We start from the raw sequence: 55,529 nt of genomic DNA, 5'->3' as shown, positions 1-55,529 counted from the left end.
CTTCCTGGAGCGCGGTGGGGATGTGCTCATCCCCATCATGGCGCTGATCCTGGTGATGTGGCTCCTGATCATCGAGCGGGCGATCTTCTTCCGCTTCGGTTTCCCGCGTCTGGCGGCGCATCTCCGCGAGCGCTGGGAAGCGCGCCCGGAGCGCCAGTCGTGGAAGGCCCACGAAGTCCGCAAGGCGCTGGTGGCGGAGTCGTCGATGAGCCTGTCGCGCGGCCTCGATGTCATCAAGACCCTGGTCGCGATCTGCCCGCTGCTCGGGCTGCTCGGCACGGTGACCGGAATGATGGAGGTCTTCGACGTCATGGCCTTCGTCGGCAACGGCAACGTGCGCGCCATGGCGGAGGGCATCTCGAAGGCCACCATCCCGACCATGTCCGGCATGGTCGGCGCGCTCACCGGCGTGTTCTTCATCGCCCTGCTCGAGCGCCGCGCCAAGCTGCAGCAGACCCATCTCGAAGACGCGCTCACCTTCGATCACTAGGAATCCGTATCCATGCGTGAACTATTCAGCCAGGCGGCGGAGCAGGAAGAGGAATCGGCGATCGACATCACGCCGATGCTCGACATCGTCTTCATCATGCTCATCTTCTTCATCGTCACGGCGACCTTCGTCAAGGAATCGGGCATCGACGTCAACCGGCCCGACGCCCAGACGGCGACGCAGCAGGACCGCGCCAACATCCTCATCGCCATCGACAGCAGCGGCGCCATCTTCATCGATCGTCGCCGCGTCGAGATCGATTCGCTGCGCGCCAACATCGAGCGCCTGCACGCCGAGAACCCGCAGGGCACGGTGGTGATCCAGGCCGATGAAGCCGCCTCCACCAAGCAGCTGGTCGCGGTCATGGATGCCTCGCGCCAGGCCGGCGTCTACGAAGTCGCGATCGCGACCGAGCGCCGATGACCGCCGCGGCCGCCAGAGGCAACGGGGACGGCGGCCGCGGGCCGCTGCGCGTGCTGGTTGCGCTGCCGGCGGCCATCGTCGTCACCTTCGCGGTCTTCTTCCTGATGCAGCTCCTCATCGAATCGGGCAAGAGCGCGCTCACCGACGAGTACGAGGGCCGCGTCGTCGACTTCGTGCGCGTCGACCAGGAAGAGCAGGTCGAGGAGAAGCGGCGCAAGCCCGAGAAGCCGCCCGAGCCCGAGAAGCCGCCGCCACAGCCCGAGACGCCGCAGCAGCAGATGAACGCGGACGTGAACCAGTCCATGGACATCGGCGCCGTCGGCATCAATCCCGAGATCAACGTCGACGCCGGCGACATGGGCGGCGGCTCCGGCGACGGCGAGTACCTGCCCATCGTCAAGGTGTCGCCGGTCTATCCGCAGCGCGCGCTCCAGCGCGGCATCGAGGGCTGGGTGCTGGTCGAGTTCACCGTCACGACCTCGGGCAGTACCCAGGGCATCAAGGTGGTCGACGCCGAGCCGCAGAACATCTTCGACCGCGCCGCCATCGAGGCCGCCCAGAAGTTCAAGTACAAGCCGCGCGTCATCGACGGTCAGGCCGTCGAGGTCTCCGGCGTGCAGAACCTCATCCGTTTCGAGCTCGAACGATGACCAGACTCCGCATCCCCTCGCTTCTCCTCCTCTCCGCCTTCATCGCCGCACCGGCGACGATGACCGTGCCGGTGGTCTGGCAGACCGCGGCGGCGGCAGACGACCAGCGCGACCCCAATGTGCGCACCAAGCGCACGCCGTCGATGCGCGAGAACGTCTACAAGCAGATCACGCGCGTGCGCGAGGCCGCGGAGGCCGAGCGCTTCGGCGATGCGCTCAAGATCCTCGACAGCCTGCTGGATTCCAACCTCAACAGCTACGAGGCCGCCATGAGCTACAACCTCATGGCCTACATCCAGTACAGCCGCGACAACTACGCGGGCGCCATCGACGCCTACAACAAGGTGCTCGCCCAGGAAGCCCTGCCGGAGTCGCTGGAGAAGAACACCCTCTACAGCCTCGGGCAGATCCAGATCGCCTCCGAGCGCTACCGCGACGGCGTGCAGACGCTCGACCGCTGGTTCGCGATGGAGGACAAGCCCAGCGCCAGCGCGTACATCCTGCTCGGGCAGGCCCTGTTCCAGCTCAAGGAGTACGACCGCGCCCTGCAGCCCATCGAGACCGCCGTCGACATGACCCGCGCCGAAGGCGGCAAGGTGCGCGAGAACTGGCTGCTGCTGCTGCGCGCGATCCACTACACCAGGGAGGACTACGGCGCGCTGCGCAATGTCCTCAAGCAGCTGGTCGCGCAGTTCCCCAGCCGCGAGTACTGGACCCAGCTCTCGGCGGTCTACGGCGAGCTCGGCGACAGCAAGAAGCAGCTCTCCGCCATGCAGAGCGCCTACGAGCAGGGCCTGCTGCGCACCAGCAACGACTACCGCACCCTGGGGCAGCTCCTGCTCGCCAACGACGTGCCCTACAAGGCGGCGGCCGTGCTCGCCGAGGGATTCGACAAGGGCGTCATCGAGCCCGACGTCACCAGTCTGCGCATGCTGGCCGACGCCTGGATGCTGGCCAAGGAGTACGACAAGGCCGAGGACGCCCTCAACCGCGCGGCACAGCGCGCCGATGACGGTGAGCTCTACCTGCGTCTGGCGCAGATCCACGCCGAGCAGGCCGAGTGGACCGAAGCGCTCGCCGCCGCGCGCCGGGCCGTCGAGCGCGGCAACCTCAAGCGCCCCGACCAGGCGCGCATGACCGAGGGCCTCGCGCTCTACAACATGGACCGCCTCGAGGAAGCCAAGGCCGCCTTTTCGCGCGCCTCCCGCTACGAGCAGTCCGAGGCCGCCGCGCGCCAGTGGACCAGCTACATCTCGCGTGAGCAGGAGCGCCTCGCCGCGCTCGACCGCGCCCGCGAGGCCGCCGAGCGGGCAGCGAGCCAGAGCTCCGGCTAGTCGATTCGGGCAGGGAGGCGGCCCGGCGCTGGGCGCGGCCCCGCCCGCCGGCTCCTCTCCCCGGTGGCGGGAAGAGGGCGGTGCGCACCGTAGCGGCGGGCGCCGCCGGGTGGCACGCCATCCTCCGTGATGATTCCCGCCCCGCAGCACACGCGCGCATCAACGCGCGGGTGCGGAACCCGCGGCCGTCACCGTTCGTGGCTGTACAGCAGGTCGCCGCCGCTCTCGACGCCGGCCTCGGTCTGGATCGAGAAACCGTTGCCGAGGTCGTAGCGCATCGTGAAGATGTGGCCGGGCTGGAACAGGCTGACGCCGTAGCTGATGTAGAGCCGGGTGCCGATGTACTTGCCGACGGTCAACCGCGCCTGCGAGCTGTCCTCGCTGTCGGCCGCGCCCACGGATATCTCGTCGACGCCGATCTTGCCGCCGATCTCGCGCGCCAGCCAGTCACCGCCGGAGAGGCCCAGCGCCAGCGCCGCGGCGGCCAGCGCCGAGCTGTCGCCCTCGCTCGGTCCGCCCTCCGGCGGCGGCCGGCCGAGCACCAGCCAGCTCAGCTGCTCGTTCTGCGTCATCGGCGGATCCGAGAACAGCTCGAACTCGGGCTTCTCGATGGTGCCGCGCACGCGCACGCCCACGGTGATGTCCTCCGCCGGATTGCGCACCGCCTCGAAGTCGAGGCCGGGCTGTGCCACCGGACCGCCCGCGAAGACGATGCGCCCGCGCTCGATGCGCAGGCGCTGGCCGTAGGCGTCGTAGCGCCCCTCCTCCAGGGTCAGCGCGCCGCGTGCGCGCGTGACGCGGTTGGGCTCCTCGATGACGGTGATGGAGCCGGCGAGCCGGGTCTCCAGTCCGTAGCCGGTCAGCGATACCGCGTCCCCCAGCGCGAGCGTGATCCGCGCGTCCACGGGCAGGCCGGTCCGGACCTCGACCTCGCCATCGTCGTCGACGAAGACCTGGTCGGCGTGCGGGCCCTCGCCGCCACCGCCGGAGAACTTCTGCGGCTCGATGCGCGCGCGCGGGACGGTGACGGTCCCGCGGATCTCGACGCGCTCGGCGACGCGGATCCGGAGGTCCGGGGATATCCAGGCGCTGACCTCGGGCAGGTTGGCTGCCTGGAAGTCGGCGCCGGTGACGCTCAGCTCGGCCCGCAGCGGATCGGCATCGAGTGCGGCATCGCCGTCGACCCGGATCTCCCCGTCGCCGGAGCGCGCCTCCAGGGCCAGCGTCAGGCGGTCATCCTCGGTGGTGGCGACCGAGCCGCTGATGTCGCGGATGTCGATGCCCGGCGTGCGCAGCATCAGCCGGCCTTCGGCGAGCTCGGCGCTGGCGTCGATATCCGGTTCGCCCATCGTGCCGCCCAGCCGTACGTTCGCGCGCAGATCGCCGGCGGCCTCGAGCACTTCGCCGGTGAACAGCGGGACGAAGTCGATGCTCGGTAGCGTCAGGTCGAGCGCACCGGCGAGCGCGGCGTCGGGGGTCAGGCCGAGCGCGGCCTCGCCGTCGAGCTCGCCGCCGGCGACGCCCACCGACAGCGCCGTCTGCAGGCGGCCGTCGCCGGTGCCGCTCGCGGTCAGCGTGCCGGGGCCGAAGCGCAGCTCGGGACGCTTGGGCACGCTGATGCGCCCGGGCGCGATCTCGATCGTGCTGTCGAGCTCGGCGATGGCGCCGTCGCGCATGCGTATCCGGCCGGAGCCGCTGAGCCCGCCGTCGACGCGCATGCCGGCGGGCAGGAAGGCGGAGAGCGCGTCGAGCGCGAAGCGCTCCAGGCGGTAGTCGGCCTCGACGGCGCCGTCCTGCACTGCGGCGCGCACGCAGAGGGCGGCGTTCTCGCCGCTGTCCAGGCAGGCTTCCTCCAGCCGCACGCGGCTCGGGCCGAGCGCCAGCGCCACCGGCGCGCGCAGGTCCCACGCCGGGATGCGGCCGGTCAGCGGGTCCAGGCGCAGGGATTCGATGCGACCGCTCCAGCGGCGCGCGTCGAGCTCGGCTCCGCCCTCCAGTATGGCCTCGACGCTGCCCTGCGCCAGCGTCGCGCGGGTGCGCAGCGTATGCGCGGACATGCGGCCGTCGAGCTGAACCAGGGCGCTGCGCACCACCGGCTCGGCGCCGCCGGAGCGCACTTCCCCGACCTTGATCGTGGCCTGCGTCGCGCCGTCGAGGGCGACGTCCGCATCGATGCCCAGGCTGTTGATCGACACGCCGGCGGCCGCGAGCCCGCGCGCCGAGCCCTGCACCCGCGCGCGCAGTTCCGGCATGGCGCCCTGCACGCGCGCAGTGAGCTGCGCCTGTCCGCCGACGTCGGGGATGAACTGCGACAGGTCCGGGCTGTCCAGCGCCAGGTCCAGCGCGAACGGCGGCGTCGCGCGTCCGGATGCGCGGAGGGTGGAGTCGGCCGAGCGCAGCCGTGCCCGCTCGATGCGCACCACCGATTCCCGGAAGGTGCCCTTCGCATCGAGGGCGAGCGGGAAGCCGCGCAGCTCGGAATCGGCGATGGCGACATCGAACTGCACGTCCGGTCCGCTCTCCGGCAGGCGGAAGCGGGTCTTCGCCGTGCCGCTGATCCGTCCCGGGAAATCGGCCGCCAGTGCCGCGGGGTCGATGCCGCGCAGCGCGAGATCGAGCGTGCCGTCTACCTCCGGTGCCCATGCCACCCGACCGCTGGTGCGCACCGAGCCGTCGAGCGCATCGACCACGAGGCGGTCGATGGTGGCGTGGTCGGTGGCGCCGTGCGCCTCGCCGTCCAGCGCGAGCGTCAGCGATCCGGGCAGCGCCGTGTCCTCGCCGGCGTCTTCGTCGGCGGCCAGCATGACCTCGGCGGCCGCTTCGACACGGGCGCGCCAGTCCCCGGGCATGCCACTGGCTTCGAGCGACCCGGACGGGCTCCGCCACAGCGGTGCGTCGGCACTGGCGGGATCCTGCAGGTCCTGCCAGCTCACGCGCGCCTCGAAGCCGTCGGCGCCGCGCCACGCGCCGGCGATGGCGATCTCGCCGCCGGGCGCCAGCGCGATGTCGGCGTCGACCTCGGGAGTGGCCAGCGTGCCGGTGACCCGCGCCGAGCCGCGCGGGCTGGTGGCCAGCCGCTCGGCGGTGGCGGCGCCCGCTGGCCAGTGCAGGTCCTGCCAGTCCAGCGCCAGATCCAGCGGAATGTCGCCGCCCACCGGCAGCGAGCCGGAGGCGGTCAGCGTACCGGCGCCCTCGAGCGAGAGCCCGGTGATCTCGACACCGCCCTTCGGCAGCCGCACGTCGGCTTCCATCGAATAGCGGCCGTAGGCCGGCGCGTCGACCGCGAAGGATTCCACCCGCACGCGCCGGCCCGCGGCCCAGGCGCTGAGCGTGGCGCTGTCGACCTGCGCGAGCGTGGCGTCGTCGCGCGTCACCCGCAGATCGGTGATGCGCGTATCGGCCAGCGTCACGCGCAGCGGAATGAGTACGTCGAGCGGTCCCGCCGGGGGGGCGTCGGGCGGCGCCGGTTCGGTCTCGTGCAGGGCCACGGTCACGCCCTCCGCCTCCAGCGTGCGCACGAAGAAGCTCATCTCCGGCAGCCATCCGGGTATCCAGCCGAAGCGGAAGCGCTCCACGGTAACGGTCGCGCCCGGTGTGGCGATGCGGATGCCGCCGAGTTCCAGCGTGCCCAGCAGCCGTCCGTCGACGCTGGCGACATCGAAGGTCTCGCCGGCGATGTCGTCCGCCAGCGCGACCGCGGCGCGCAGACCGCCGGTGGTCAGGCCGAGCCAGCCGAACAGGAACACCACGATCAGCAGCGCCGCGGTGATCACGCCGCTGGTCAGGCGGGCGATGAAGCCGAGCCAGCGCGCCGCCCGCCTCACAGTCCGACTCCGATGCCGATGTGCAGCCGCAGGCCGCGGTTGCGGTCATCAAGCGGGTGCGCGAAGTCCACTCGCACCGAGCCGATGGGCGCCCGGTAGCGCAGGCCCAGGCCGACGCCGCGCGACAGGTCCGGGAAGGCCTCGTTGCCCGCGCCGCCGGCGTCGACGAAGGCCGCGACGCCGAAGCTGCGCCAGAGCAGCTTCTCGGCCTCCAGGCTCATCGCCGTCATGTACTCGCCGCCGAGCACGTTGCCGTCCTCGTCGCGCTCGCCCAGCGACTGGTAGGCGTAGCCGCGCACGCTCTGATCGCCGCCGGCGTAGAAGCGCTCGGACAGCGGCAGGCGCGCGAAACTGTCGACGAAGCTGGCGCCGTATTCGAATCGCGCCAGCAGTCGGGAGCGCCAGGGCAGCGGCGCGACCCCGCGCGTGGCGACGCGCGCCTGGGTGAAGGTGGTGCTGGACAGTACCGGCTCGGCAGCGCCGTGCACGTCGAAGAAGACGCTCCAGCCGTTGCGCGGATGGATCTCGTCGTCGGCTTCCTTGCGCTCGAACGAGACACCGGGCATGAGCAGATTGGTGGTGCGCCGCAGGTCGCCGACGTTGTAGCGCTCGGTGGAATAGTCCAGATAGGTGCGCCGCTTCCACGAACCGGGCTTGCGCGACAGTGACACCCCCACCGAGTAGCGGGACGATTCGCCGTCCTCGAATCGTTCGTCCGAATAGGTGCTCGAGAAGCTCAGGCGCTCGCCGGGAATGTTGCCGAGCGGGATGTTGTAGGTGGCGCCGACGTTGCTGCGCCGCTCGGCGACGCGGATGTCCGATTCGATCCAGTGCCCGCTGCGGTTGATGCGCCGGAAGTCGGTCTCCAGCGAGATGCGCGCGCCGGTATCGGTGCCGTAGCCGATGCCGGCGCTGTACCGCTGCGAGGGCAGATATTCGGGGACGATGCGCACCGGCATGCGGTTGTCCTCGGCCTCCTCGCGGATGGGTTCGATGTCGACGCGGCTGAAGTAGCCGAGCTCCATGAGCTGGAACTGGCTTTCGAGCAGCGCGCTCGGTGCGAAGGGCTCGCCCTCGTGGATGGTCAGGTAGCGTCGCAGCACGTCACCGTCGAGGGTGTCCTGCTCCAGACGGATGTCGCCGACCAGGAAGCGGCTGCCGGTGTCGAGCTCGAGCACGATGTCGGCGCGCTGCTGCTCGCGCATGACGCGGATCTGGGCGCGCCGGTAGCCGACGTCGAAGTAGCCGCGCGCGAAGGCCGCGCTCAGCAGCAGGTCCTTGGCGCGCGCGTAGCGGGCGTGGCGCAGCGCATCGCCCGCGGCGATCGGGAGCTCCTTCCGTCGCTGCTGCAGCACCGGATCCTCGGCGCCGTCACCGACGATCTCCACACGCACCTCGCGGATCGTGGTCTGCGGGCCCGGCGCCACTTGGTAGGTCGCGCGCACGCGGCGCGCGCCTGCCTCGCCGGACACCGCGAACTCGCCGGTGATCTCGGGGCTGTAGTAGCCGTAGGGCTGGAGCGCGGAGCGGATGTCGTCGGCCGCGCGCTCGTGCAGGCGCTCGAACATGTATTCCGGCTGCTCGCCCTGCGCGGCGGCGTTGCGGATCGCCAGCCGCGCACGGGCGTTGTTCAGCAGATCGCCGCTGATGCCCTCGATCCGCACCTCCGCGGTCGCGGACAGCGCCGGCGCGCTGAAGGCCACCGCCAGGACAAGACCGGCTGCTCGTAGCGCTCGGACCACCGCTCGGCGCTACAGGAATTCCTTCGGGTCCGGCAGTTCCTGGTGCGGGTGGCCGATCTCCTCGAGATCGACCTGGTGCGGGAAGCCCTCGAGCGGGCCGAGCATGCGCTGGTCGCGCGCGATCACCGGGCCGTTCTGCGCGTACAGGGTCATCAGCTCGGCGATCGCGGTCAGCGACGACAGGTGCGTGCGCTCCCAGCCGTGCGAGGAATCGGCGCCGAAGCCGATGAGCGCGTGGCGGATGTCGTAGCCCGCCCGCAGTGCCGCCGCCGAGTCCGAGAAGTAGTACGGGAAGACGTCGCGCTGATGATCGATCTGGTGATCCTCGCAGAGCTGCAGCAGCCGGCGCGTGAGGTGGTAGTCGAAGGGGCCGGAGGAATCGGCGATCGCCAGGGTGACGCCGCGCTCGCGCGAGTTCTGGCCGGTGCCCGGGATGGCGATGTCGATGCCGATCATCTCGCTGATGCGCTCGTCGAGAATCGCCGAGGCGCCGAAGCCCACTTCCTCGGTCACCGTGAACATAGGGTGGAAGTAGACCGGCAGGCTGATGTCGGCTTCCTGGATGGCCTTGCACGCGGCCAGCAGCGCCGCGACGCCGGCCTTGTCGTCGAGGTGCCGCGACGAGATGTAGCCGCTGGGCGTGATCTCCGGCTGCGGGTCGATGGCGATGAAGTCGCCGACGTGCACGCCCAGGTTGCGCAGGTCCTCGTCGCTGTCGGCGTACTCGTCGATGCGCAGCTCGACCTGCTGCCAGTTCACCGGCTGGTCGTCGACCGCGGTGTTGTAGGCGTGGCCGGACGCCATCAGCGGCAGGATGGTGCCGCGATAGGCGTGGTTGTCGGTGAACAGCGTGACGCGCGCGCCCTCGGCGAAGCGGCTCGACCAGGTGCCGATGGGCAGCAGGCTCATGCGGCCGTTGGTCTTGATCTCGCGGACATTGGCGCCCAGCGTGTCGACATGCGCGACCACCGCGCAGGCCGGGCGGTCGGTCTCGCCCTTGATGGTGGCGCGGATGGCGCCGCGGCGCGTGAGCTCGAAGGGAATGCCGAGCTCGGAGAGCTTGCCGCAGACGTAGTGCACCACTTCATCGGTGAAGCCCACCGGGCTCGGAATGGCGAGCAGCTCGAGCAGCGTCTGGCGGATGTAGTCGTCGTCTATGGGGAGCTTCTTCATTGTCGAGTTCGCTCGTGGGGGCGGGGGCGGGCGCCGGTATGCCGGCCTCGGGTTGTCGACCGATGTCCCGCTGCAACATTCCGGGACATCGGGATCGGACCTGCGAGGCTATCAGGTTCGACCGGTCGGCCGAAGGCCGTGACCGGCCGGTGATCAAGCCACGGCGCTGCGCGGGAACAGGAAATCGATGAAGCGCTGCGCGGTGGGCTGTGGCTCGTGATTGGCAAGCCCGGGGCGCTCGTTGGCTTCGATGATGACGTAGTCCGGATCCGAGGCCGCCGGCACCAGGAAATCGAGCCCGGTGACCGGGATCTCGAGCGCGCGCGCGGCGCTGACCGCCGCCTGCACCAGGCGCGGGTGCAGGATCGGCGTGACGTCCTGCAGGGTGCCGCCGGTGTGCAGGTTGGCGGTCTTGCGCACCGCCAGCGTCTCGCCCTCGGGCAGCACGCCGTCCATGGTGTGACCGGCGAGCTTCACGCAGCGCTCGGTTTCCTTGTCCAGCGGGATGTGCGCCTCGCCGTCGGTGGCGGCCTCGCGGCGGCGCGACAGCTTCTCGATGAGCGTGCGGACGGGTGTGACCCCGTCGCCGGTGATCACCGGCGGGCGGCGGACCGCGGCCGCCACCACCTTGTAGCCGATGACGATGATGCGCAGATCGTCGCCGGGGCAGAACTGCTCGATGAGGACGTTCTCGTCGTGCTTGGCGGCATTGCGGATGGCGGTGCGCAGGCCCCGGGTGTCGCGGATGTCCACCGAGATGCCGGTGCCCTGCTCGCCGTCCGCCGGCTTGACCACCACCGAGCCGTGCTGCCGCAGGAACTCGACGTCGGCCTTGCTGCCGTCGGCGAGCCGCTGGGCCGGCACGTTGAGGCCGGCGCGGTGCAGGATGCGGCGGGTCACGCGCTTGTCCGCGCAGCGCGACATGGCGATGGCCGAGGTCAGCGCCGACAGCGACTCCCGGCAGGTGATGGCGCGACCGCCCAGCGTGAGCTTGAAGTAGCCGGCCTCGGCATCGAGGATCTCGACGCGGATGCCGCGCCGGCGCGCCTCGTTGGTGATGATGGCGGCGTAGACGTTGAGGCCGGAATCGTCCTCGGCGGGCTCGGTGTAGAGCGGCTCGTTGATGGCGTTCTTGGTCTTGACCGTGAATACCGGCACGCGCACGAAGCCGAGCTTCTCGTAGAGCGCGATGGCCTGCTTGTTGTCGTGCATCACCGACAGGTCCATGAAGACCCGTCCGCGCGCCTGGTAGTGCTCGGCGAGGAAGCGCACCAGCGACTGGCCGAGACCGGGCAGCGTGGCATCCGGGTCCACCGCCAGGCACCACAGGCTGGAGCCGCCCTCCGGGTCGCCGCAGGCCTCGACGTGATCGACGCCGGTTGCCGTGCCCACCACGCGGCCGGTGGCGAGATCCTCGGCAATGGCGTAGATCATGGTGCGCGAGGCACGCTGCTTCCAGGCCATGCCCTCGTCGATGGGCACCATCCCGTGCGAGGCGTAGATGCGGTTGATGGCCTGGGCGTCCTCCAGCGTGCGCAGCCGGCGGATGATGTAGCCGCGATTGCGCTGGCCCGGGGTGCGGTAGTGCGCCAGCCAGAGCCGGAAGGTGTGACTGGGGTCGAGGAAGAGCTGCTGCGGGTTCTGCGCCAGGATGACGTGCGGGTCGCGCACGTAGATGGCGAGGTTGCGGCGCCCGGCGGGCTCGTCCAGCAGCGCGTGGGCGACGTCCCCGGGACCGTCGAAGGTGTGCGCCAGGATGAGATCGCCCCAGCCCATGTCCAGCGCCACCCGGGACGCCTCCATCGGCTGGTTCGACGGCGGCGTCTGCTGCTGATGGTTCAGGCTCTGGGCATGCCGTTGCGCGAGGCGCGGATCACGATTGCCGCGACGTGCCATGACTCAGCTCCCGTCCGGTTGCACGTACCGGATCATGCGTGCGGAATGCCGGTCCCCGATCCCGGGGCGCAGCGCGGTCCGCGGCGCGCTCATACGCCGTGCACCTGCAGCCAGCCCTCGAGCGCGGCGCACTGCCAGAGCTTGGACCCGCGCAGTGGCGTGATGTGCGCCTCCGGATCGGCGAACAGCTTGTCGAGGTAGGCGCGCTGGAAGATGCCGCGGTCGCGCGCCGCCTGCGCGTTGAGCAGGTCGCGCGTGTAGTCGAGGAAGTCGCCCTGCAGGTACTTCAGCGCAGGCACCGGGAAGTAGCCCTTGGGCCGGTCGATGACCGCGGCCGGGATGACCTTGCGCGCGGCCTCCTTGAGCACGTACTTGCCGCCCTCGGCGATCTTGTGCTGCGCCGGTATGCGGGCCGCCAGCTCGACCAGCTCGTGGTCGAGGAAGGGCACGCGTGCCTCCAGCCCGTGCGCCATGGTCATGTTGTCCACCCGCTTGACCGGGTCGTCGACCAGCATGATCTGGGTGTCCATGCGCAGGGCCTTGTCGACCGGCTCGGTGGCGCCGGGCATGGCGAAGCGATCGCGGATGAAGTCGCGCGCGTGGTCGCCGCCGTGGAAGCGCGAGTGCACGGCCTCCATGTACTCGGCCTGGCTGCGGTCGCAGAACACCTTGGCGTAGTCGGCAACCGCGTCCGAGGATTCCATCATCGGCGGGTACCAGTGATAGCCGCCGAAGACCTCGTCGGCGCCCTGGCCGGACTGCACCACCTTGCTGCGCTTGGAGACCTCCTCCGAGAGCAGGTAGAAGGCCACGCAGTCGTGCGACACCATGGGCTCGTTCATCGCCTGCAGCGCGTGCGGCAGGCGCGGCAGCAGCTCGCGGCTGTCGATGAAGATCTTCTCGTGCTGCGTGCCGAAGTGCTGCGCCACGATGTCCGAGTACTCGAACTCGTTGCCCTTCTCTTCGCCAACATCCTCGAAGCCGATGGAGTAGCTGCGCAGGTTGGCGCCGGCCTCGGCCATGAGGCCGACGATGAGGCTGGAGTCGACGCCGCCGGAGAGTAGCGCGCCCACCGGCTGGTCGGAGACCAGGCGGCGCTTCACGGCGAGCCGCAGCGCTTCCAGGACTTCGTCGCGCCACTCGTCGAAGCTGCGCGCGCGGTCGGCATCGCTGCGTTCGTAGGAGAGATCCCAGTAGACCTTCTCCTGCGAGCTGCCGTCGGCATTGAGGATGAGCAGCGTGGCCGGCGGCAGCTTCCGCACGCCGCGCAGCATGGTGTGCGGCGCCGGCACCACGGCATGGAAGTGCATGTAGTGGTGCAGCGCCACCGAGTCGATCTCGCGATCGACGTCCGGCGCGCACAGCAGCGCCGGCAGCGAGGAGGCGAAGCGGAACACACGGTCGCCGGGCGCGAAGTACAGCGGCTTGATGCCGAGGCGGTCGCGCCCCAGCACCATGCGGCCGCTGTCGCGCTCGAAGATGGCGAAGGCGAACATGCCCTGCAGGTGGTCGACGAAGTCCGGCCCCCAGCGGTGATAGGCCTTGAGCAGGACCTCGGTGTCGCCTTCGGAATAGAAGGTGTAGCCCATCCCGCTGAGCTCGGCGCGCAGCTCGGGATGGTTGTAGATGGCGCCGTTGAAGACGATGCCCAGTCCCAGCGCGGGATCGATCATGGGCTGCTGCGACAGGTCGGAGCGGTCCATGATCTTGAGGCGGCGATGGCCGACGGCCAGCGGGCCCTGGGCGAACACGCCGCTGCTGTCGGGGCCACGCGGGGCGTGGCAGTCGTTCATGCGCGCAATCAGGTCGGTGTCGGCCTGCTTGCCGTCAAAGCGCCGCTCTCCGGCAATACCACACATGTTTCAGGGCTCTCCTTGGTTGTTCGGGGCACGCGCGCTGTCGGTCGCGTGCCCGGTAACGACCGGTCCGGGGGACCGGTCAGCGCGCCGCTCGCGCGCGAAGCCAGACTGTGCCTCAGTCGAGCGCAAATTCCGTGCCGGTGAGCTGTTCGGACAGTTGCCACAGCGTGGCCGCGGCGCCCTCGTCGCGCGCTGCGCGCCGGCAGCCGACCTTCGTGGGGTGGCCGCGCATCTGCTGGAAGCCGTCGGGGCCGATGTAGTCGCCGGACTGCACGTCCGCCTGCGTGGCGGCGTAGATCTCGGGCAGCGCACCCATCTCGCCGGGCTGCGCGAAGATGCGGTTGCCGAGCTCCATGATGCGCTTCTCGAAGGACGCCTTCTTCTGCTCGGCCGCCACCAGCTGCAGGTGGGTGGCGGCGTAGCCGGGATGCGCGGCCGCCACCGTCCAGCCGCGACCCGCGGCCTGCGCGCGCCGGGTCAGCTCGAAATGGAAGAGCAGATTGGCGAGCTTGCTGTCGCCGTAGGCCTGCCAGCGCTTGTAGCGACGCGACGACCAGTTGATGTCGTCGAAATCGATGCCCGGCGTCCAGCGGTGCGCCATGCTGGAGACGGTCACGATGCGCGCGTCGTCGGCCAGTACCGGCGCCAGCTGCGCAGTGAGCGCGAAGTGGCCGAAATGGTTCGTGCCGATCTGCATCTCGAAGCCGTCGGCGGTCTGCCCGTACGGTACCGCCATGACGCCGGCGTTGTTGATCAGCAGGTCGAGGCGCGTGCCGGCGTCGGCCAGCGTCTTCGCGCAGCCCGCGACCGACGACAGATCGGCGAGGTCGAGCGCAGCCAGCTCCACCGTGGCGTCCGGCGCGCCGGCCTGCACGGCGTCGCGCGCGCCCGCGCCCTTGCCGGGGTTGCGGCACGCCATCAGCACGCGTGCTCCGGCACCGGCGAGCGCATGGCTGGCGTGCAGTCCGAGGCCGCTGCTCGCGCCCGTGATCAGCGCGGTGCAGCCCTCGAGCCCGCCGATATCCTGCGTTGTCCACTTCCTGGTCATCGCTGACCCCCTCGGACCTGGCTCATTGGGGCAGCATAGCGCCCCGAAGCAGCAAGCGCCGTGACAGTCCAGTCGGCGGCGCGGCCGGGGAGGGGCGATGCGGCGGATGATGACGGGTCTGGCGGCAACACTGATGCTGGTGATGGCGGGGTTCGCACTGTGGAGCGCCTGGGGCGCGCACCGCATCGAACAGCAGTACCCGCCGCTCGGGAACTTCGTCACGGTGGACGGCCTGCGTCTGCACGTCCGTGACATGGGTCAGGGTGCGGCCACGCCCGTCGTGCTGCTGCACGGGGCCAGCTCCAACCTGCGCGACTTCGCGCGCATCCAGCCCCGTCTGGCGCAGAACGGCCGCGTGCTCGCCTTCGATCGCCCCGGGTACGGCTACAGCCAGCGGCCGGACGGCGACTGGCCGGACCCGGCCGAGCAGGCGCGGCTGGTGCTGGATGCCGCCGCGCAGCTCGGCGTCGAGCGTCCGCTGCTGGTCGGTCACTCCTGGGCCGGATCGGCCGTGATGGCCGCGATGGTGGAGATGCCCGAGCGGATCGCCGGCGGCGTCCTGCTGGCCGGTGCGGCCGGTCACTGGGCCGGGCCGGTGAACTGGACCTACTCGGTCGCCGCCATCCCGGTCCTTGGCCCGCTGTTCGCGCGCACCGTGGTCTACCCGGCCGGCACGCGCATGCTCGGCGACGTCGTGCAGGAAGTGCTGGCGCCCAACCCGGTGCCGGAGGACTACATCCGGACCATCGGCGCCCCGCTGGCGCTGCGCCCCGGGAACTTCCTCCACAACGCCGAGGACATGAACCGCCTCAGCGTCTATCTCCAGCGCCTGAGCCCACGCTATCGCGAGATCGACAAGCCGCTGTTGCTGGTTCACGGCGCCGACGACGACCTGGTGCCGTTCTGGAACCACGGCGAGCGCCTGTTGCCCATCATCGAGCAGGCGCAGGTCGAGATGCTCCCGGACACCGGCCACGCCCCGCACCACGCCCGTCCGGACGCGGTCATCGCGGCCATCGGGCAGTTCGAGCGGGACCGCGTGCGCGACCGCGCGGAGTAGCGTCCGGGCGCGTTGCCTGCCGCATCCGGGGCGTCCAACGGAGCGCGGCGGTTCCCGGCATGGTGCGCTTCATGCATGCGTCGGCAGTCATGAAACGCATCATTCTCTCCATCTGCCTGTTCCTCGGTGTCCACGCCACGGTCGCCGCCGCCGACCGTGACGACGAGCGCATGCGCGCCTTCGTCATGGGGCTGCCCAAGGCGGAGCTCCACCTGCACATGGAAGGGACGATGGAGCCCGAGCTCTTTCTGGCCATCGCCCGGCGCAACGGCATCGACGTGCCCTACGACAGCCCGGAAGCCGTCAAGGACCGCCTGCGGGCCGCGCACGACCTGCCCAGCTTCATCGAGATCTACGAAGAGCTGATCAGCGTCGTCGAGCAGCCGGAGGACATCCGCGACATCACGCTGGCCTACTACCGCAAGGCCTACAGCCAGGGCGTGCGCCACGCGGAGATGTACTTCGACCCGCAGCTGCACCTGGAGCGCGGCATGACGCTGGAAATGGTCTTCGACGGGCTGGCCGCCGGCCGCGCGGCCGCCATGCAGGAGATGGACATCACCATCGGCTTCATCATGGCCTTCCTGCGCGACCGCCCGGCGGCGGATGCCATGGCCGTCCTGGAAGCGGCCGAGCCCTGGCATGGCCAGCTGCTCGGTGTTGGCCTGGACAACCCCGAGGTGGAGGATTTCCACCTGAAGTTCGAGCCCGTCTTCAAGCGGGCCGCGTCCTACGGCCTCCGCCTGACCAGCCACTGCGACGTCCAGCAGGAGCACACCATCAAGCACCACTGGGGCGTCATCGAAGTGCTCGGCGTCGAGCGCATCGACCACGGCCTGAACGTGATCGACGATCCGGAGCTGCTGAAGGAGGTCAAGGCGCGCGGCATCGGCCTGACCGGCGTGCCCTCCCTCTTCTACCGCGACATGCCCGGCCGCATGGAATATCGCGCCGGCGCGGTGAAGGCCCTGCTGGACGCCGGCGCCGAAATGTCGATCCACTCGGACGACCCCGGCATGAAGCGCGGGCTGTACATCGGCGATCTGATGCTCCGCGCCAGGGAGGCGGCCGGCATGACCCGCGAGGACATGATCACCCTGTCGAAGAACAGCTTCAGGACCGCCTGGATTTCCGAGGATGCCCGCGCCCGCTACCTGCGGATGATCGACGATTACGTCGCCGCCTTCGACGAGGCGCATCCGGAGATGGTGTCGGTGCCCTGACCGGTCGTTGCCGGCCGCCTACCCGTTTCCCCGACGAGGGTCGCCCAGGGCGAGGCGCCGATCGGCAACACGTCACCAGGCATTCCGGGCAAGTCCCCACGCCCTGCCGGGGGGGGGGGCGGGTCAGGGCAAGGGGGCAATCGGGCGCGAGCGCCAATGGACGGCGCTGCGCCCGAACGCGATTCACCCGGCGAACACCCGCCCGAGCCACGCGCTGATGTCCTCGATCTCCTCCATGCACACCTGATGCTGCATGGGGTAGTCCCGCCATTCCGGCGCATAGCCCCGGCCCTGCAGCAACTCGAAGCTGTTCCGGCCCAGTTCCGCCGGCAGCATCGGATCGTGCGTGCCGTGGCACATGAGAATGGGCAGGTCGCGGTTGGCGTCGGATGCCTCGTCGGCCAGCGACTGCGCCAGCGGCAGATAGGTGGACAGCGCCAGCAGCCCGCCGAGCCGCTCCGGATAGCGCAGCGCGGTGTGCTGCGCGATGGCCCCGCCCTGCGAGAATCCGGCGAGCACGATGCGCTCCGCCGCGATGCCGGCTGCGCGCTGCTCGTCGATCAGCCCCTTCACGCGCTCGCCCGAGGCCCGGATACCGGCCTCGTCCTGCGGCCCCTCGCGGTCCAGCCCCAGGATGTCGTACCAGGCCCGCATCGCCATGCCGCCGTTCAGTGTTACCGGGCGCACTTCCGCGTGCGGGAACACGAAGCGCGGCGTGAAGGCATCCGGCAGCGACAGCTCCGGGACGATCGGCACGAAATCGTTGCCGTCAGCGCCCAGCCCGTGCAGCCAGATCACCGCGGCGTTCGCCGCGCCCTCCGGTTCCAGGGTCACGCCGTGCTCGTTCTCACTCTTGCGGTAGCTCATCAACGGATTCGCAGGTCAGGGATCGGCGCGGGATTGTCGGCGCAGCGGAGCCTCGCAGCAAGCGCGCCCCACCGCGTTACCGGACGTGAGTGCGCGGAAGGAAAATAGTACGGTTCATGGCAGATCGACGTACGCCCGGATCGGGGGATATGCGTGTGCGTTGCCAGATAACCGAGCCATGTTCACATCCAAGCTCGTGCCCGGCCTCGGTCGGCCCTGGCTCGTATTTCCCTGTACGAGTTGCCTTCCGTATATCAGCGGCCCGCCAGCCACGGTGTTCCGACCTTGCAGCAAGGCGCTTCGCGCAACCGTTAATTTATTGATTAATGGCTGCATTTTCTTGAAGGTAATGCGATTCGGGAAAATGCGCTCATCGAGTGATATGCGGACACGTGCGCCTCTCGACAATTGGCCGGCGTCCCCTTAATCACTGTCGAAGGTTTGTGGAGAGGCTTTCATATGGTACTTGGCGTTGAAATACGGGCTCAGGTCAATTCAGAGAATGTAAAGGGCCTGCTGCTCGTGAATGGCGGTAGCTTCTTCTTGTCATCGCAACACCTTAGCCACATGTGATCTCGGTGTTGCACTTGGTTCTTGAGTCTAAGGAGTATTAGATGAAGTTTGTGACAGGGGTATTTTTACTCGTTGTATCCTCCTATTCAATCGCTACTGAGTCCCTATCTACTAAGGCGGAAGCTAGAGAGCTGGCTGAGTCTGTAATGTCCCAAGTCAACGATGCAAATATGAAAGACGGCTTGATGCAACTCCGACCGTACACGGTGGTGCCAGTCGCTGAATTTGATGCCCAGTTGAGTCAGATTGATATGCAGCTTCCAGCTATATCTCAAAGGTTCGGGAAGCCTCTTGGGTTCGATTTTGTCGAAGAGGAAATGCTCGGTGAGTCATTGGTCCAGTATGTTTATATGCAAAAATATGAGAAGCATCTCATGTTTTGGAGGTTCGTTTTCTACAAACCAGAAAATGGGTGACTTCTGAATACGTGGTATTTCGACGACAAGGTTAAGCCAATGTTCAGGTATTAACCTTAGCAAGGTGCGATTGCTGGGCAATTCCCCCACAGCTTCGCAGCTCCAAAGCTGTGATAAATTTTCGCGCCGATATTAATTCCATGTCATGAGGTTATCATGCGTGTTCTAGTGATCGTGGGCGTTATTGTCTTTTCGCTTTCGGGCGCATCCCAGGCGAGCGAGGTGAGTGCCGAGAAGAGGGGGGTGATCAAGGAATTGGTGCGGAAAACGGGCGCGGTGCAGCTGGGTGAGATGTTCTCGCAAATGATGACGCAGCAAATGGCCCAGGCGCTTCGGCAGGCCCGGCCTGATGTGCCGCCTGAAGCCTTCCAGATACTTGAGGACGAGGCAAATGCGGTTGTGCGAGAGGAACTGCTCGAGGGCGATTCGTTCTATAAGCTGATGTACCCGATATACGACAGATACTTCACGTTGGGGGAGCTGGAAGAGTTGTCAGCTTTCTACGACACGGAAGTGGGGAAGAAGACGGTTCGGGTAATGCCCCAGGTGGTGCAGGAGTCGATGCAGGCTGGTCAGAGTTGGGGGCGTCGTCTTGCTCCAAAAATTTCGGAACGGGCGTTGAAGCGGCTCGAAGAAGAGGGCATTGAGGTACCGGAGCTCTGATTGCGGACCGGCCGGTGACGCGCTACGCCTGCTTGATGCTGTTGGTGCTCTTCGTCTCCGGCTGCGCGAGCCAGTGGTATGTCGGCGAGTGGGAAGTGACGGGCGCGCGGTTTCCGGGCATCAGTGCGATGGGCGTGGATGAGGCCGAGGCATGGTTCGGTGCGCGGGCGTTCTACGCTGAGGAACGCGTCGCCTTTCGCGGCACAACCTGCGGCGCCCCCGCGTTCCGGGTCGAGTCGGTCGACGAGGACGCGTTCCGGTCGCTGTACCGGGCGTCGTTCGCGGCCCTGGAGCTGGAGGGAGATGCGGTCGAGGTGCTGCGCGTCGGCTGTCCGTCGGAATGGGCGTCCCCGGCAGCGATGCTCATCAAGGTGGACGGCGGCAGCGGTTATCTGGTCTGGGATGGGGTGTTCTTCGAGGTCGACCGTGTCAGTCCTTAGCCGCAATCCTGTGCGGTAGGGATACGGGGGAGATGTACGCACTCACGCGCGGTCACGACGGCATGGAGCGATGCACGCCATCCAATTCATCCCGCTTCTTCCGACCTCCCGATGTGCTGAGGTCTGGGCATGCGCGACTTGACGCACGTACGTTATTGCGTACATTGATGTCGAGGAACACCGTGGAATGTGGAGATGGCGGCGATAACGGCCAGTGAGGCGCGGGCGAACCTGTACCGGTTGATCGACGAGGCGGCCGTGTCGCACCAGCCGTTGCTGATCACCGGCAAGCGGAACAAGGCGGTTCTGGTGTCCGAGGAGGACTGGGAGGCTATCCAGGAGACGCTGCATCTGCTGTCGGTCCCCGGCATGCGCGAGTCGATTCGCGAGGGCATGGATACGCCGGTCGACGACTGCGCCCGGGACCTTGATTGGTGACCTGGCGTCTGGTCTACACCAGGCAGGCACAGAAGGATGCGAAGAAGCTGGCCGCGAGCGGGCTGAAGCCGAAGGCCCAGGAACTGCTCACGATCCTGGCGAACGACCCGTTCCAGCGCCCGCCTCCCTTCGAGAAGCTCGTCGGTGATCTCTCCGGAGCCTATTCCCGGCGGATCAACATCCAGCACCGGCTGGTGTACCAGGTGCTGGAGCAGGATCGCATCGTCAAGGTGCTGAGACTCTGGAGTCACTACGACTAGCTGTCGGCGGAGGGTGCGCCGACGCCGGCGCGCTACACTCTCCGGCCCCTTGAGCCGACCCCGTGCGATGCCTCGCCCGCTTCTGCTTCTGCTGCTCCCGCTGCTGCTGATCGCCGGCTGCGGTCAGTCCGGTGATCTCTACCTGCCCGGCAATGCGCCGGAGCGCAGCGATGTGCTGGAGGATGCCGACGACACCGCCAGCGACGGGCAGGCGGAAGATGCCGGCGAGCCGGAGGACGACGACACCAGGGATGGTGACGCCAATGGCTGAGGACGCCTTCACGCTCCGCAGCGGCGTGCTGCACGCCGAGGACATGGCCTGCGATGCGCTGGCCGAGCGCTTCGGCACGCCGCTCTACGTGTATTCGCGCGCGGCGCTGGCGCGTCACTACCGCGCCTTCGACAGCGCCTTCGAGGGGCTGCCGCATCGCGTGTGCTACGCGGTGAAGGCGAATTCGAATCTGGCCGTGCTGCAGACGCTGGCGCGGCTGGGCAGCGGCTTCGACATCGTCTCGGGCGGCGAGCTGGCGCGCGTGCTGCGCGCGGGCGGCGACCCGGCCGGGGTGGTGTTCTCGGGCGTCGGCAAGTCGGCCGACGAGATGCGCGCGGCGCTGGAGGCGGGCATCGGCTGCTTCAACGTCGAGTCCGTGGCCGAGCTGGCGCTGCTGGACCGCGTGGCGCAGGAGGCGGGCGTGACCGCGCCGGTGGCGCTGCGCGTGAATCCGGACGTCGACCCGCGCACGCATCCCTACATCTCCACCGGCCTGAAGCAGAACAAGTTCGGCATCGCCATCGACGACGCGCCGGCGCTGTACCGCGAGGCCGCGCAGCGCGCCGGTCTGCGCATCGTCGGCCTGGCCTGCCACATCGGGTCGCAGCTGCTGGACCTGTCGCCGGTCGAGGATGCGCTGGACCGGCTGCTGGCGCTGGTGGACCGGTTGCGCGCGGACGGCATCGCGCTGGCGCATCTGGACATCGGCGGCGGTCTGGGCGTGCGCTACGGCGACGAGCTGCCACCGTCCCCGGCCGAGTACGCGGCGCGCCTGCGGCCGAAGCTGGCCGCCTGCGGACTGGCGGTGCATCTGGAGCCCGGCCGCGCCATCGCGGCCAACGCCGGCATCCTGCTGACGCGCGTGCAGTACCTGAAGCCGACCGCCGACCGGCGCTTCGCCGTGGTCGACGCGGCGATGAACGATCTGCTGCGCCCGGCGCTCTACGACGCCTGGCAGGACATCGTCGCGGTGACGCCGCACGACGGCACCGACCCGCAGTACCTCTACGACATCGTCGGCCCGGTCTGCGAGACCGGCGACTTCCTCGGCAGGCAGCGCCCGCTGGCGCTGCGCGAGGGGGACCTGCTGGCCGTGCGCGGCGCGGGCGCCTATGGTTTCGTCATGGCATCGAACTACAACAGCCGCCCGCGTCCGGCCGAGATCCTGGTCGACGGCGACCGGGTGCATCTGGCGCGGGCGCGCGAGTCGATGGACGAGCTGCTGCGCGGCGAGCAGCTGCTGCCGGAGCGCACCGATGGCTGAGGCGGGCGCGTCGAGCCAGCCGCTGATCCTGGTCGACGGCTCGTCCTGGCTGTACCGCGCCTACCACGCGCTGCCGCCGCTGAACGCGCCGGACGGCATGCCCACCGGCGCCATCTACGGCATGACGAACATGCTCAAGAAGCTGTTCGCCGACTACCACAGCAACCGCGTGGTGGTGATCTTCGATCCGCGCGGCAAGACCTTCCGCAACGACCTCTATGCCGAGTACAAGGCCAACCGGCCGCCGGTGCCGGAGGATCTGGAATCGCAATTCGGGCCGCTGAAGGAGATCATCCAGGCACTCGGGGTGCCGCTGCTGCAGATCGACGGCTTCGAGGCCGACGACGTCATCGCCACCCTGTCGCGGCAGGCGTCGGCCGACGGCGCCGAGGTGCTCATCGTCAGCGGCGACAAGGACCTCGCCCAGCTGGTGGACGAGCGCGTGAAGCTGCTCGACACCATGAAGCAGGTCACCTACGACCCCGCCGGCGTGCGCGAGAAGTACGGCGTGACACCGGAGCAGATCGTCGACTGGCTGGCGCTGATGGGGGATACCTCCGACAACATTCCCGGCGTGCCCGGCGTCGGGCCCAAGACCGCGGTCAAGTGGCTCGACGAGCACGGCACGCTCGACGCGCTGCTGGCGGCGAAGGACAGCATCAAGGGCAAGATCGGCGAGCGCCTGCGCGAGTTTGCGGATCAGCTGCCGCTGTCGCGCGAGCTGGCCACGGTGCGCGATGACGTCGCCCTCGAGCAGCGCTGGGACGCGCTCGAGCGCGGCCCGGCCGACAACGACACCCTGCTGGCGCTCTACGAGCAGCTCGGCTTCCGGCGCTGGCAGGAGGAGCTGCGCGAGGGCGGTGCCGGTGGCGGCGATGCCGCCGATGCGGCCCCGGCCCCGGTCGGCGCCACCGAGGTCATCACCGTGCTCGACCCCGATGCACTGGACGGGCTGGTCGACGCCCTGAAGGCCGCCGAGCTGATCTGCGTGGATACCGAGACCGACAGCCTGGAATCGGTGCGCGCGACGCTGGTCGGGCTGTCCTTCGCGGTCGCGCCGGGCAGGGCCTGGTACCTGCCGCTGGCGCACAGCGGCATGGAGGCCCCCGAGCAGCTGGACTGGGAGAAGACCGTCAAGCCGGTCCTGGCGCCCATCCTCGAGGACGCGGACCGGCCGAAGGTCGGCCAGAACCTCAAGTACGACATCAACGTGCTCGCCGGCGCGGGCGTGCGACTCGCCGGCGTGGTGCACGACACCATGCTGCAGTCCTACGTGCTGGATGCCAACGGCCGGCACGACATGGATTCGCTGGCCGAGGCCGAGCTCGGCCACAAGACCATCAGCTACACCGAGATCGCCGGCAAGGGCAAGAAGCAGATCACCTTCGACCAGGTGGCCGTCGACCGTGCCGCCGAATACGCCGGCGAGGATGCCGACATCACGCTGCAGCTGCACGGCAGGCTCTGGCCGCGCGTCGAGGCCGACGACAAGCTGGCGCGCGTCTACCGCGACATCGAGATGCCGCTGGTGCCGGTGCTGGCCGCCATCGAGGGCGCCGGCGTGCACGTCGACGCCAGTGTGCTGGAGGGCGTGAGCCGCGAGTTCGGCAAGCGCATGGACGCGCTGCAGCAGGAATGCTGGGATCTCGCCGGCGAGCAGTTCAATCTGGCATCCGCGCAGCAGCTCCAGCGCATCCTCTTCGAGAAGCTCGAGCTGCCGGTACAGGGCAAGACCCCCAAGGGCGCGCCGTCCACCAACGAGGAGGCGCTGGAGGCGCTGGCCGACCGCCACGCGTTGCCCGCGCGCATCGTCGAGTGGCGCGGCCTCTCCAAGCTGCGCGGCACCTATGCCGACGCGCTGCCGCGGAAGATCAATCCGGCCACCGGCCGCATTCACACCCATTATCACCAGGCGGCGACCGCAACCGGGCGGCTGTCGTCCTCCGAGCCCAATCTGCAGAACATCCCCATCCGTACCGACGAGGGTCGCCGCATCCGCGACGCCTTCGTGGCCGAGGACGGCAACGTGCTGATGGCCATCGACTACTCGCAGATCGAGCTGCGACTGATGGCGCACTTCTCCGAGGACGAGCGCCTCATCAAGGCCTTTCGCGACGGGCAGGACATCCACCGCGCCACCGCCTCGGAAGTCTTCGACACGCCGCTCGACGAAGTGTCGGGCGAGCAGCGCCGTGCCGCCAAGGCGATCAACTTCGGGCTCATCTACGGTATCTCGGCCTTCGGGCTGGCGCGCAATCTCGGCATCGGTCGCGACGAGGCCGCGCAGACCATCGAGCGCTTCTTCGCGCGCTACCCGGGCGTCAAGGCGTACATGGATGCGCAGCGCGAGAAGGGGCGCAAGCAGGGCTACGTCGAGACCGCCTGGGGCCGGCGCCTGCACCTCCCCAACATCGCGTCGCGCAACGCCAACCTGCGTCAGTACGCCGAGCGCACCGCCATCAACGCGCCGCTGCAGGGCACTGCCGCCGATCTCATCAAGCTGGCGATGATCGACATCCACTCCTGGATCGGTCGCGAATGTCCGGAAGCGCGCATGATCATGCAGGTGCATGACGAGCTCGTCTTCGAGGGGCCCGAGCGCGCGCTGCGCGATGCGGCGCCCGCAGTGACCGAGCGCATGTGCGGCGTCGCCGAGCTGCGCGTGCCGCTGCTGGCCGAACCCGGCTTCGGGCGGAGCTGGAACGAGGCCCACGCCTGACATAAAAATAATTTTTCGAATCAGGCCTCTAGACTGATTCTGCGCCGGAATGGCCCTTCGGGAGCAGATTTTCGTTCGCATCCGGGGAACCGGGCGGCCGGGGCCCTGTCTGATCCGGTGAGCGTTATCCCCTTGACGCTCCTCTGTCTCCACTCCCTGGACAGAGTCCGGCATCCCCCCAAGCCGGAGCGCTGCCGGGCGATTTCCCCCGAGTCGGCCGGCACTTTTTTGTGTGCTCGAAAAAAGTTGCCGCTCTGGCTGTGCATCCGGCGAAAAAATTTTCGCGGTGGCGGAACCCGGGGGGACGAGGGGTGTCTGATTCAGTGAGCGTTATCCCCTTGACGCTCCTCTGTCTCCACTCCCTGGACAGAGTCCGGCATCCCCCCGAAGCCGGAATGCTGCCGGGCGATTTCCCCCGAATCGCCCGGCACTTTTGTTTGCGCGCGGGCTCCGTCAGGTCGCGGGCGTCAGCCAGGCGCCGAGGGTGGCCTGCGCGTCCTCGACGCCCAGGCCGCTCATCGCCGAGAACACCTGGCTGGTCGCGCTGTCCCCCAGCTCGCGCTGGACGCCCAGCTGGACGTTGCGCGCCTTGCCGTAGGACAGCTTGTCGGCCTTGGTGAGCAGCACGTGCACGCGCCGGCCGGCCGCTTCGGCCCAGAGCAGCATCTGCTCGTCGTGCGGCGTCAGCGGGTGCCGGATATCCATGATCAGGGCGATGCCGACCAGGTTGTCGCGCTCGGCGATGTAGCCGCCGACCAGCGCGCCCCACTCGCGCCGCACCTTCTCGGGCACGTTGGCGTAGCCGTAGCCCGGCAGGTCCACCAGATGGCCGCCCGGCACGCTGAACAGGTTGAGCAGCTGCGTTCGGCCGGGCGTCTTGCTGGTGCGCGCCAGCTTGCGGCGCTGGCACAGGCGGTTGAGCGCGCTCGACTTGCCGGCGTTGGAGCGGCCGGCAAAGGCGATCTCGCGCCCGGGCTCCGCCGGAAGCTGCTCGTGACGCGCGCAGGAGCGCAGGAACTCGGCTTTGATGAAGGGGTTTTCGCTCAACGCGGGCCGCATCGGGTATATTTACGGGCTGCAAACCTTACCCCGTTTCCGTCGCCGGCCCCATCGACGCCGCTGGCGCAAGAGTCCTGTCGGAGCAGTGAATGAAGCGCGCCCTGTTTGCCTGTTGCCTCCTGTTCTCCGGAGCCGCACTGGCCGAGAATCCCCACGTCGAGGGTGATGCCGAAGCCGGTGCCTCCAAGGCCGCCGTCTGCGCGGCATGCCATGGCCCGCAGGGCAACAGCGTCAATCCGCAATGGCCGTCGCTGGCGGGTCAGCACGCCACCTACGTGTACGATCAGCTCAAGGCCTTCAAGAGCGGCGACCGCCAGAACGCGGTCATGATGGGGCAGGTCACCAGCCTGTCCGATCAGGACATGCGCGATCTCGCCGCCTACTACGCCGAGCAGGAGGCCAAGCCGCGCACCGGTGCCGAGGAGGCCGTCGACATCGCGCAGCCGCTGTGGCGCGCCGGAGACGGCGAGCGCGGCATGCCGGCATGCTCCGGCTGCCACGGCCCCGCCGGCGTCGGCAACGCGGGCGCAGGCTACCCGCGCCTCGCCGGCCAGCAGCCCGAGTACACCGCCATGCAGCTGCGCGCGTATCGCGACGGCAACCGTGGCAAGGGCGTCACCGGCCAGATGATGCAGCACGTCGCCCAGAACCTCAGCGATGAGGAGATCGAGGCACTCGCTTCCTACGCCGCCGGCCTGCAGCCGGCGCGCTGAACCCCGGGGTTTCCCGCATGCGCAAATCGCTCTACCGCCTGCTCGCCTGCTTTCTCGTGCTCACGCCGCTGGCGTGCAGCGCTCAGCCCGAGGCCTTCGTCGAGGGCGAGCACTATCGCGAAGTCCGCAACGTCGAGAGCGGTGACGACGGCAAGATCCGCGTCACCGAGGTCTTCTGGTACGGCTGCCCGCACTGCTACCAGTTCGAGCCCATCATCAAGGAATGGAGCAGCGCCACCGCTGACGACGTGGTGTTCGAGCAGCTGCCCACCGCCTTCGGCCGCCCGAGCGGGCGCGTTCACCTCAAGGCCTTCTATGCCGCCGACGAGCTCGACGTGCAGCAGGAAGTGCACAGCGCCATCTTCAACGCCATACACGAGCAGGGCCGTCGCCCGAGCAGCGAGCAGGAGATGGCCGGCTTCTTCGAGCAGGCCGGTGTCGCGCCCGAGGATTTCGAGAAGACCTTCGGCAGCTTCACGGTCGAGAACCGCGTGCGCCGCGCCGAGAAGCGCGTGTCCGATTTCGGCGTGACCTCGGTGCCGACCGTCATCGTGGACGGCCGCTGGCAGGTCAATGCCGGCGCCGCCGGCAGCTACGAGCGCCTGCTCGAGATCGTCGACTTCCTGATCAACAAGGCGCGCGACTAGCGCCAGCGCCCGGGGGGTCGCGGATGGCGTTCCCCCGACGCCTGCGACAGGGCGCGTGCCGCGCGCTGGCCTGCGTCGCGGCGCTCTCGGCCGTCCCGGCCGCGCTTGCGAGCGAGGCGCTGCCGCTGGCGGCCGCCGATCAGACCTGCCGGCGCGTCGCCGACCGGCTGGCGTCGGTCGAATCGCGCTGGTGCGCCATCCCCGAACTGCGCGCTTCCGACACCGCCTCGGTCGAGGGGCTTCCGATCCTGTACGCGGACCTGCCCGCGGCCGACCCCGAGCGCGCGCCGAGGGTGCTGCTGTTCGGCGGTATTCACGGCGACGAGCTGTCCTCGGTGAGCATCGTCTTCGGCTTTCTCGACGAGCTCGCCGCGCGCGAGGCGCGCAGCGTGCACTGGCGCGTGGTGCCGGTTCTCAATCCGGACGGCCTGCTCCGTCGGCCGGCCACGCGCGGCAATGCGCGCGGGGTCGATCTCAACCGCAACTTCCCGTCGCCCGACTGGCAGCGCCGTGCCAGGGCCTACTGGCGGCGCGAGACCGGCAGCGACCCGCGTCGCTATCCCGGCGCCGCGGCCATGTCGGAGCCGGAGAGCCGCTGGCTGGTGGCACAGATCATCGCCTTCGCGCCGGACGTGGTGGTGGCGATGCACGCGCCGCTGGGCCTGCTCGACTTCGACGGGCACACCGAGGAGGCGCCGCACCGGCTCGGCTTCCTCGACCTGCAGACGCTGGGCACCTATCCCGGCTCGCTGGGGGAATGGGCCGGGGAGCATCTGGGCATTCCGGTGGTGACGCCGGAGCTGCCCTACGCCGGCATCATGCCGACGCCGGGCGAGATCGATGCGCTGTGGCGCGATCTGGAGGCCTGGATCGCGCGCCGCGCGCGCGACCGGGGCGCGCTGTTCGCGGGCGATCCGGGTGTCCCGCCTCCGGCGGTGCGGTTGACCGAAGGCGTGCGCCTCGATCTGCCGGGGCTGTCGCTACTGCCCGCCGATACCCGCTGAAGCGGTGATCGGGCGCTCGTCGCGCTCGAAGCTGCGCTCGATGCGCCAGTGGCCGTCGGGCTGCAGCCGCCAGTACTGGCGCTTCACCGAGTGCGACGCGTAGGTGTCGCTACTGTAGCGCTGATGGAAGCTGACCAGGCGCAGGTTCTCCTCGCCCGGGTACTCGTAGATGGCCAGATCCGAAACGGCGATCTCGATCCATTCCTTGTCGCGGCTGACCGCCCGCTTGTGCGCCTCGAAGGCATCGCGATCGCGCGTGCCGTCGCTGAAGTCCGGCGCGTAGAACGCCATCAGCGCGTCGGTGTCACCCGACATCCAGGCCCGCCGCCAGTCCTCGACCCGCTGCTCGAAGCGGGCGGTGCGTGCCTCGATGGTTGCCGGCGGCAGCCACTCGATGCGCTCGGCGAGGATCACCGGCGTGTTGCCGGTGGTCACCATCGGGTCGAGCCCCTCCAGATCGTCATTGGCCATGGTGACGCAGCCTTCCGACGAGCGCGGCAGTCGGGCATAGGTGTCGCCGGGCACGCCGTGCAGCCAGATGCCGTGTCCGGTCCGTTCGCGGTGGCGGTCCCATTCGTTGGGATAGTCCACCGGATAGGCGCCGCTGCCGTAGAGGTCGGGCAGCTCGCCGCCGTCGATCCAGCTCTCGATCCGATAGACCCCGATGGGGGTGCGATTGTCGCCCTCCACCTGCTTGCCGAAGCCGGCACTGCCCATGGCGGCGTAGAGATCGCGCGTCACCCGGAGCCCGCTGCCGTCGCGCGAGACCACGAACAGGCGCGCCGCGCTGAGATCGACCAGCAGGGCGTGCTCGACACTGGGCGGCAGGCGCAGCAGCGGTGCCGGCCGCAGCCCGGCATCGGCATCGGTGGGCAGCGGCGCGATGCGCAGGCGGGTTTCCTCGGCGAGGGCGCCGAGCGCATCGCCGTGTCCGGCCAGCAGGATCTCCGGTCGCACGCCGGAGCGGCCGGCAAGGATCTCGCCGCGCAGGAAGTGGGCGGCGCGGAAGTCGGGTCGCGCGGCGATGAGGGCGTCGGTGCGCTTGAGCGCGCGCCGCCACTCGCCACGCTGCAGCGCCGCGACCGCTTCGCGCAGGCGCATCTCGGGGGGCGGCGGCGCGCTGCGCAGCGGCGGGACGACGCCGTCGGCATCCAGCGGGTCGCCCGGCAGATCCGGAAGCAGCGCGACGGTCTGCTGCGCGGCGACGGGCGCCGGTGCCGCGATGATCGCGACGCACAGGGCGCCCGCAAGGCGCTTCACGGCGCGCGGCACGCGCATGGTGCGGTGCCCTAGCGGGTGGTTTCGCGGATGATCAGCCAGCGGTCGCCGACGCGGCGCATGTCGAGCACCTTGTTGGTCACGTCGCTGTAGGAGTCGGAATCGTACTCCTGCGTGAACACGACGCGGGCGCGCTCGGCGTCGACGATCTGGATCTCGGGATCGCGGATGCGCACGGTGATGGTGTCCGGCGCGCCGACGCGATCGCGGCGCTGGGACTCCCACGCGTCGCGGCTGAGGCCGCCCGCGGGCGTGAAGTCGGGTGCGTAGGCACCGAGATAGGCCGCGATGTTCTGGTTCTGCCAGGCCTGCGCCCAGTCGTAGATCGCCGCCGAGATGCGCTCGCGCGTGGCGAGCGCGTCACCGCTGGCCTGCGCCGGCTGCGACGATGCCGTGGGCGCGCTGCCGGCCGGGGTCGGGCTGGAGGTGGAAGCGCCATCGCCGTCGGGTGCGGAGGCCGCGGCGGCGGGTGTCGATCCGGTGCTGCCGCCCGATGCGGGGCCGCCGCTGAGGGTGGGCCGCGCGGCCGGCGCGCCGGCGCTGAGGTTCTCCATCACGCGCAGCTTGTCGCGTGCGGTGCTGTTGCCCTCCTCCAGCATCAGCGCGCGGTTGTAGGACGCCGAGGCCAGGGCGGCGTAGATGTCGCCCAGGTTCTCGTGCGCGGTGGCGTAGCTCGGATGGGTGGCGAGCGCCGCCTCGAGCGCGTCGCGCGCCTGTTCGTAGTCGCCCTGCTGGGCGTAGATCACGGCGAGATTGTTGTAGGGTTCGGGCAGCTGCGGGTAGTCGCGGGTCAGCTTCTGGAACACCGCGATGGCTTCCTCGCGGCGGCCGGTGCGCGACAGCGCCAGGCCGCGCAGGAAACGCGCCTCGGCGTCCTGCGGGCTGCCTTCGAGCTGCTCGTCGAGGACGCGCAGCGCCTGACCGGCGCGCCCCTCGTCGAGCAGGCGGCGGGCCTCCTCGACATCAGCGCCGGCGGGGAGGGAGGTTGCCACCGCCAGCAGGGCCGCGACAGCGGGAATCAGGGGGTGTCTCGAGGCCATGTGCGAGTAGCTCGAATCGTCTTGGGGAGGGCGGGTGCCCGAGTCCGCCATAGTACCCAACCGGGGCGGTTCCGCGCAGCCGGGCAGCGCCCGGATCAGCGGCGGGGATAGACGGAAGGGGCCCCGGGTGGCCGGATCTTGAAGCGCCGGTGGATCCAGAAATAGTCGGGCATGGCTTCGCGGACGGCGTCCTCGATGGCGGCATTGACGCGGCGCGCATCGGCGCGCTCGTCGCCGGAGGGAAAGTGCTCCCAGGCCGGGTCGATGCGCACGATCAGACGGTTGCCGTCGCGGCGCGCGAAGAAGGGCACCACCCGTGCCCGTCCGCTGCGTGCCAGCTTGGCGGTGGCGGTGAGCGTGGCGGTGGGCACGCCGAAGAAGTCGACGAAGACGCTGTCCTGGCGCAGGGTCTGATCGGGGCCGTACCAGATGGCGCCGCCGCCGCGCAGCGCCTTCACCAGTGCGCGCAGCCGGTCGCGCGGCAGCGCCTCGGCGCCCGAGCGCTGTCGCCGCAGGTCGCGCATGACGTGATCGAAGACCGGATTGTTGTGCGGCCGGTACATGGCGTGGAATCGCACGTCGGCCTCGCACAGCGCGCGCGCGGCCAGCTCCAGCGTGGTGAAGTGGCCGGTCAGCAGGATGACGCCACCCTCGCGCTGCGCGGCATGCAGATGCTCGAGACCTTCCACCTGCAGGGTCGGTGCGAGGACGCGCGACGGCTTCCACCATGCCGACAGAGTCTCGAAGAGTCCGCGCCCGATGGAGCGGAAATGCGCGTGCACCAGTGCGTCGATCTCGGGCTCGGGAAGGTCGGGGAAGCACAGGCGGAGGTTGGTGCGCGTGATCACGCGTCGCCGTCCGAGCAGTCGGTGGGCGAGGCGGCCCAGCCCGCTGCCGACGGCGCGCTGTGCCGCCAGCGGCAGCATGGCCAGCAGCCGCAGCAGGCCGATGAGCAGCCAGTGCGGCCAGTATCGCGGGTGAAGAAGCGACCGGTTCGCCGCGGAAGTGGGCATGATGCGGGTCGTTGGGCTGGGGCGCGGGCGCGGAGCGCGCGGTCGGAACGGGATAGACTGCCGGCGGAACGCCGAGGCAACGCCGCGATCCGGCACCGGCACCCGGTCCGGACCGCAGCGCTCGGGCGGTCTGCCGCCGCCGGGCGCGACGGCGCCCGGCGATCCCAAGTGTATCCGTCCCCCATGGCAACCGGGAGTCGTCGCATCCATGCCGGACGCAATCCGCAACGATTCTGCGACCATCGTCCAGCAGGGGCGCTTCGCGCTCATCTGCGACCGCACCCGCACCGGCGAGCCGGGGGAATGGCTCTTCGATCCCACCCACTACGAGCGACACGGCAGCGCGCAGGTGCTGCGCGGCGGCCGCGACAGCGTTCACTTCGTGTGCCTCGGCGCCGAGCACTGGGTGCTGCGCCGCTACCGGCGCGGCGGGCTGCCCGGCCGGGTCGTCTCGCAGCGCTACGTATGGCCGGGCCTCTTCCGGACCCGGCCGTTCCGGGAGTATCGGCTGCTGGAGCGGCTTCACGGCGAGGGCTTCCCGGTACCGGCCCCGGTCGCCGCCGGCGTGTGGCGCGCGGGGGCGGCATACACCGGCGCGATCGCGATCACGCGCATCGAGGGCGTACGCACACTCGGCGAGCGCCTCGAAGCGGCGCCGGCAGGGGTGCCGTTCTGGACCGCGCTCGGCACGCTGCTCGGTCGCCTGCACGCCAGCGGCGTCCACCATCCGGATCTCAACGTCGCCAACGTGCTGGTGGCCGACGACGATGCGTTGTGGCTGATCGATTTCGACCGGGCACGCGAGCGCGCGCCGGACTGGCTGCTGGATCTCGGCCTGGCGCGACTGCGGCGCTCGTTCCGGCGCCGGCGCGATGCCGCCGCCCTGTTCCACTATGACGATGTGGCGGACTGGCAGACACTGACCGAAGGCTACCGGCGGCAGCGGAGCGCGGGCTGATGCTGCGCCTGCTCTACGCGCTGTTCGTGCGACTCGCGGCGGCGCCGGCGGCGCTCTTCCTGGCGCTGCGCGGGCGCCGGCAGGGCGACGCGCCGGGGCGCTGGGCCGAGCGCTTCGGCTGGGTGCCGCGACCGGCCGGGCCGGTGACGGTGTGGCTGCACGCGGCGTCGCTGGGCGAGGTGGTCGCTGCGCGACCGCTGATCGATGCGCTCATTGCACGTCACGGTAGCGGCGGCGTGTGGATCACCACCATGACCACCTCTGGCTCGCAGGCGGTGCGGCGCTACTGGGGCGATGCGGTACCGCACAGCTACGTGCCCTTCGATCTGCCGCGCGCGCTGCGGCGCTTCCTGCGCCGCGTGCGTCCGCAGGTCTGCGTGGTGCTGGAGACCGAGATCTGGCCCCATCTCTTCACGCTGCTGGCGCGACGGCGCATCCCGCTGATGCTCGCCAATGCGCGCCTGTCGCCGCGCTCCTTCTCCGGCTATCGGCGCGTGCGCGGCGCCATCGCGGGCGTGCTGTCACGGGTGGCGCTGGTCGCCGCGCAGAGCGACGCCGACGCCGAGCGCTTCCGCGCCCTCGGGGCGCCGCATGTCGAGCGCGCCGGCAACATCAAGTTCGATCTCGCCCCGCCGGAGCACGAGCGCGCGATCGGGCAGCGCTGGCGCGCCGATGTCGGACCGCGCCCGGTTTGGGTGGCGGCCAGCACGCACGACGGCGAGGAGGCCGCCGTGCTCGCCGCGCATCGGGACCTGCTGCGCTGGCACCCGAAGGCGCTGCTGGTGCTGGTGCCCCGCCACCCGCAGCGCTTCGCCTCGGTGGCCCGCATGCTGGAGCGCGACGGCTGGCACTTCGTGCGCCGCGGCGATGGCGACACGGTGTCGGTACCGGCCGAGGCGACCCTGCTGCTGGGCGACTCCACCGGCGAGATGTTCCGCTACCTGGCGATGGCCGATTGCGCCTTCGTCGGCGGCAGTCTGGTCGAGGTCGGCGGCCACAACATCCTGGAGCCGGCCGCGCTCGGGCTGCCGGTGCTGTTCGGCCAGCACATGTTCCACTTCGTCGACGCACGGCGCCTGCTCATCGAGACCGGCGGTGCGCGCGAAGTGGCCAGCGCGCAGGATCTCGCCGTCGAGATCGCGGCGCTGTTCGCGCAGCCGGAGCTGCGCACGGAGATGGGTACCGCGGCGGCGGCGGCCGTGGCCGCCAACCGCGGCGCGGTCGAACGCCATCTCGCGCTCCTCGACGAAGCCCGGGCGAGCTGGCCGCCGGAGGGCGCCGGGCGCTAGCGTCGCGCAATGCCCGACCTCATCGAGCGCACGGCCGAGGGGCTCTACTGCCCGGCCGGCGACTTCCACATCGATCCGTGGCGGCCCGTGCCGCGCGCGGTCATCACGCATGCCCACGCGGACCATGCGCGCGGCGGTCACGGCGCCATCTGGGCCGCCGAAGCCGGCGTCGGCGTGCTGCGCCACCGCCTCGGTGCCGATGCGCCGATCCGGCCGCTGGCCTACGGCGAGTCGCTCGACCTCGGTCGCACCCGCGTCAGTCTGCATTCGGCCGGCCACATCCTGGGCTCGGCGCAGGTGCGCGTCGAGGCGCCGGGCGGGGTGTGGGTCGCCTCCGGCGACTACAAGCGCGATGCCGACCCGACCTGTGCGCCCTTCCAGATCGTGCCCTGCGACACCTTCATCACCGAGGCCACCTTCGCGCTGCCGGTCTATCGCTGGCCGGAGCCGGCGAGCGTCATGGGCGAGATCCGCGACTGGTGGCGGGCCGCAGCCGGGGCCGGGCGCCCGGCGGTGCTGTGCTGCTATGCGCTCGGCAAGGCCCAGCGCGTGCTCAACGGCCTGCTGGCGCACAGCGACGAGACGGTGTACCTGCACGGCGCGATGACGCCGCTGGTGGCGGCTTACCGCGATGCCGGCGTGCCCATGGTGCCCACCTGCCCGGTTTCGGAGGCGCCGCGCGACATCGACTGGCGCGGGCAGCTGATCCTGGCGCCGCCGAGTGCGGCCGGCACGCCCTGGATGCGCCGCTTCCGCGGTGCCGCGACCGGCTTCGTCTCCGGCTGGATGCGACTGCGCGGCAACCGCCGCCGGCGCGGCTTCGACCGGGGCTTCGTGCTTTCCGACCACGCCGACTGGCCGGGCCTGCTCGACACCGTCCGCGCCACCGGCTGCCGGCGCGTGCTCGCCACCCACGGCCACAGCGACGTGCTGGTCGGATACCTGCGCGAACAGGGCCTGCGCGCCGACGAGCTGGGCACGCGGTACGAGGGCGAGGCCGACGCGTGAGACGCTTCGCGGAACTCTTCGAGGCGCTCGACGGCACCCGTGCCACCGGTCGCAAGCTCGCCCTCATGCAGGCCTACTTCGCGGCCGCCGACGATGCCGACGTCGCCTGGGGGCTGTACTTCCTCACCGGTCGCCGCCTCAAGCGCGTGATCGCTCCCGGCCGGCTGCGCGCCATCGCCGCCGGGGCGGCCGGCATCCCGGACTGGATGCTGGAGCGCAGCCACGCGCACGTCGGCGACCTCGCCGAGACCATCGCGCTGCTGCTCGACGACGGCAATGCCGTCCCCAGCGAGCGCCCGCTCGCCCAGTGGGTCGGTGCGCTCAAGGCGTTGCGCGACGCCGACGAAGCCCGGGTCGCCGAGCGCCTGACGCAATGGTGGCGGGCGCTGCCGCGCCTGGAGTGCTTCCTGCTCAACAAGCTGCTCACCGGCAGCCTGCGCGTCGGTGTCTCCGCCGGCCTCGCCACGCGCGCGCTGGCCGCCGCCATCGAGCAGGACGAGAACCTGGTGGCGCAGCGCCTGATGGGGGACTGGCAGCCCGATGCCGGCCTGCTCGCGCAGCTGCGCGCACCGCCGGAGGCCGGCACCATCGCCTCGCAGCCCTATCCGTTCTGCCTCGCCGCGCCGCTGGAGGGCGAGCCCGCGACGCTCGGTGCGCTCGCCGACCATCTGGTGGAGTGGAAGTGGGACGGCATCCGCGCCCAGCTCATCCGCCGAGAAGGTCGCGTCTTCCTCTGGTCGCGCGGCGAGGAACTGCTCGACGGTCGCTTTCCGGAGGTCGGGGCGGCCGCCATGGCGCTGCCCGACGGCCACGTGCTCGACGGCGAGCTGCTGGTGTGGACCGATGGCGTGCGCCCCTTCGGCGCGCTCCAGCGGCGCATCAACAAGCAGAAGCCCGGGCTGAAGCTGTTGCGCGAGGCGCCGGTGGTGTTCCTGGCCTACGACCTGCTCGAGGCCGATGGCGCCGACGGTCGCGCGATGCCGGCACGCGACCGGCGCGCCCGCCTGGAGGCCCTGATCGCCGGGCACGGCGGTGACGCCACGCCGCTGCGCCTGTCGCCGCTGGTCGCGGCAACGGACTGGCAGCGCCTCGCCGCGCTGCGCGCGGAAGCGCGCAGCCGTGGCGTCGAGGGCTTCGTGCTCAAGCGTGCCGACGCGCCCTACACGCGGGGCCGCAGGCGCGGCGTGTGGTGGAAGTGGAAGGTCGATCCGCTCACCGTCGACGCGGTGCTGGTCTACGCCCAGGCCGGCCACGGCCGGCGCTCGAACCTGTACACCGACTACACGCTGGCGGTGTGGGACGGCGCGGCGCTGGTGCCGGTGGCCAAGGCCTACTCGGGCTTGACCGATGCCGAGCTCACCGAGATGGACCGCTGGATCCGCCGGCACACCGTCGAGCGCTTCGGCCCGGTGCGCAGCGTGCGACCGGAACAGGTCTTCGAGATCGCCTTCGAGGGCATTCAGCCCAGCAGCCGGCACAAGGCCGGTCTGGCCGTGCGCTTCCCGCGCATCCATCGCTGGCGGCGCGACAAACCGGCCGCCGAGGCGGGCACGCTGGACGAGCTGCGCGGGCTGCTGGAAGCGGTGCGGTCGGCGTCCTGAGCTACCGGGCAGCCGCCGGCGCAGGACGCGGCCGGAGGCTTCGCCACACGTTCAGCGCCAGTCCGCACCAGATCAGCGCGAAGCCGGCCAGGCGGGCGGCGTCGAAGGGTTCGCCGTAGAGCAGCACCCCGAGCAGCAGCTGGGTGGTGGGCGCCAGATACTGCAGCAGGCCGAGGCTGGACAGCGGCATGCCGCGCGCCGCGATGGCGTAGAGCGCCAGCGGCAGTGCGGTGACGGCGCCACCGCCGGCGAGCAGCAGCCAGTCGACCGCGCTGCGCTCGGCCGGCACGCTCAGCCACGTCACCAGCGCGACCGCCGGTATCGCCCACAGGCAGGTCTCGGCCGCCAGGCCGGTGACGGCGTCGACATCGAGACGCTTGCGCACCAGTCCGTAGAGCGCGAAGCTGGTCGCCAGGCACAGCGCCACCCAGGGCAGGCCGCCGGCGTGCCAGGTGAGCCAGGCGACGCCGGCAGCGGCCAGGCCCACCGCCAGCCAGCGCACGCGGTCGAGGCGCTCGCCGAGCACGATCACTCCCAGCGCCACCGACATCAGCGGCGAGATGAAGTAGCCCAGGCTGGCCTCGACCACGCGCTCGACGGCCACCGCCCAGACGTAGATGCCCCAGTTGGCGGCGATGACGGCGCCCGACACGCACAGCCAGCCCCACTGGCGTGCGCTCAGCGCCAGCAGCCGGCCGAGGTGGCCGCGCAGCAGCAGGAAGATCAGCACGCACGCGAAGCTCCACAGCAGGCGGTGCGAGGCCACCTCCAGCGCCGGGATGTGGGTCAGCGTCTTCCAGTAGACCGGGAACAGGCCCCAGACGCCGAAGGCGCCGAGCGCGGCGGCAAGCGCGGAATGACGGTCGAGGGCGGTCACGGGATGGAGCGCGGCTTGGACGGCGGGCGGAGCACGGAAGCGGGGCGCGCATCATAGGAGGATGGTTCAGACGATGCTCGATCCGGGCGCGCTCGATGCCTGGTTCGCACGCGAGGGCCGGGAAGTGCTGCCCTTCCAGCGGCAGGCCTGGGATGCCTACGCGCGCGGCGTCTCGGGTCTGATCCACGCTCCCACCGGCCAGGGCAAGACGCTGGCGGCGTGGCTCGGCCCGCTGCGCGAAGCGGAGGCCGCGGACGAGCCGCTGCGCGTGCTGTGGATCACGCCCATGCGCGCGCTGGCCGCGGACACGGCCGCGCAGCTGCAGGCCGCCGCCGATGCGCTGGAAATGGGCTGGACAGTGGGCCGGCGCACCGGCGACACCGGCAGCGCCGAGCGCGCACGCCTGCGCAAGCGCCTGCCGCAGGCACTGGTGACGACGCCCGAATCGGCCTCGCTGCTGCTGTCCTACGGCGACCAGATCGCGCAGTGGCGCGGTCTGCGCGCAGTGATCGTCGACGAGTGGCACGAACTGCTGGGCAGCAAGCGCGGCGTGCAGACCGAACTGCTGATCGCGCGCCTGCGCCGGCTGGCGCCGGGGTTGCGCGTGTGGGGGCTGTCGGCGACCCTGGGCAACATCGACGAGGCTGCGCGCGTGCTGTGCGGGGGCGATACCACGCCCGAGCGCATCGCCGGCGAGGCGCCCGCGCCGCTGACGGTCGAGACCCTGCGCCCCGAGCCGGTGGAGCGCTTCCCCTGGGCCGGGCACATGGGGCTCGGCCTGCGCGACGCGGTGATCGATGCCATCCACGGTGCGGCCAGCACGCTGGTGTTCACCAATACCCGCGCCCAGGCCGAGCGCTGGTTCGATGCCATCCGCGAGGCGGCGCCTGCTCTGCCCGCGGCGCTGCACCACGGCTCGCTCGACGCCGCCGAGCGCGCGGCCGCCGAGGACGGCATCCGCAGCGGTACGCTGCGCTGCGTGGTCGCCACCAGCAGCCTCGACCTCGGGGTCGACTTCGCGCCGGTCGAGCAGGTCATCCAGATCGGCGGGCCCAAGGGGGTGGCGCGGCTGGCGCAGCGCGCGGGACGCTCCGGGCATGCCCCGGGCCGCGGCAGCCGCATCCTGTGCGTGCCCACGCACGCGCTCGAGCTGGCCGAGTTCGCGGCGGCGCGCGACGCGCTGCGCGCGGACCGCATCGAGGCGCGCCGGCCGCTCACGCTGTGCCTGGACGTGCTGGCGCAGCACGTCTGCACGCTGGCGCTCACCGGGGCGGTGCGCGCCGACGAGGTGCTGGCCGATGCGCGCGCCACCCATGCCTTCGCCGCGCTCGACGACGCGCAGTGGCAGTGGGTGCTCGACTTCGTCATGCGCGGCGGCGCCGCGCTGCAGGCCTATCCGCAGTACCGCAAGGTGAGCGAGGTGGACGGCGTGCTGCGCGTCGCCGACGCCACCATCGCGCGCCGTCACCGCATGGCCATCGGCACCATCACCGCGGACGCTCACATGCGCGTTGCGTGGACGCGCGGCGGGACGCTGGGTCAGGTCGAGGAGCGCTTCATCGCCGGCCTGCGCCCGGGCGATTCCTTTCTGTTCGCCGGCCGGGCGCTGACCCTGGAACGGGTGCGCGACATGACCGCCTATGTGCGCAGCGGCCGCAGCCGCCGGCTGGTGCCGCGCTGGGCCGGCGGGCGCATGCCGCTGTCCTCGACGCTGGCGGACGCGCTGCTGACGCGGCTGGCGGCGGGCGCGCCCGGGCGCGGCGATGACGAGATGGCCGCGCTCGCGCCGCTGCTCGCCATCCAGCAGCAGTGGTCGGCGCTGCCGGCGCCGGGGCGGCTGCTGGTCGAGCACACGCGCTCGCGCGAGGGCCGGCACTGGTTCGTCTACCCCTTCGCCGGCCGCCACGCGCACGAGGCGCTGGCGGCGGTCGCGGGCTGGCGGTTGTCGCAGCGCATGCCGGTGACCGCGACCCTCACCGCCAACGATTACGGCTTCGAGATCCTGGCCGCCGAGCTGCCCGAGCCCGACGAGGCCCTGCTGCGCGCGCTGCTCGATCCGGCGGAATTGATGCGCGATGCGCTGGCCGCGGTCAACGGCACCGAGATGGCGCGGCGGCGCTTCCGCGGGATCGCGCGCGTCGCCGGCCTGGTGTTCGAGGGCCATCCCGGCGCCGGCAAGAGCGCGCGCCAGATCCAGGCGTCCAGCGGCCTGATATTCGACGTGCTGTCGCGCTACGATCCGGGCCATCTCCTCACCGCCCAGGCGCTGGAGGAAGTGCTGGAACAGCAGCTCGACATGCCCCGCGCCCGTGCCGCGCTGGTAGCCATCGCCGACGGCGCAGTGGCGGTGCGCGCAACGCCGCGGCTCACCCCGCTGGCCTTTCCGCTGTGGGCCGAGCGCATCGGCAGTCGGGTGTCCAGCGAGGATGTCGCCACCCGCGTCGCGCGCATGGCCGAGCAGCTCGCGCGCGCCGCCGACCGCCGGCGTACGCCGGTGCGCAGGGCGTCATGAGCGCGGCGGCGCTGCCCGTCACGGTGTCCGGCGAGCCGGTCATGCTGGACAGCCGGCGGGCGCTGTACTGGCCCGGTGGCGGCGTGCTCGCCATCGCCGACGTGCACCTCGGCAAGGGCGAGGCCTTCCGGCGCCGGGGCGTGGCCGTGCCCAGCGGCCACACGCAGGCGGACTGCGACGCCATCGACGCCCTGCTGCGCGACTACCGCCCGGCGCGCCTGATCGTCTGCGGCGATCTCCTGCATGCGCCTGCGCGCGGCGACGAGGCCTGGCTCGATGCCTTCCGCACGCTGCGCCGCACGCACGCGGACGTCGCCTTCGAGATGGCGGTGGGTAACCACGACCGCGGCAGCCGGCTGCCCGCGGATCTCGGCCTCGACTGCCATTCCGAGCGTGTCGCGGCGCCCTTCGTCTTCACCCACGAGCCCGGCGCGCACGGCGCCGGCCATGCGATCTGCGGCCATCTGCATCCGGTGGTGCGACTGCGCGGCATGGGCGACAACCTGCGCATGCCGGTGTTCTGGCTGCGCCGCGACCACGCCGTGCTGCCTGCCTTCGGCAGCTTCACCGGCGGCGCCGAGGTGACCCCGGAAGCGGGCGACCAGGTCTTCGCGGTCTCGGATCGCGCCGTGCAGCCTCTGCCCCATCTTTCCGCAAGGAGTTCGTCATGCGCATCCTGATCACCGGCGGAACCGGCTTCATCGGCGTGCCGCTGTGCCGCCACCTGGAACGTGCCGGCCACGAGGTCGTGGTCTGGTCGCGCGATCCCGATGCCGCCCGCGACCGGCTGCCGGCCGATGTCGCGGCGGTGGGCCGTCCCGAGGACGCAGGGCGTGTCGATGCGGCCGTCAATCTCGCCGGCGAGTCGCTGGGCGACGGGCGCTGGAACGCGGCGCGTCGTCGCCGCATCATCGAAAGCCGCATCGAGACCACGCGCCGGCTGGTGGACTGGATGGCGCAGGCCGGCGTGCAGCATCTGGTGTCGGCATCCGCCATCGGCTACTACGGCGTGCGCGGCGACGAGCCGGTGTCCGAGGACGATCCGCCGGCGAGCCGGCTGCAGGGCGGACTCGATGTGTGTGCGCCGTGGGAGGCCGAGGCCCGGCGCGCCGAGGAGGCCGGCGCACGGGTCGCCATCGTGCGCATCGGACTGGTGCTGCATCCCGAGGGCGGCGGCCTGCAGCAGATGCTGACGCCCTTCCGGCTGGGCATCGGCGGGCCGATGGGCTCGGGCCGGCAGTGCTGGAGCTGGATCCATCGCCACGACCTGGTGCGCCTGTTCACCTTCCTGCTGGAGCATCCCGAGGCACACGGCGTGTTCAACGGCACCGCGCCCAACCCGGTGAGCCAGCGCGCCTTCGCGCAGGCGCTGGGGCGGGTGCTGCGGCGCCCCAGCTTCATGCCGACGCCGGCCTTCGTGCTGCGTGCGGCCTTCGGCGACATGGCCGAGCTGCTCACCGAGGGGCAGTGCGTGCTGCCCAAGCGTACCGAGGCGGCGGGCTTCACCTTCGAGCACCGCGAGCTGGAGCGCGCGCTGCGCGATCTGCTGCGCTGAGACGCGTCAGGCGGCGCCGGGGTCGCGACGGTGCGCAGCGGCCGCGTCGCGGATCGCGGCGCGCTCGTCCTCGCGCTTGCGGCGCAGGTTGTTGATCTGCATCTTCAGCCGCGGGTGGCCGGCAAAGCGCTGCTCGTGGCGGTCGAGGAAGTCCCAGTACAGCGTCGTGAACGGACACGCCTTCGGCCCCGTGGCGATGTCGGGCCGGTAGCGGCAACCGCTGCAGCAGTTCGACATGCGCTGGAGATACCTGCCGGATGCGACGTAGGGCTTCGACGCCATGACGCCGCCGTCGGCCCACTGGCTCATGCCGATGACGTTGGGCAGCTCGACCCACTCCACCGCATCGACGTAGATCGCCAGATACCACTCGTGAATGGCGCGCGGCGTCACGCCCAGCAGCAGCGCATAGAGTCCGGTGACCATCAGGCGCTGGATGTGATGCGCGTAGCCGTGCGTCAGGGTGGTGCCGATGGCGTCCTGCAGGCAGGCCATGCCGGTGTCGCCGGTCCAGTAGAAGGCGGGCAGTGGCTGGTCGGCGCCGAGGGCGTTGGCATCGCGGTAGGCCGGCATGCGGGCCCAGTAGAGGCCGCGCACGTACTCGCGCCAGCCGAGGATCTGCCGGATGAATCCCTCCACCGCGGCGATCGGGGCGTGGCCGTCGCGCCAGGCGGCCTCGGCGGCGGCGCAGACCCTGCGCGGATCGATGAGCTTGAGATTGAGCGCCGCCGACAGGCGGGCGTGGTAGAGCCAGGGCTCGCCGGACCAGATGGCGTCCTGATAGCGGCCGAACCGCGGCAGGCGGTGCGCGACGAAGTCGGCGAGGGCCGCTTCGGCCTGCTCCGGCGTCACCGGCCAGTCGAAGTGCGCCAGCGCGCCGGGATGATCGCCGAAGCGCGCCTCGACCAGCGCCAGCACCGCCTTCGTGGTGGTGTCGGGTGCGAAGGACGCCGGCGCCGGCAGGCGGCCCGGCCCTTCGCGGCCGAAGCTCGCACGGTTGTCGGCGTCGAAGTTCCAGCGCCCGCCGGCGGGCTGGTCGCCGTCCATGAGCAGGCCGGTGTCGCGGCGCATCCATCGGTAGAAGTGCTCCATGCGCGGCTGGCGCCGCCCGTCCAGCCATTGCGCGAAAGCGTCGCGCGTGCACAGGAAGTGATCGTCCGGCGCGACGCGCAGCGTGTAGCCGGCGCGCGTGGCGGCATCGGCGAGCGCAATCTGCAGGTCGTGCTCGCCGGCCTCGGTCATGGCCACCTCGGCCGGGGCCAGCGCGGCGAGATCGGCCGCCAGCGCGGAGGCGAGATCGGGGTGCTCGTGGGCGTCGAGCGCGCGGTGGATCACGCGCCAGCCTCGTACCCGCAGGCGCTCGGCGAAATGGCGCATGGCGGCGAGGAAGAGCGCGATGCGCGCCTTGTGCGACCACACCCGGGTGGCCTCCGATGCCGCCTCGCACAGCCACACCGCGTCGTGCGCCGGATCGGCGTCCGCAAGCAGTGCCGCGTCGGCGTCGAGCTGGTCGCCGAGCACGACCAGCAGCCGGCGTACCGGTGCCTCAGCAGGCACGGCGATGACGCCGGCAGCGCTCGGAGCAGTAGCGCACCTCGTCCCAGACCGCCGCCCACTTCCGGCGCCATGCGAAGGCGCGTCCGCACACCGCGCACGGTTTCTCGGGAAGTGTCGACTTTTTCCGACTGGTAGGTCGTCGTGCCATGCGCGCATCATAGAAATCCACCCGCGCGCGCAGACGACGCGGGTCGGCACGGCTTGGACAACGCGGCAGGCAAGGATGCACAGAGCTCGGCAGGAAGCCGGCGACGGACACGGCGCGGGTGCGCGCGTTCCGGCGCAACCGGACGGCACGGTGACGGAGACGGTGGTCGACATCGATGCCGACGGGCGTCTCGCCGCCGTGCGCGGGCGCGGCAGCGCGCGCGACTACGCAGCGCTGTTCGCACCGGCCGACCGTTCGCGCGGTCTCCCTGCCGAGCTCATGCGCCTGGCGCGGCGGCACGGGCTGGTGCGCGATCAGCTCCAGCGCCCCGATGCCGACGGCGCCTGGCGGCCGCACCGCATCACGCTGAGCATCCGCCGCGATGCCGAAGGCCGCGTGAGCGGCTACCGCGAGGCACGCACCCCGGTCTGACCGCCGGTCGATTCCCTGTCGCGCTGTCTCGCTGCGCGGCCACGCGGTATCATGCCTGCGCGCTGCGCCTGTAGCTCAGCTGGATAGAGTGTCGGCCTCCGAAGGCACGAGTCATCTCCTTCGTCGCGTTACAGTGATGCAGTCAAAGCGCCCGTAGCTCAGCTGGATAGAGTGTCGGCCTCCGAAGCCGAAGGTCGCAGGTTCGAATCCTGCCGGGCGCGCCAAATCAATGACTTAGAGCCCGATCCTGGCTGCCAGCCGGATCGGGCTCTTTGCTTTGAGGTCCCCGCTGAGTCCGCGATGTGAATGCATCCCTCAGCGAAGCCGAGCGCGGCTCAAGACGCTTGAGACCAGCAGGGGACCACCTGGGGACCATCCGGGACCAGCCAGAAGGGCGCGTGTCCGGGAATGACTGCATCCCCCGGGACCGGGGACTAGTCCGAGTGGTCGTCAGGAACGTGCTCGATCAGCTGCTCGATGCGGCACTTGAAATAGGTGCAGAGCAGGTCGAGATTGTCCGTATGCGTGTTGTATCCGCGCTTGTTGAGGATGCGGGATAGCGTGATCCGATGAATGCCGGTCGCGGACGAGATTTCGTTGACCGTGATCAAGCGCCCTTCCTGGAACTGCCGTTCGGCCATCAGTTCACGCAGCCGGAATCGGATCATCGAAGGCCTGAGTCGGTCGAAATGCCCGCCACGCACGGGGTTGCATGGCTGGAGAGTCGGTATAGGTTGGATGTGTATCGAATGAGATACATACGAAGCACAAAGCCAACATTAACGACTGGAGTTAGCTATGAGTATGTCACGAACCTACCTGACGGCAGCCGAGCTATCTGCTCGCATCAAGTACGACGCAAGGACAATCAGAAACCGGCTTGTCGACGCGGTACTGCTCGAGGGGGTGCATTACATTCGGCCCTTCGGCCGCCGAAAGATCCTCTTCATCTGGGAGGCGATCGAGAGGGACATGAGCCTGTCCACGGGTGACGCCGAGGCGACCGCAATGAGTAGCGGACTGGGCGAGAGGTCTGCGGATGACCTCGGAGAGGAGGCGTTGCAGAGCGAAGGAGCCTACGGGATGGGGCGGCTGGGCCCTTCAGAGCGCATTCCGATGGCGTCCGGGAGGTACTGCAATGGCTAGCATCAATGTCCGAAGCGGCTACCTCTACTTCGATTTTCGCTTTCGAGGCGTTCGCTGCCGTGAGTACACGCGATTCACGGACACGTCCGCCAACCGGAAGAAGATGAAGCGGATTCTCACCCGGATCGAAGCGGACATCTCGCTCGGCAGGTTCGAGTACGAGCGCTATTTTCCCGGAAGCCCCATGGCGACAAGGTTCCTGGGGCAGCGGGGCGCGGAGACGCGGGGGCAAGCAAGGCCGGATGCTCAGGGCCTGGATGATGCAGCACCGGCGTTGCCGGCGTTTGCGGAGTTCGCGGAAGGCTGGAAGCGAAACAAGCAGGTCGAATGGCGTCACAGCTACCGCGTGGCCATGGACTCGATCCTGAGGCATCACGTGCTTCCCGTCTTCGGTGACGTTCCGTTGAACGAGATCGACCGCTCCCTCGTCCTGGATTTCCGGACCAAGCTGTCACGCGAAGGAGATGATCTGAATGGGGTCGAGGGGCCTCAGAGGCGTGCCCTCGACCCATCGACCATCAATCGAATCGTCGGCGTGGTCCGCATGGTCCTCGATGAGGCCGCACTCCAGTACGGGTTTCAGAATCCCTGTACGAACATCAAGCGCCTGAAGCTGCGGCGAAAGGACATCGAGCCGTTCTCGATGGTGGAGATGCGAATGATCCTCGCGCGAGTGCGCAAGGACTATCACCCCTACTTGACATTCCGCTTCTTCACGGGCGTCCGGTCGGGTGAGGCGCACGGTCTCAGATGGAAGCATGTCGATTGGGAGCGGCGGCAGATCCTGATCCGCGAGACCTTCATCGGAGGAAGGACGGAACAGACGAAGACGGACGGCTCGCAACGCGAGATCTACATGAGTCAGCCCGTCATCGAAGCGTTGATCGCTCAGCGTCCGGAAGGCTACGACCACGCTTCCGAGCGCTTCTCCGAGGAATACGTCTTCCGTACCCGCAACGGCATGCCGATCAACAACACCAACTTCAACAACCGGGTCTGGAAGCCGCTGCTTTGCCACCTCGGAATCAAGTATCGCCGGCCCTATCAGATGCGTCATACCTGCGCGACGCTCTGGCTGGCCGCAGGCGAGTCGCCCGAATGGATTGCCCGCCAGCTTGGGCACTCGACAACGGAAATGCTCTTCCGTACCTACAGCCGGTATGTGCCGAACCTCATGCGCAGGGACGGAAATGCGTTCGACACCCTCGTGACCGGTGCCCTCAATGGCGGGGTCGACAGTCCCGAACACGAGGGGGCAAGGCCCTCCAGCCAAGCGGTGCCGGCACATAAGCGGGGAGCTGTAAATGACTAATCATCGGAATCTGTTTGCCTCAGGTTGCCTCAGGTTGCCTCAGGTTGCCTCAGGTTGCCTCAGGTTGCCTCAGGAGGCCGCAACCATGGCTAAGACAAGGAAGGAACTCGAAGCGCTCCTCGCCAGTGAACTGACAGCCGTGGAGCTGCGGAGGCGCGCGGCGCGCATCTGCCCCCTGTTGCTCAATCAGGTCAGAGCCCTACCGGAAGGCATCGATCTGGTCTGCTTCGTCAGCGACTGCAGCAAGACCAACAATCGGATCGCTCTCATCGACTGGATCAACCGACAGCTCGATTGCCCGGAGTTTCAGGCTGCTGCTGAGTACCAACCGGAGGAGAGCCTGCTTCTGGATCGCCTGACCGGTCAGATCAGTACTCGGTTGGCTGCCAATGATCATGACTGGGAGGCGGATCGGTGATCGCTGCAAGGCGCAGTGATCATCCGGAGCTCGCCTGCGGAGACCTCGGCTGGCTGTCCCAACAGCCTGTTGGCTTGCACGGTAGCGTGTACTGGCTAAGCGAGGTGCAGCACCGTCAGAAGCGCACCGATGGAGCGCGTTACGCGCGACTGGTCCTCGACGATGCCCGCGGCGTAGTCATTGGTCTGCTCTGGCCCGAGTGGCTCCACCAGCTCGGTGACGTTCAATTGCCCGGCCCCGTCTTCGTGATCGGCCGGTTCCGTGGCGAGGGCGACGACCGATGCCTGCACGTTGAGCGCTTGCGGCCAGTGAGCGGAGAAGTCCTCGAAACAGGCGCAGGGCTGCTACCCCGCAGGCTATGCCCGGTGGTGGCGCTGTCATGGCTTGATGAGCTGGTCGCTTTTGAGTGCGGCCTCACCGGCCCATTGCGCCGCTTTCTCGGCGATGTGCTCAGGGATCCCCGAAGCGGGACCCCCTTTATGCGCTGCAAGGCCAGCCAGAATCATCACCACGCTTGGCCCGGTGGTCTGCTCGCACATTCGATGGCGATGCTGCCGCTCGTTTCGTTGCTGGTGGAGACAGTGATGCCGGACGCCGAGGATGCCACCCCCCTCACGTAGATCGGTCTGCTTCTGCATGACGTCGGCAAGGTGCTGACGGTGGGCGAGAGCGTTCGTCCGATAGCTGTTGGGACAGCCAATCCGACGCACGAAGCCATCGGTCTGGAGCTGATGCACCCTCACCTGGCGAGACTCCGATCGTTCGCCCCGGACCAGGCCCGCGTTCTGCATTACCTCTTCGCCTACCTGGCTGCCGATCCCAGGCAGCGCGGTTACCCGGAGAGTCTCCTCGTGGACGTCGTGCGGCAGCTCGATCAGCTCAGTACGGCGATGGATCTCGGCAGGGGGCTGATGCCCGCATCCAGCCCTCCAGCGCAATCCGGGTAGCGCCGGCGACCCTTTTGCGGCGCAATCCACCGGTTCCATGAAATGCGGGACAGCGCGGCATTGGCGGCGTGGCGGTCGAATCGGTTCGGGTCGAAACCTTCCCCGGCCCATGCGAGGAATTCGCGGGCTGCCAGCGATCTCGGGTCCCGGAGGGCGTTGAGCACGGTGCACGCCGACGAAACCGGGCGCAGCGCCTGCCGAGCGCTGATCCAGGCCATCCGCTACTACCGGGGCTTCGGCATCACCATCGAGCCTGTCATGACCGACAACGGGGCCTGCTACAAGTCCCAACGCTTCGCCAGGTTGCTCCGCCGGCTGGGTATCCGCCACGTGCGCACAAAACCCTAACACCCCACGCACCAACGGCAAGGCCGAGCGCTTCATCCAGACCGCCCTGCGCGAATGGGCCTACGCCCGCAGCTACGACAACGCCGACCAGCGCACCGAGCATCTGCCCGCTTGGCTCCACCAGTACAACTGGCACCGACCACATGCCAGCCTGAACTACCAGCCACCCGTCAGCGCCCTAGGCTTATCTGTGAACAACCTGGTGGGTTTACACAGCTAGTAGGTCATCTCCCAAGTAGCGGTCGTACTTCTCGGATTCCTTGTTCTTAACCCGACTTGCCAATACGTGAGGGGGTGGCATCGGCTCCGTGAGAATATTGGCATCCCGTTCATGCGTTGCAAGGCCAGCCAGAATCATCATCACGCGTGGCCCGGCGGTCTGCTCGCGCATTCGATGGAAATGCTGCCGCTCGTAGTGCCGCTGGTGGAGGCGACAATGCCGTTCGAGAGAATGCGGTCGCACTCGTACAGATCGGATTGCTTTTGCATGACGTCGAAAAGGTCCTGACCGTGGGCGAGAGCGTCCGCCCGAAAGGCGTTGAGGGGGGGCGCCAGTCACGAAGTCGTGGGCCGGCAGTTGATGCTCCCCCACTTGGATGTCACGGGCGGGCGCTCCAGTACAGGTCTGCGTTCTGGACTACTTCTTTGCCTACTTGGCTGCCGACCCCAGGCAACTCGGCTACCCAAAGAGCCTTATCGTCGACATTGTGCAACAGTTCTATCAGCTGAGCACAGCAACAATTCTCGGCAAAAGTCTGATGCCCGGCTGCGAATGACAGCGCCGAACACTGGCCGTTTCCTGACAAGGTGGTGGGCGGCGGCCCAACCGACCGAGCCGCTGCCGACCACCACGGAATCGAATTGTCCGGACACCATGCGGATTGGCTGCGCCGCGCCTCAGCCCTTGCCCTTGGGCGTCAGCTTGACCATCAGCTCGGAGTAGCCGCGCACGAAGTTGGACTGTACCCGTTCGGGCTCACCGACAACTTCGATCTTGTCGAAGCGCTTGAGCAGTTCTTCCCACAGGATGCGCAACTGCAATTCGGCCAGACGGTTGCCCATGCAGCGGTGGATGCCGTAGCCGAACGACAGATGGTTTCGCGCGTCCTTGCGATCGATGATGAAGGCATCGGGATTGTCGAACTTGCGTTCGTCGCGATTGCCCGAAGCAAACCACATCACCACGCGATCGCCCTGCCGGATGGTCTGGCCATTCAGTTCCACATCCTGCGTGGCCACCCGCCGCATGTGCGCCAACGGGGTCTGCCAGCGGATGATCTCGGAGACCATGTTCGGAATCAGGTCCGGGTTCGCCTTCAGCTTGTCGAATTCCTCCGGGAACTGATTCATGGCGAGCACGCCACCGCTCATGCTGTTGCGCGTGGTGTCATTGCCGCCAACGATGAGCAGTCCCAGGTTGCCGATGAACTCCATCGGGCGATTGATCATGCTCTTCGTGTCGTCGTTGCTCTGCAACATGCTGATCAGGTCGAATCCAGGCGCTTCGCCCGCAGCCCGACGGGCCTCCTTGTCGCGCCACAGCTGGGAGAAAGCCCAGGCCATGTCAGCGGCCGCTTCGAACATGTTCTCTTCATCGTCGAACTCGCCGCCGGTCGCCGCCGCATTGCCTGCCAATCGGTCGGACCAGTCGATCAGCTTGTGCCGTTCCTCGTACGGGAAGTCCAGCAGGGTGGCCAGCATGCGGCCCGTCAACTCCTTCGAGACCGCTGGCACCCAGTTGAAGGGTTCACCCAGGGGCAGGCTGTCGAGCACCTCCCCGGTGCGCAGGCGGATCAGCCCTTCCATCTCCTTCAGGTTCTGCGGTGCGACCACGCCCTGGACCGAGCGGCGCTGCACGTCATGCTTGGGCGGGTCCATCGCGATGAACATCTCCACCGACAGCCCCTCCGGGGGATCGCCCAGGATGATGAACGGCTCCGAGGAGAAGAGTTCGTGATGCTTGTCCACGAACAGGATGTCCTCGTAGCGCGTCACCGACCAGAACGGCCCGAACGGACTGTTCTTCAGGTAGTGCACCGGGGCCTCGTCGCGCAGCCGCTTGAAATAGGGGCCCCACTCGCCCTGCCGGTACAGGAAGGGGTTGCTGAGGTCGACCTCATCGAGCGCCAGTGTGGTGACATCGGGAACCGGTGCTTCTACGAAGTTGGGGGCCGGTCGCCGCGGGCCGACAAGTTTCTTCTTGACGTTGACCAACGCCTTCAGCCCCCGGATCTGCCAGTGCATCGGCACCACCCGGGAGGTGGCATTGACGACTCGGGTCTGGATTGCATCCATTGACTGGGTTTGTGTTGACATGGCGTCCTCCGTGCTCACATTTGGAATTCAGGCAGGCGAACGGTCATGCCGTCCATCGCCTCTGTGGTGTTGACCTGACAGCCCAGACGCGAGGTTCTCGCTCGCTCAGGGGTCATGGACAGCATCTGCTCTTCGTCATAACCGAGCACGCCGGTCTTGTCGAACCACTCGTCCGCGACGATGACGTGGCAAGTGCCACAGGCACATTCCCCACCGCAGTCCCCGTCGATGCCGGGGATCGCGTTATCGACTGCAACTTGCATCAGGGAAGCGCCGGCGTCGAAGTCAGCGACATGCTCGGTGCTGTCGTGCGCGATGAAGGTGATTCTGCCCATTGCCTTTCTCCTTTCATATCTGTCCAAGCCAGATCGTAGTAGCGAGTCGGCAGACCGGGGAGGACAGTTTTTGACAACGCGGGGGCATTTGAAGACACTGGTTGCCTCCTGGGGAGGGCGAATGATGAAGACGCCGCATGCCGAGTGCTCGCACAGCCCTGAAGCCGACATTCCGTCGAACTACTCACGGCTGATCGCGCGTGAACTGGGCCTCTCGGCGCGACAACTGCCCGTGCTGCTGAGCGGTACCGGAGTCGAGGTCGCGCAGTTGCTGCGCGAGGACAGCCTGTTCACCGTGGCCGAGCAGATCGGGATTCTGCGCAACGCACTGGCGTTGTCCGGCGAGCCGGAGTTCGGGTTGCGACTGGGCACGCGGCTGACCCCGGCGACGCACGGAGCCATGGGCTTCATCGCCTACAGCAGCCCCGACCTGTTCACCGCGCTGCAGGCGATTCACACGTTCCTGCCCACGCGCGCGAACTTCATCCAGATGGATCTGCAGCAGGTTGAAGGTCACCTGGAATGCCTGGTGAACTTTCATGTGTCGTTGTTGGATGAGGATGTCGAGCGTTGCCTTGCTGATGCGATGGTGAAGGTGCTATTCGAATTCGGCGAGTTCATTGTAGGCCGGCCCTTGTACGAGGCCGAAGTCTGTTTCGCCCATCCAGCGCCCGCGCACCGAGCCATCTACGCGGACTACCTGCCCGGGCGGCTGCGCTTTGGCTGTCATCAGTTGACGTGCAGAATTCCAATGGCGGTGTGCCAGAAGCCGAACGCTTCCGCCAATCATGAGAACTATCGCCTGGCCTTGCAGCAGTGCGAATCCATGCTTGCGCGGTTGCAGACACGGGAGCCGGACTATCGGACCCAGCTCAAGAAGATGATGCTGTCCCGCCCACCCGGAACCCTCACCGAAGGGGAGGCGGCGGCTTCTCTGTTCATGAGCAAGCGCACCTTGGCGCGCAAGCTCAAACAAGAAAACAGTGGGTTTCGGCAACTTCGCGAAGAGATTCTGTCCCGGCAGGCGGTGAACTACTTGTTGGATGGCCAAATGCCCGTCGAGGCCATCGCGTCGCTGCTCAACTATCATGACTCCGCGAGCTTCAGGCGCGCCTTCAAGCGCTGGTACGGCTGTCCGCCCGAGCAGTACAGACACAGTGTCGGTCAATGAGTCATGTGGCCGTAGGGTCCATGATTCCGACCGAGTGAACCGCCGATCTCTGGAGAGCTGCTTTGTGTGAACCCACCGGGCTGTTCATGGATGACCGGCTGGTGAAGAACTCCAACGCCTTGAAATGGCGCTATAACTGCGGCTGCAAGGCGATGTTTCTGGCGGTGATTTCGGGCGAGGGGTGAACCGCCCCGAGAATCCGGGGAGGCTAGAAAAGTCGGGGGTGCAGGGAGATTCTCACCGGCCTGGCTAGGCCCGCAGGCGATTATCGATCACGCCGTCCATGATCACTCGCCAGACCAGATCGCCGACGGCATCGAGCGCGTATTCGCCATTGGGGTCGAACCAGGTCGCGACCCAGTTGAGCGCACCAAGGCCGATCAGGCGTAGCAAGCGACCGTCGATATTCTTCTGGATCACGCCCTGCTTGATCATGGTCTCGATGATATCGGTCCAGAAGGACTCGTACTGGTCGCGCAGGGCAACGATTTCCTCGCGCGCCTCCGGCCTCAGTGCGCGCCACTCGAACAGCAGCACGTAAACCGTATCCGAATCGGTCACCAGGGCGCGCAGGTGCGCATTGATGCAAAGGCGCAGCTGTTCCGCCGGGTCGTTCGAGCTGGCGAACGCCCCTTCGACCTCTTCCGTGACCACCTCGACTCCCCGGCGCATCAGCGCAACAAGAAGTGCCTCCTTGGTGTGGTAGCGATAGTACAAGCTTCCGGGAAGCATGTCGCAGGCTTCGGCGATCTCCTTGAGTGAGACCTTTTCGAATCCTTTCCGGCGAAAGAGCCGCGCCGCGTTGGCCAGAATGTGGTCCTGATCGCCCGACTTCCGCACAGGCGGGGCCGATTGGTGAACCATCGTCTCGACATCTCCTCCACAGGCCTGCTTGCTTCTTGGCATAACGGCAACGGCCAGAGCGTGTTCGTGGATTGTATCCGATTGCACGCGCAGGCCTTGAAGGCGCGCCTGGGGCGGGTTGCCAGTGAGTGCGTCTTCGCCGGCGCCGACGACGTACCGCCTGACCACTCGGCCTGGCAGCGCTTGCATGTGATGCCGAGGAGAGGCGTGGCCGTGACGCTCACCGTCCAAGCGCTTGAGTGCGGAGCGGTCAGCCGACGCGGCGTATGCAACAGTGACGTCGTGCCAAGCGGCGGCGGCAGCTGTTTACCGGGCGCAGCCGCGGCAGGGGAGGTATCGCACCTTCCGTCGGCGAAGAGGCCGGGCGTGCGAACCCCGCGCCGTTTGCGATCGGCCGCGTTCAGCGGCTAAGCTCCCGAACGTTTGTTAGACTGCATGCCGGAACCGGCAACCGCCGGTCGGTCCCTGCCATCCGGAGCACCCTTGGACTTTCAGCCCGACGAGCAGCTGCTCAGCATCGAGGACGCTGCACGCATGCTGCGCGCGCGCTCTGCTGGCGGCCCCTGGCTGCAGAACGACCGCCGCGGCGGCTCTCCGCAGGATTCCCACCGCGCGCTCGCCGAGGGCCCGCTGCATCCGTCCGACGTGGGCGGCGTGTACACCGGTTCGTCCCGTCACGCTCCGGCCCGCGTCTCGATTCCCGCGCCTCTCGACCTGCACACGAAGTGCGTTGACTCGAGCATTCGGCAGGAGGGCTCATGAGTCTGGATGCGCTGTGGGCCGAGCTGCAGGCGAATCTGTGGGTGTACCTCGCCATCCCGCTGGTTGCTGGGCTGGTGGGCTACGTGACCAAGGCGCTGGCCGTGCAGATGATCTTCCGGCCACTGGAGTTCGTCGGCATTCCACCCTGGCTCGGCTGGCAGGGCATCCTCCCGCGCAAGGCGCACAAGATCGCCGGGGACTCGGCGGACTTGATGGCTACGCGTCTGCTCGATTCCGAGGAGCTTTTCCAGCAGCTGGATCGCGACCGGATGATGCTGGAGCTGGAGAAGCCGCTGATGGCGGCGGCCGAGTCCCTGATTCGCGAGATCGGCGAAACCTATGCACCGGGCGTCTGGGCGCGCATGCCGCTGTCGTGGCGCCGCCGTGTGATCGCGCGCTTCCAGAGCGAGATCCCGGGCATGGTGGCCGAGCTCTGGGATCAAGCCTCCGGCAACGTCGCCGAGTACTTCGACATCCGCCGAGTGGTGACCGAGAACCTGGTTCGCGACAAGGCCAAGCTCAACGACATCTTCTGGCGCGTCGGCGGGCCGGAGCTGCGCTTCTTCCGCAACATCGGCTTCCTGTTCGGTCTGGGTATCGGCCTGGTGCAGTTGGCTTGCTGGATCACCTGGCACGAGCCGCTGCTGATGCCGCTGTTCGGTGGCATGATCGGCCTCGTCAGCGACTGGGTGGCCCTGCAGATGCTGTTCCGGCCGCGGCGGCCCAAGAAGTTTCTCGGCTTCACCCTGCAGGGCAAGTTCCTGGCGCGCCAGCAAGAAGTCGCCCAGGACTACGCCAGCCTGATGGCCAACGAGCTGCTGACGCCGGCCCACATGATCGAGGAACTGCTACGCGGGCCGGCAATGGACCGCATTGTCGAGCTGGCCCACCAGCGCGTGCGCGAGGCGATCGACGCGCGGCTGGGCTGGGCTCAGCCCGTCGTGGTCTTGGCGCTGGGCCATGAGCAGTACGAGGATATGCGCAAGCTGGTGGCCCAGCGTCTCGTCGATCTGATTCCGGTGGCGTCGCAGACGGTGGAGCGCTACGCGCGGGATGCGCTCGACATCAACTCGACGATCGTCTCCCGCATGGGTCGGCTGTCGCCGGAGGAGTTCGAATCCGTGCTGCGCCCGGCGTTCAAGGAGAACGAGATTATCGTCGTGATCGCCGGAGCCATCCTGGGGGCGCTTATCGGAGAGCTTCAGGTCTTCTTCATGCTCGGCGGGCACTGAGGAAAGCGGCACCGCGCGGTGCTGCGGGGCGCGCATAGGCCGGGGACGCAACCGCCAGCCGCACGGACATAACGGGAGGAAATTCATCGTGAGCGATTCGGCAAGCATCAGCCCCACGGGCCACTACACGGGCCTGGTGTGGGTGCGGCACGGTCTGTCCCATCCCGCGCTGGCGACCACCACCGGCCACCTGCTGTTCTGGGGTTTCAAGCCGGTGGTCCTGGCGGCGCAGTGGGCGGGGGTGCCGGCGATCGACAGTTTCCTGCTGACGCGCCACCGGCTCATCGACCTCCGGCTGGACGAGGCAATCCGCAGCGGGCGCGTCGGTCAGGTGATCGAGATTGCCAGCGGCCTCTCGGCGCGCGGCTGGCGCTTCAATCAGCGCTATGGCGAGGCGCTGAGCTATATCGAGGCGGATCTGCCGGGCATGGCGCAGCGCAAGCGCGAGGCGCTGGCGCGCATGGGCGGCCCGCAGCCCGGGCACCGGGTGGTGGACATCGACGCGCTGGCCGACGGCGGCCCACAGAGCCTGGATGCCGTCGCAGCGAGCCTGGACCGCGATCGCGGTCTCGCGCTGATCACCGAGGGCCTGGTCAATTATTTCTCCGAGGCGGATGTGCGTAGTATGTGGCAACGCTTCTCGTCTCTGATGCGGCAGTTTCCCGAGGCCTGCTACTGGAGCGACATCGCCCTGTCGGACGACATGGGCGGGCGCGTGGCGCCCTTCGTCAGCGTTCTGTCGGCATTCGTGCGCGGGCGCGTGCACCTGCACTTCCGCGCGCCGACCGATGCCGAGGCGGCGCTGCGCGAGTGTGGCTTTGGGAGCGCGCGCGCCATCGACCCGGGCGAGTTCGCAGGCGCGCTCGGCGACATTCCGGGCGGCGTGTCGCGGCGAATCCGCGTGATCGAGGCCACAACGGCGCCTGTGCCAGTAGCATCGGCTTCCACAACAACAGGAGGAGAAAGCGATGTCCACAACAGCAACTGAAGCGGGCATGCAGGCCTTCGCGCTGAGCGGCAAGGTGGCGCTGGTCACTGGCGCCGGGCGCGGCATCGGCGCGCAGATCGCGCGCCGGTTGGCGGCCGCTGGCGCCGGGGTGATGGCCACCGATATCGACGGGCCGAGCGCGGAGGAGACGGCAGCGGCCATCGCGCAGGCCGGCGGCACGGCGCAATCCGCCGCCCAGGACGTTACCGACGAAGCAGCCTGGGAAGCCATCATCGCGCAGACCGTGAGCCAGCTCGGCGGGTTGGACGTGCTGGTCAACAACGCCGGCATCGAATCCATGAGCTTCGTCGCCGACACCAGCCTGGACACCTTCCGGCGCATCATGGCGGTGAATGTCGAAGGCGT

General features: G+C 68.9%; 53 protein-coding genes, 1 tRNA gene and 1 pseudogene (2 of these 55 running past the window's edge). 37 read left to right on the top strand and 18 right to left on the bottom strand.

Annotation, left to right across the window (positions count from 1 at the left end):
- The 4 genes in view from KAH28_RS14085 to KAH28_RS14070 are tightly spaced (at most 12 nt apart) and all read left to right on the top strand, a layout consistent with a single transcriptional unit that may run on beyond the window.
- Positions 1–490, top strand: partial view of a MotA/TolQ/ExbB proton channel family protein gene (locus KAH28_RS14085; RefSeq protein WP_290577634.1) — the 3' portion only. 38 nt of this gene lie to the left of the window's left edge; the window shows 490 of its 528 coding nt (coding positions 39–528); its start codon lies beyond the left edge, outside the window; it ends in the stop codon at positions 488–490.
- Positions 491–502: 12 nt separating this feature from the next.
- The gene (locus tag KAH28_RS14080; protein ID WP_290577632.1) at positions 503–913 is read left to right on the top strand and encodes a biopolymer transporter ExbD; all 411 of its coding nucleotides are present in this window, start codon (positions 503–505) and stop codon (positions 911–913) included.
- Positions 910–1,563 (top strand): energy transducer TonB, encoded by a 654-nt coding sequence (locus KAH28_RS14075; RefSeq protein WP_290577630.1) that lies wholly within the window; start codon positions 910–912, stop codon positions 1,561–1,563. Before KAH28_RS14080 ends, KAH28_RS14075 begins: the two co-directional genes overlap by 4 nt.
- Positions 1,560–2,897: a tetratricopeptide repeat protein gene (locus tag KAH28_RS14070; RefSeq protein WP_290577628.1), complete on the top strand. Its 1,338-nt coding sequence runs from the start codon at positions 1,560–1,562 to the stop codon at positions 2,895–2,897. Before KAH28_RS14075 ends, KAH28_RS14070 begins: the two co-directional genes overlap by 4 nt.
- 188 nt (positions 2,898–3,085) lie before the next feature.
- Here the strand turns inward: KAH28_RS14070 and KAH28_RS14065 are convergent, their stop codons facing one another.
- The 6 genes from KAH28_RS14065 to KAH28_RS14040 all read right to left on the bottom strand — a co-directional run bounded on the left by KAH28_RS14065 (position 3,086) and on the right by KAH28_RS14040 (position 14,439).
- On the bottom strand, positions 3,086–6,721 hold the full coding sequence (locus KAH28_RS14065; RefSeq protein WP_290577626.1) for a translocation/assembly module TamB domain-containing protein: 3,636 nt from the start codon (positions 6,719–6,721) through the stop codon (positions 3,086–3,088).
- On the bottom strand, positions 6,718–8,463 hold the full coding sequence (locus KAH28_RS14060) for an autotransporter assembly complex family protein (RefSeq protein ID WP_290577624.1): 1,746 nt from the start codon (positions 8,461–8,463) through the stop codon (positions 6,718–6,720). The genes KAH28_RS14065 and KAH28_RS14060 overlap by 4 nt, the downstream gene beginning before the upstream one ends.
- Before the next feature lie 9 nt (positions 8,464–8,472).
- Complete coding sequence (locus KAH28_RS14055; protein WP_290577622.1) at positions 8,473–9,636, bottom strand: osmoprotectant NAGGN system M42 family peptidase; 1,164 nt, start codon at positions 9,634–9,636, stop codon at positions 8,473–8,475.
- A 153-nt stretch (positions 9,637–9,789) separates the two neighbouring features.
- A complete protein-coding gene (ngg, locus tag KAH28_RS14050; RefSeq protein WP_290577620.1) occupies positions 9,790–11,532 on the bottom strand; it encodes an N-acetylglutaminylglutamine synthetase in 1,743 nt (580 codons plus the stop codon).
- Positions 11,533–11,621: 89 nt separating this feature from the next.
- Positions 11,622–13,391, bottom strand: a complete 1,770-nt coding sequence (locus tag KAH28_RS14045) for an N-acetylglutaminylglutamine amidotransferase (protein WP_290577618.1) — start codon at positions 13,389–13,391, stop codon at positions 11,622–11,624.
- 115 nt (positions 13,392–13,506) lie between these two features.
- The gene (locus KAH28_RS14040) at positions 13,507–14,439 is read right to left on the bottom strand and encodes an oxidoreductase (protein WP_290577616.1); all 933 of its coding nucleotides are present in this window, start codon (positions 14,437–14,439) and stop codon (positions 13,507–13,509) included.
- Between the two features lie 106 nt (positions 14,440–14,545).
- Here KAH28_RS14040 and KAH28_RS14035 point away from each other — a divergent pair, with 106 nt between their 5' ends.
- The gene (locus KAH28_RS14035; RefSeq protein ID WP_290577614.1) at positions 14,546–15,499 is read left to right on the top strand and encodes an alpha/beta hydrolase; all 954 of its coding nucleotides are present in this window, start codon (positions 14,546–14,548) and stop codon (positions 15,497–15,499) included.
- 89 nt (positions 15,500–15,588) lie between these two features.
- Positions 15,589–16,722 (top strand): adenosine deaminase, encoded by a 1,134-nt coding sequence (gene add, locus KAH28_RS14030; RefSeq protein WP_290577612.1) that lies wholly within the window; start codon positions 15,589–15,591, stop codon positions 16,720–16,722.
- Between the two features lie 183 nt (positions 16,723–16,905).
- Here the strand turns inward: add and KAH28_RS14025 are convergent, their stop codons facing one another.
- Positions 16,906–17,589 carry an alpha/beta hydrolase-fold protein gene (locus KAH28_RS14025; RefSeq protein ID WP_290577610.1) on the bottom strand — a complete coding sequence of 228 codons (684 nt, stop codon included), beginning with the start codon at positions 17,587–17,589 and terminating at the stop codon, positions 16,906–16,908.
- 614 nt (positions 17,590–18,203) lie between these two features.
- Between KAH28_RS14025 and KAH28_RS14020 the strand changes: the two genes are divergently transcribed.
- The 8 genes from KAH28_RS14020 to polA all read left to right on the top strand — a co-directional run bounded on the left by KAH28_RS14020 (position 18,204) and on the right by polA (position 24,633).
- On the top strand, positions 18,204–18,578 hold the full coding sequence (locus tag KAH28_RS14020; RefSeq protein WP_290577608.1) for a hypothetical protein: 375 nt from the start codon (positions 18,204–18,206) through the stop codon (positions 18,576–18,578).
- A gap of 156 nt (positions 18,579–18,734) precedes the next feature.
- Positions 18,735–19,241 carry a DUF2059 domain-containing protein gene (locus KAH28_RS14015; protein WP_290577606.1) on the top strand — a complete coding sequence of 169 codons (507 nt, stop codon included), beginning with the start codon at positions 18,735–18,737 and terminating at the stop codon, positions 19,239–19,241.
- 14 nt (positions 19,242–19,255) lie between these two features.
- Positions 19,256–19,681 (top strand): hypothetical protein, encoded by a 426-nt coding sequence (locus tag KAH28_RS14010; protein WP_290577604.1) that lies wholly within the window; start codon positions 19,256–19,258, stop codon positions 19,679–19,681.
- A 195-nt stretch (positions 19,682–19,876) separates the two neighbouring features.
- A complete protein-coding gene (locus KAH28_RS14005) occupies positions 19,877–20,119 on the top strand; it encodes a type II toxin-antitoxin system Phd/YefM family antitoxin (RefSeq protein WP_290577602.1) in 243 nt (80 codons plus the stop codon).
- Complete coding sequence (locus tag KAH28_RS14000; protein WP_290577803.1) at positions 20,116–20,379, top strand: Txe/YoeB family addiction module toxin; 264 nt, start codon at positions 20,116–20,118, stop codon at positions 20,377–20,379. Before KAH28_RS14005 ends, KAH28_RS14000 begins: the two co-directional genes overlap by 4 nt.
- Before the next feature lie 67 nt (positions 20,380–20,446).
- Entirely contained in the window at positions 20,447–20,650 is a 204-nt protein-coding gene (locus KAH28_RS13995; protein ID WP_290577600.1) for a lipoprotein, read from the top strand.
- Positions 20,643–21,914: a diaminopimelate decarboxylase gene (lysA, locus tag KAH28_RS13990; protein WP_290577598.1), complete on the top strand. Its 1,272-nt coding sequence runs from the start codon at positions 20,643–20,645 to the stop codon at positions 21,912–21,914. The genes KAH28_RS13995 and lysA overlap by 8 nt, the downstream gene beginning before the upstream one ends.
- Positions 21,907–24,633 (top strand): DNA polymerase I, encoded by a 2,727-nt coding sequence (polA, locus tag KAH28_RS13985; RefSeq protein WP_290577596.1) that lies wholly within the window; start codon positions 21,907–21,909, stop codon positions 24,631–24,633. The genes lysA and polA overlap by 8 nt, the downstream gene beginning before the upstream one ends.
- A gap of 453 nt (positions 24,634–25,086) precedes the next feature.
- Here polA and yihA read toward each other — a convergent pair whose 3' ends face one another.
- Complete coding sequence (yihA, locus tag KAH28_RS13980) at positions 25,087–25,680, bottom strand: ribosome biogenesis GTP-binding protein YihA/YsxC (protein ID WP_290577594.1); 594 nt, start codon at positions 25,678–25,680, stop codon at positions 25,087–25,089.
- Positions 25,681–25,781: 101 nt separating this feature from the next.
- Between yihA and KAH28_RS13975 the strand changes: the two genes are divergently transcribed.
- From KAH28_RS13975 to KAH28_RS13965, 3 genes are read left to right on the top strand one after another with little or no spacing between them, the layout of a single operon-like run.
- Entirely contained in the window at positions 25,782–26,405 is a 624-nt protein-coding gene (locus KAH28_RS13975; RefSeq protein ID WP_290577592.1) for a c-type cytochrome, read from the top strand.
- A 17-nt stretch (positions 26,406–26,422) separates the two neighbouring features.
- Positions 26,423–27,052, top strand: coding sequence for a thiol:disulfide interchange protein DsbA/DsbL (locus KAH28_RS13970; protein WP_290577591.1), 630 nt, complete (start codon positions 26,423–26,425; stop codon positions 27,050–27,052).
- Between the two features lie 23 nt (positions 27,053–27,075).
- Positions 27,076–28,056: a M14 family zinc carboxypeptidase gene (locus KAH28_RS13965; protein WP_290577589.1), complete on the top strand. Its 981-nt coding sequence runs from the start codon at positions 27,076–27,078 to the stop codon at positions 28,054–28,056.
- Here KAH28_RS13965 and KAH28_RS13960 read toward each other — a convergent pair.
- The 3 genes from KAH28_RS13960 to lpxL all read right to left on the bottom strand — a co-directional run bounded on the left by KAH28_RS13960 (position 28,033) and on the right by lpxL (position 31,387).
- Positions 28,033–29,334, bottom strand: a complete 1,302-nt coding sequence (locus KAH28_RS13960; RefSeq protein WP_290577588.1) for a L,D-transpeptidase family protein — start codon at positions 29,332–29,334, stop codon at positions 28,033–28,035. The two genes, KAH28_RS13965 and KAH28_RS13960, sit on opposite strands and share 24 nt — an antisense overlap.
- Positions 29,335–29,345: 11 nt before the next feature.
- The gene (locus KAH28_RS13955; RefSeq protein WP_290577586.1) at positions 29,346–30,374 is read right to left on the bottom strand and encodes a tetratricopeptide repeat protein; all 1,029 of its coding nucleotides are present in this window, start codon (positions 30,372–30,374) and stop codon (positions 29,346–29,348) included.
- Between the two features lie 95 nt (positions 30,375–30,469).
- On the bottom strand, positions 30,470–31,387 hold the full coding sequence (lpxL, locus tag KAH28_RS13950; RefSeq protein ID WP_290577584.1) for an LpxL/LpxP family Kdo(2)-lipid IV(A) lauroyl/palmitoleoyl acyltransferase: 918 nt from the start codon (positions 31,385–31,387) through the stop codon (positions 30,470–30,472).
- Positions 31,388–31,595: 208 nt separating this feature from the next.
- Here lpxL and KAH28_RS13945 point away from each other — a divergent pair, with 208 nt between their 5' ends.
- From KAH28_RS13945 to KAH28_RS13930, 4 genes are read left to right on the top strand one after another with little or no spacing between them, the layout of a single operon-like run.
- The gene (locus tag KAH28_RS13945) at positions 31,596–32,345 is read left to right on the top strand and encodes a 3-deoxy-D-manno-octulosonic acid kinase (protein WP_290577582.1); all 750 of its coding nucleotides are present in this window, start codon (positions 31,596–31,598) and stop codon (positions 32,343–32,345) included.
- A complete protein-coding gene (gene waaA / locus KAH28_RS13940; RefSeq protein ID WP_290577580.1) occupies positions 32,345–33,634 on the top strand; it encodes a lipid IV(A) 3-deoxy-D-manno-octulosonic acid transferase in 1,290 nt (429 codons plus the stop codon). Before KAH28_RS13945 ends, waaA begins: the two co-directional genes overlap by 1 nt.
- 9 nt (positions 33,635–33,643) lie before the next feature.
- Complete coding sequence (locus KAH28_RS13935; protein WP_290577578.1) at positions 33,644–34,642, top strand: ligase-associated DNA damage response exonuclease; 999 nt, start codon at positions 33,644–33,646, stop codon at positions 34,640–34,642.
- Complete coding sequence (locus KAH28_RS13930; protein ID WP_290577576.1) at positions 34,639–36,243, top strand: ATP-dependent DNA ligase; 1,605 nt, start codon at positions 34,639–34,641, stop codon at positions 36,241–36,243. Before KAH28_RS13935 ends, KAH28_RS13930 begins: the two co-directional genes overlap by 4 nt.
- 1 nt (position 36,244) lies before the next feature.
- Here the strand turns inward: KAH28_RS13930 and rarD are convergent, their stop codons facing one another.
- Positions 36,245–37,120, bottom strand: coding sequence for an EamA family transporter RarD (rarD, locus tag KAH28_RS13925; RefSeq protein ID WP_290577574.1), 876 nt, complete (start codon positions 37,118–37,120; stop codon positions 36,245–36,247).
- Between the two features lie 73 nt (positions 37,121–37,193).
- On the opposite strand from rarD, the gene KAH28_RS13920 reads away from it, so the two are divergent.
- Genes KAH28_RS13920 through KAH28_RS13910 form a run of 3 tightly spaced genes read left to right on the top strand, consistent with a single transcriptional unit; the run spans position 37,194 to position 41,187 of the window.
- The gene (locus KAH28_RS13920) at positions 37,194–39,632 is read left to right on the top strand and encodes a ligase-associated DNA damage response DEXH box helicase (protein ID WP_290577572.1); all 2,439 of its coding nucleotides are present in this window, start codon (positions 37,194–37,196) and stop codon (positions 39,630–39,632) included.
- Positions 39,629–40,312: a ligase-associated DNA damage response endonuclease PdeM gene (pdeM, locus tag KAH28_RS13915; protein WP_290577570.1), complete on the top strand. Its 684-nt coding sequence runs from the start codon at positions 39,629–39,631 to the stop codon at positions 40,310–40,312. The genes KAH28_RS13920 and pdeM overlap by 4 nt, the downstream gene beginning before the upstream one ends.
- Positions 40,300–41,187, top strand: a complete 888-nt coding sequence (locus KAH28_RS13910; protein WP_290577568.1) for a TIGR01777 family oxidoreductase — start codon at positions 40,300–40,302, stop codon at positions 41,185–41,187. Before pdeM ends, KAH28_RS13910 begins: the two co-directional genes overlap by 13 nt.
- 6 nt (positions 41,188–41,193) lie before the next feature.
- On the opposite strand, the gene KAH28_RS13905 is transcribed toward KAH28_RS13910, so the two are convergent.
- Positions 41,194–42,744: a cryptochrome/photolyase family protein gene (locus tag KAH28_RS13905; RefSeq protein ID WP_290577566.1), complete on the bottom strand. Its 1,551-nt coding sequence runs from the start codon at positions 42,742–42,744 to the stop codon at positions 41,194–41,196.
- The gene (locus KAH28_RS17485) at positions 42,734–42,892 is read right to left on the bottom strand and encodes a DUF2256 domain-containing protein (protein ID WP_366918200.1); all 159 of its coding nucleotides are present in this window, start codon (positions 42,890–42,892) and stop codon (positions 42,734–42,736) included. Before KAH28_RS17485 ends, KAH28_RS13905 begins: the two co-directional genes overlap by 11 nt.
- Before the next feature lie 75 nt (positions 42,893–42,967).
- On the opposite strand from KAH28_RS17485, the gene KAH28_RS13900 reads away from it, so the two are divergent.
- Positions 42,968–43,324 carry a hypothetical protein gene (locus tag KAH28_RS13900; protein ID WP_290577564.1) on the top strand — a complete coding sequence of 119 codons (357 nt, stop codon included), beginning with the start codon at positions 42,968–42,970 and terminating at the stop codon, positions 43,322–43,324.
- Positions 43,325–43,471: 147 nt separating this feature from the next.
- Positions 43,472–43,548, top strand: a tRNA-Arg gene (locus tag KAH28_RS13895).
- A gap of 210 nt (positions 43,549–43,758) precedes the next feature.
- Here the strand turns inward: KAH28_RS13895 and KAH28_RS13890 are convergent.
- Positions 43,759–43,992 (bottom strand): helix-turn-helix transcriptional regulator, encoded by a 234-nt coding sequence (locus tag KAH28_RS13890; protein WP_223055010.1) that lies wholly within the window; start codon positions 43,990–43,992, stop codon positions 43,759–43,761.
- Positions 43,993–44,128: 136 nt separating this feature from the next.
- Between KAH28_RS13890 and KAH28_RS13885 the strand changes: the two genes are divergently transcribed.
- The 6 genes and pseudogenes from KAH28_RS13885 to KAH28_RS17480 all read left to right on the top strand — a co-directional run bounded on the left by KAH28_RS13885 (position 44,129) and on the right by KAH28_RS17480 (position 48,003).
- Complete coding sequence (locus tag KAH28_RS13885; RefSeq protein WP_223055011.1) at positions 44,129–44,470, top strand: hypothetical protein; 342 nt, start codon at positions 44,129–44,131, stop codon at positions 44,468–44,470.
- A complete protein-coding gene (locus KAH28_RS13880; protein WP_223055012.1) occupies positions 44,463–45,782 on the top strand; it encodes a site-specific integrase in 1,320 nt (439 codons plus the stop codon). Before KAH28_RS13885 ends, KAH28_RS13880 begins: the two co-directional genes overlap by 8 nt.
- A gap of 85 nt (positions 45,783–45,867) precedes the next feature.
- The gene (locus KAH28_RS13875) at positions 45,868–46,200 is read left to right on the top strand and encodes a hypothetical protein (RefSeq protein ID WP_223055013.1); all 333 of its coding nucleotides are present in this window, start codon (positions 45,868–45,870) and stop codon (positions 46,198–46,200) included.
- Positions 46,197–46,820: a hypothetical protein gene (locus KAH28_RS13870; protein ID WP_290577562.1), complete on the top strand. Its 624-nt coding sequence runs from the start codon at positions 46,197–46,199 to the stop codon at positions 46,818–46,820. The genes KAH28_RS13875 and KAH28_RS13870 overlap by 4 nt, the downstream gene beginning before the upstream one ends.
- 471 nt (positions 46,821–47,291) lie before the next feature.
- Positions 47,292–47,715: pseudogene (locus tag KAH28_RS13865) on the top strand (integrase core domain-containing protein); the annotation flags it as partial.
- Positions 47,716–47,826: 111 nt separating this feature from the next.
- Positions 47,827–48,003, top strand: a complete 177-nt coding sequence (locus KAH28_RS17480) for a TraI domain-containing protein (protein ID WP_223055016.1) — start codon at positions 47,827–47,829, stop codon at positions 48,001–48,003.
- A gap of 389 nt (positions 48,004–48,392) precedes the next feature.
- Here KAH28_RS17480 and KAH28_RS13860 read toward each other — a convergent pair whose 3' ends face one another.
- Both KAH28_RS13860 and KAH28_RS13855 read right to left on the bottom strand, forming a co-directional pair.
- Positions 48,393–49,811, bottom strand: a complete 1,419-nt coding sequence (locus KAH28_RS13860; protein WP_290567505.1) for a cytochrome P450 — start codon at positions 49,809–49,811, stop codon at positions 48,393–48,395.
- A gap of 14 nt (positions 49,812–49,825) precedes the next feature.
- Entirely contained in the window at positions 49,826–50,146 is a 321-nt protein-coding gene (locus KAH28_RS13855; protein WP_223055017.1) for a 2Fe-2S iron-sulfur cluster-binding protein, read from the bottom strand.
- Between the two features lie 121 nt (positions 50,147–50,267).
- On the opposite strand from KAH28_RS13855, the gene KAH28_RS13850 reads away from it, so the two are divergent.
- On the top strand, positions 50,268–51,317 hold the full coding sequence (locus tag KAH28_RS13850) for an AraC family transcriptional regulator (protein WP_223055018.1): 1,050 nt from the start codon (positions 50,268–50,270) through the stop codon (positions 51,315–51,317).
- Between the two features lie 249 nt (positions 51,318–51,566).
- Here the strand turns inward: KAH28_RS13850 and KAH28_RS13845 are convergent, their stop codons facing one another.
- Entirely contained in the window at positions 51,567–52,181 is a 615-nt protein-coding gene (locus KAH28_RS13845) for a TetR/AcrR family transcriptional regulator (RefSeq protein ID WP_223055019.1), read from the bottom strand.
- Positions 52,182–52,664: 483 nt separating this feature from the next.
- On the opposite strand from KAH28_RS13845, the gene KAH28_RS13840 reads away from it, so the two are divergent.
- The 4 genes from KAH28_RS13840 to KAH28_RS13825 all read left to right on the top strand — a co-directional run.
- Positions 52,665–52,943: a hypothetical protein gene (locus tag KAH28_RS13840; protein ID WP_223055020.1), complete on the top strand. Its 279-nt coding sequence runs from the start codon at positions 52,665–52,667 to the stop codon at positions 52,941–52,943.
- Entirely contained in the window at positions 52,940–54,175 is a 1,236-nt protein-coding gene (locus KAH28_RS13835; protein ID WP_223055021.1) for a DUF445 family protein, read from the top strand. The genes KAH28_RS13840 and KAH28_RS13835 overlap by 4 nt, the downstream gene beginning before the upstream one ends.
- A gap of 88 nt (positions 54,176–54,263) precedes the next feature.
- A complete protein-coding gene (locus KAH28_RS13830) occupies positions 54,264–55,163 on the top strand; it encodes a class I SAM-dependent methyltransferase (protein WP_223055022.1) in 900 nt (299 codons plus the stop codon).
- Positions 55,144–55,529: the beginning of a glucose 1-dehydrogenase gene (locus KAH28_RS13825; protein ID WP_290577559.1), read on the top strand. It continues 445 nt past the right edge of the window; only the first 386 of its 831 coding nucleotides appear in the window; the start codon lies at positions 55,144–55,146; its stop codon lies beyond the right edge, outside the window. Before KAH28_RS13830 ends, KAH28_RS13825 begins: the two co-directional genes overlap by 20 nt.

The organism is Algiphilus sp. (assembly GCF_023145115.1).
Classification (GTDB): Bacteria; Pseudomonadota; Gammaproteobacteria; order Nevskiales; family Nevskiaceae; genus Algiphilus.
The sequence above is the reverse complement of the archived record's forward strand: the minus strand, read 5'-3'. Positions and strand labels throughout refer to the sequence as shown.

Excerpts from the sequence above, each read along its gene's own strand:
- KAH28_RS14080 (WP_290577632.1), top strand. The coding sequence starts at position 503 with ATGCGTGAACTATTCAGCCAGGCGGCGGAGCAGGAAGAGGAATCGGCG.
- KAH28_RS14075 (WP_290577630.1), top strand. The coding sequence starts at position 910 with ATGACCGCCGCGGCCGCCAGAGGCAACGGGGACGGCGGCCGCGGGCCG.
- KAH28_RS14070 (WP_290577628.1), top strand. The coding sequence starts at position 1,560 with ATGACCAGACTCCGCATCCCCTCGCTTCTCCTCCTCTCCGCCTTCATC.
- KAH28_RS14055 (WP_290577622.1), bottom strand. The coding sequence starts at position 9,636 with ATGAAGAAGCTCCCCATAGACGACGACTACATCCGCCAGACGCTGCTC.
- ngg (WP_290577620.1), bottom strand. The coding sequence starts at position 11,532 with ATGGCACGTCGCGGCAATCGTGATCCGCGCCTCGCGCAACGGCATGCC.
- KAH28_RS14045 (WP_290577618.1), bottom strand. The coding sequence starts at position 13,391 with ATGTGTGGTATTGCCGGAGAGCGGCGCTTTGACGGCAAGCAGGCCGAC.
- KAH28_RS14040 (WP_290577616.1), bottom strand. The coding sequence starts at position 14,439 with ATGACCAGGAAGTGGACAACGCAGGATATCGGCGGGCTCGAGGGCTGC.
- KAH28_RS14035 (WP_290577614.1), top strand. The coding sequence starts at position 14,546 with ATGATGACGGGTCTGGCGGCAACACTGATGCTGGTGATGGCGGGGTTC.
- add (WP_290577612.1), top strand. The coding sequence starts at position 15,589 with ATGAAACGCATCATTCTCTCCATCTGCCTGTTCCTCGGTGTCCACGCC.
- KAH28_RS14025 (WP_290577610.1), bottom strand. The coding sequence starts at position 17,589 with ATGAGCTACCGCAAGAGTGAGAACGAGCACGGCGTGACCCTGGAACCG.
- KAH28_RS14020 (WP_290577608.1), top strand. The coding sequence starts at position 18,204 with ATGAAGTTTGTGACAGGGGTATTTTTACTCGTTGTATCCTCCTATTCA.
- KAH28_RS14015 (WP_290577606.1), top strand. The coding sequence starts at position 18,735 with ATGCGTGTTCTAGTGATCGTGGGCGTTATTGTCTTTTCGCTTTCGGGC.
- KAH28_RS14005 (WP_290577602.1), top strand. The coding sequence starts at position 19,877 with ATGGCGGCGATAACGGCCAGTGAGGCGCGGGCGAACCTGTACCGGTTG.
- KAH28_RS13995 (WP_290577600.1), top strand. The coding sequence starts at position 20,447 with ATGCCTCGCCCGCTTCTGCTTCTGCTGCTCCCGCTGCTGCTGATCGCC.
- lysA (WP_290577598.1), top strand. The coding sequence starts at position 20,643 with ATGGCTGAGGACGCCTTCACGCTCCGCAGCGGCGTGCTGCACGCCGAG.
- polA (WP_290577596.1), top strand. The coding sequence starts at position 21,907 with ATGGCTGAGGCGGGCGCGTCGAGCCAGCCGCTGATCCTGGTCGACGGC.
- KAH28_RS13975 (WP_290577592.1), top strand. The coding sequence starts at position 25,782 with ATGAAGCGCGCCCTGTTTGCCTGTTGCCTCCTGTTCTCCGGAGCCGCA.
- KAH28_RS13970 (WP_290577591.1), top strand. The coding sequence starts at position 26,423 with ATGCGCAAATCGCTCTACCGCCTGCTCGCCTGCTTTCTCGTGCTCACG.
- KAH28_RS13965 (WP_290577589.1), top strand. The coding sequence starts at position 27,076 with ATGGCGTTCCCCCGACGCCTGCGACAGGGCGCGTGCCGCGCGCTGGCC.
- KAH28_RS13960 (WP_290577588.1), bottom strand. The coding sequence starts at position 29,334 with ATGCGCGTGCCGCGCGCCGTGAAGCGCCTTGCGGGCGCCCTGTGCGTC.
- KAH28_RS13955 (WP_290577586.1), bottom strand. The coding sequence starts at position 30,374 with ATGGCCTCGAGACACCCCCTGATTCCCGCTGTCGCGGCCCTGCTGGCG.
- lpxL (WP_290577584.1), bottom strand. The coding sequence starts at position 31,387 with ATGCCCACTTCCGCGGCGAACCGGTCGCTTCTTCACCCGCGATACTGG.
- KAH28_RS13945 (WP_290577582.1), top strand. The coding sequence starts at position 31,596 with ATGCCGGACGCAATCCGCAACGATTCTGCGACCATCGTCCAGCAGGGG.
- waaA (WP_290577580.1), top strand. The coding sequence starts at position 32,345 with ATGCTGCGCCTGCTCTACGCGCTGTTCGTGCGACTCGCGGCGGCGCCG.
- KAH28_RS13935 (WP_290577578.1), top strand. The coding sequence starts at position 33,644 with ATGCCCGACCTCATCGAGCGCACGGCCGAGGGGCTCTACTGCCCGGCC.
- KAH28_RS13920 (WP_290577572.1), top strand. The coding sequence starts at position 37,194 with ATGCTCGATCCGGGCGCGCTCGATGCCTGGTTCGCACGCGAGGGCCGG.
- pdeM (WP_290577570.1), top strand. The coding sequence starts at position 39,629 with ATGAGCGCGGCGGCGCTGCCCGTCACGGTGTCCGGCGAGCCGGTCATG.
- KAH28_RS13910 (WP_290577568.1), top strand. The coding sequence starts at position 40,300 with ATGCGCATCCTGATCACCGGCGGAACCGGCTTCATCGGCGTGCCGCTG.
- KAH28_RS17485 (WP_366918200.1), bottom strand. The coding sequence starts at position 42,892 with ATGGCACGACGACCTACCAGTCGGAAAAAGTCGACACTTCCCGAGAAA.
- KAH28_RS13900 (WP_290577564.1), top strand. The coding sequence starts at position 42,968 with ATGCACAGAGCTCGGCAGGAAGCCGGCGACGGACACGGCGCGGGTGCG.
- KAH28_RS13890 (WP_223055010.1), bottom strand. The coding sequence starts at position 43,992 with ATGATCCGATTCCGGCTGCGTGAACTGATGGCCGAACGGCAGTTCCAG.
- KAH28_RS13885 (WP_223055011.1), top strand. The coding sequence starts at position 44,129 with ATGTCACGAACCTACCTGACGGCAGCCGAGCTATCTGCTCGCATCAAG.
- KAH28_RS13880 (WP_223055012.1), top strand. The coding sequence starts at position 44,463 with ATGGCTAGCATCAATGTCCGAAGCGGCTACCTCTACTTCGATTTTCGC.
- KAH28_RS13875 (WP_223055013.1), top strand. The coding sequence starts at position 45,868 with ATGGCTAAGACAAGGAAGGAACTCGAAGCGCTCCTCGCCAGTGAACTG.
- KAH28_RS17480 (WP_223055016.1), top strand. The coding sequence starts at position 47,827 with ATGCGTTGCAAGGCCAGCCAGAATCATCATCACGCGTGGCCCGGCGGT.
- KAH28_RS13860 (WP_290567505.1), bottom strand. The coding sequence starts at position 49,811 with ATGTCAACACAAACCCAGTCAATGGATGCAATCCAGACCCGAGTCGTC.
- KAH28_RS13855 (WP_223055017.1), bottom strand. The coding sequence starts at position 50,146 with ATGGGCAGAATCACCTTCATCGCGCACGACAGCACCGAGCATGTCGCT.
- KAH28_RS13850 (WP_223055018.1), top strand. The coding sequence starts at position 50,268 with ATGATGAAGACGCCGCATGCCGAGTGCTCGCACAGCCCTGAAGCCGAC.
- KAH28_RS13845 (WP_223055019.1), bottom strand. The coding sequence starts at position 52,181 with ATGGTTCACCAATCGGCCCCGCCTGTGCGGAAGTCGGGCGATCAGGAC.
- KAH28_RS13835 (WP_223055021.1), top strand. The coding sequence starts at position 52,940 with ATGAGTCTGGATGCGCTGTGGGCCGAGCTGCAGGCGAATCTGTGGGTG.